We start from the raw sequence: 57,671 nt of genomic DNA, 5'->3' as shown, positions 1-57,671 counted from the left end.
ATCATCAGGGCATTTAAAATAAGCTCAAGCAATTGATCCTGAACATTTTCTTCTCCGTGACAAAGAGATATAACAGTATGGTTCAATTTACGCAGCGCAGATAATTCAACAGTCCGTATCTCTCCGCTAAATCCGGCCAGCGCATTCTGGAAGCTGCTGAGCATATCCGCAGCTAAACGGGCCCGGTCAGCCACGGAAAAATTTGATTTTCCCTGCCGGCAGGAAGAGCACTCCACTGCATCCAGAAAGAAACCATCATTCAATGGCCAGCGAACAGGTTGCCGGCTGAAAGGTTCATACGTCTGATGACAAATGGGGCAGGACTCAGGCCTTTTCGTTAATAACGTGCCATCTTCAGATACAATCATCAATTTCAAATGTAAGCCTGTTCCGATACATTCCAAAAAAATGTTCCAGCGTTCCGACTTGATCATTTCGGCTGCCTCAATCCACTCGGACACGGTCATGGTCCTCCTTTGCCTCTCCTATCTGTACATAAGCAAATTCGACCAGAATTGATGATTTCCTTCCAGATATTACACTATTTTTTCCATGTTAGTCTGATTAAGGAAACACGACTCGACACTATTCGCTCAATCCCGGTGTTATACTGAAATTAGTCCTAATCCATATTAATTTGGAGGATTGACACATGAATAAAATATTGGTCGTTGAAGATAACCCCGTTATTGGAATGGTTATTCAAACCGTGTTAACCGATGAAGGACATCAGGTTGAAGTGCGGAAAAGCGCCATGGAAGGTCTGTACCTGATGTACACCGGTTTTATTCCTGATTTAGTCCTTACTGATTTGATCATGAGAGAAATGGATGGCAGAGATCTTATCCAAAAAATGCGTAATGACAAAAAGCTTTGTAGTATTCCTGCAGTCATTATTACGGCTTCAATCCCTAATGCAGAAAATTTGCCTGATAAAGATCAATTCCAGGGTTTGCTAAGTAAGCCCTTTGACCTGGAAGATTTAGTCGAAACCGTTGACAAACTGGTCAATCATCAAACACTTGCAGCCAATAACACTGCACTTCAGGCTTCGACACCGGTCGCAGTATAAAGACTGATAAATCTCTCAATTGAATTGAACTGATGAATAAAGACCACCCCCTTATTGAAAGTAACCTGTTATACAATAAGGGGGCAGCTTTATTTGGTATCATGATTTGCACAAAAAATTACAATATAAAGGAGTGTGCTAACTATGATCGGAGGTGTATTTCGGTTTACGGTCAATGTTGTGCTCACTGCTGGTCTGCTTTCTGTTTCCGACTTCCTATCCGTTGCTTCTTAGGAAGCAGCAGAATCGCTTCTCTTTTTGGTTTGTTTTGCTTTATTTCTTTCAAGATACAGTTCATCCAGATATTTTTCAAACTTGTCCCCAAGATTCGGGGATTCCAGTGCAAATTCAACCGTCGCCTTTAAGTAGCCAAGCTTATCGCCTGCATCGTACCGTTTTCCTTCTAAGAGGCAAGCGTATACTTGTTCATGTTTACTTTGCGCCCGCAGCGCATCTGTAAGCTGGATTTCCCCTCCTGCTCCAGCCGGGATTTTTTCAAGATATTCAAATATTGAAGCGTTGATCAAATACCTGCCCATAATAGCGAGCCTGGAAGGGGCTATCAACGCAGATGGCTTTTCAACCAAGTCTTTAACTTCCCAGACATTTCCCCAGTTATCCTGCGGATCAACAATCCCATATTTATGTACCTCACTATGTGGTACTTCCTGAATACCGATCACGGTCGACGATGTCTCTGATGCAACATCGATCAGCTGTTTGATTGCCGGCACCTTGGACTTGATAATATCGTCTCCGAGCAGGACAGCAAACGGCTCTTTGCCCACAAAAGACTTGGCGCAAGAAATGGCATGTCCCAGCCCCAATGCTTCATTCTGCCTGATATAGTGAATGTTGGCTAAAGAGGAGAGATTCTTTATTTTTTCCAGGATTTCCAATTGGCCATTCTTCTCCAGATGAGCTTCCAATTCAGGTGAGCGGTCATAGTAATCGACAATGGACCCTTTTCCTCTGCCGATAATAATCAAGATATCTTCGATTCCGGAAGCAATCGCCTCATCTACAATATATTGAATGGTCGGCTTATCAACAATCGGCAGCATCTCTTTCGGCAAAGATTTCGTCGCTGGCAGAAATCTTGTCCCCAGTCCTGCTGCAGGGATTACGGCTTTAGTAACTTTCATGGATGAACCTCCAAATATAAAAATAAATATCATTTTTTATATTAAGTAATTCTATAGTAAAAAAAATAAAATTTTTATGCGATTAGCTGGAGATTTTAAATATTTAAGACGGTAAACTAATCATGCCATAAAATTATATATTTTTCCAGATATTTTTATTTTTAAAACAATAGCTTGTTAAGCAGCATAACATCCGTATCTTTCACTTGATTTCATTTAATTGCAGCAATCCTTCTTCATAAAGTCTGTTCATGAACTCAAGCACATGTTCCTGACAAGTTTGCTCTTCTACCTCATACTCATCGATTAAGCGCTTGATAATATCCTTTACAGCCTGTTCTTCCTCCAAGAGCTCCCATATTCGGCTACCTACAGAGTCCAGTGCTAAGTACTGTCCCTTTTCCAGGTTCATCATGACAATCTCCCCGCTTACCTCTGTTGTAGGGAGATCATTTGGCCTTACGACATATGATTCCAGGTTAATCTTTTTACGATTCGCTGCCATGATATCAATGCTTCCTTTCAACTTATTTGAGATGATGATACTTTAGCAAATTGTGCCACTACCTTAAAACGGTCCTTTTCATCGTTGCCGGTAATGATAAGTTCACCACACCTCAGCCAGGCATGCGCCAGCAATTGATTTGTTTCACCTTTGTCCAAACCTAAATACAAGGTATATGGGATCCCAAATATTCTTAAATAGAAGAGTGCTGTAACCGCTTGAACCAAACACTTACTTTCCCAAGGCGTATAACGGCTCACCAAGCTGACTGCTCTTCCAATTTTCAGTGCTTTTCTATATTTTTTTTGATCCATTGTGCTCGGTGAATCCGCCATCTTCTCCCCAATAAGCAGCGTTATATATTTAAATGGAATGATGAGAATCAAAAAACGTACAATTCCCAGAAGCAGGAACGAAGAAATCAGCAGTAACTTTTCTTTCAGTGAGCACTTGATAAATCTTATATTGCTAAATCTTTTATAAGAGGTCAAATGCATCAAATCCTTTGTTTATAAAATCTAAATATTAAAATTGTATTAATTATTCACGATATCATGACTGATTCTTATCAGTTCTGCTTTAATTAATGAAATCTGCTGCTCCGTCGTAAATAGTTTATTCGGCCTAATCAACTGATAAACCGGGGTTCTATTGGCAGCATCCGCACACTGAATAAAATGGGCCATTTCCAAACCAAAATAAGGCAGCAGTTCTGCGCGATAGGTATGCTGCAGCAAGGCAGACATTTTTCTGCTTCCTTGCAGTTGACGAATACAAACCTCATGACACTCTTCAGCCTTCAGCTCATAAATCGCGGTTAGTTTTGCGGATTCCCGATAAAAACTCTCCCTGGAAGGCAAAAAATACTTATCGCCCCTGGTTAAACTTACTTGGACCAGAGAATCAACACTGACTCCAATGGAATCGGCGCTATCGCGCCATATTTTTTGCTGCGGATAGCTGGGTTGTACCCAGACCGAATCCTCTTTGATACACAGCACAGCAATATCATCTGTTAATAGACAGTGGCCTTTTTCTCTGAAGGCCAACGAAAGCGTTGATTTCCCGGCACCGGAGATTCCGGTCACCAGAACGCAATTCCCATCTATCATGACAGCTGTACCGTGAATTGGAAGCAAACCTCTGAGCAGTAGCAATGAACCAAACGCCGTACCGAGTAAATACAGCTTTATGGCAGAATAGCTCGCACCAGCGTAGGGTTCGACGACAATTGTTTTCCCATCCGTTATTAAATATTTCGCAACTCCCCGGATATTTAAGAGTAATTCCCGGCGAGATGCTTGAAATAATTCATTTTTTTCTAGCACATCATCTATTTCTCTAGGTACTGTACCATGAATAATCTCTATCTCACCTGTTTCATCGCTAGGAAAGAGTTCATCCAAAGTAAAATCAGAGACCACATTTAAGCCAAAGATTGTATATTTTTTTCTTGTGCTGCTCAATTGCTTCATCAATGAACTCTACCTTTCAACGATTTCAACAATGAAATACAAAAGAGAGAGTGCAGCGAAACTGCAGTTTCGCTGCTTCCTCTCTGAAATAACTTACTTAAAAGTTTATTTTAATGTGTTCTGGATTTCATTGACCTGGGAAGTACTAACAGCTCCCTGACCGCCGACAATTGATATATCCTTGATACTTGCTTTATTCGTTGTCAAAAATGTTTTTGTTGCATCAGGCAATCCTTTATCTACCATTAACAGCGGGGATTGGGTATACGCAGCGAGGTTTCCTGCTACCAAAGCATCCGGGAAATTCAAACCTGTTACAATAAAGACCTTGTCATATTTAAAATTCAAACCATTGATAATCATCGTTGAGGTAGCATAACGATTTTCACCGCCATAACGTACGGCGCTCGGCAGCTGAGAAAGCACGCCTGCTGAAACCGCACCTTCACCGCCGATAACAATGGTTGATGTAACTTTTTGGTCAGTGATTACTTCGGATGTTTCTGCCGGAAGTGCTGAAGCTCGGGTGAAGAGAATCGGTATCCCGTTGGCAGCCGCGTACGGAGATACTGCCAGGGCATCCGAATAGTGTCCGTTTTCCCCATTGACGATAATAGCTTTGCCGGTCGAATTGCCAAGAGCTCCGGCGATTGCTGCAGCCGTAGCATAGCGGCTCTCTCCGCCATAACGTGTGACATTCGCCTGACCATAGGCCGCAACGAGGGAATCTTGAATATTTTGAGAAATAACACCTGTTCCGCCAGCAAGTACGATCTTTTTGGCTTTGAGTTTCTGTATCTCAGCAAGTGTAGAAGACGTGAGCGTTATCTTATCGGTAAGCAAGATCGGTGCATTCAGTTTCTTGGCTAAAGGAGTAACAGCCAAAGCATCCGGGAAGTCGTATCCATAAGCTAAGACGACAGTATCCGCTCCGTTAGGCCAACCCTGCTCAGCAATTGCAATAGCTGTTTCAAAGCGGTCTGCTCCAGCAATACGGGGAGCTGAAGCCGGAGTCGTATTTTGAACTACGCCGCCACCGCCACCACCGCCGCCGCCAGTGTAAGTGTAGGTCGCAAATAACGTAAAGTGCTTCGTCCAAATAACCAAATCAGCACCCACATCGATTTTGCCTTCGCCGCCAGCCGGAATCTCAGCATTCGCTATTGCTTGTGTATTTCCGGTAAGCACTCGGGTAATAGGCGTTAAAGCCCCGCCACCGTGGGAATATCCAACCTGTTGTCCAGCCTTTCCAGGGATCACAATCTTAACAGCCTGATCAAATGTTAAAAGTGTACTCCCAAAACCGATTTCAATAACACTGCTTACGGTATTGCCGGTTCCCGGATCTACCGTATTGTTTGCTTTCACCGTAGGGACATTAATCTCTTCAGTCCAACCCGCTGGGCCGGTTACCGTAGTCCCAGCCGGTATTTCTACTTCAACAGGCAACGTACTGATACTGGTATGTGCATTGATCGTGATTGCCGGCAAGATACCGCTTCTTACACCACCGGCCAAATTAACGGAACTACTAACGTCCAGTTTGTCATTGGTGTTCGACGCAGGAATATCCAGCGTTATTGCAGAAGTAACCGGCACAATATTTGGATTCTGTATCTGAGCATAATGAACCTTACCGGAGTTAACGTCAACCACCCAAAGCTTATCGTTAGAATCGACATCCGTTCCAATCGGTCTGACAAACCCGCTAGAGGTACTGATAAAAGCAATCGGCGTTGCATAGGCCTTAATGCACTTAATTACACTATTTTGTCTTTCGGCTACATAGATGTTATCGTACTTGTCAACTGATATCCCATAACACATATCCGATGTAACTTTTCCAATGTAAACTCCGTTTTTATCTAATTTCTGAACGCGGTTATTAAAAGTATCGCATACCCATATATTTTCAAATGAATCAACAGCAATATCATACGGTCTCATAAATTTACCATTGGCATCCCCTGCACTTCCGATTTCCACGAAAGAACTGCCACTCAAATCCGAAAACTTTAGGATGCGGTTATTGTAGGTATCGGCAACATAGACATTCGTCCCTTTTACAGTGACTCCCTGTGGCATATTATAGCCGCTGCCAAAAGTAGTCCACCCAGTGATCGCTCCATTATTGGGTTTAAACTTGATAATCCGGTTATTATACGTGTCTGCAACATAGAGGAAGCCTGAACCGTCAACGGCAATTCCACTGGGACAATTAAATTGATTATTGCCGCTCCCTGTCTGACCATATTCAAACAAGAAATTACCGGTATCGGCATCAAACTCAACGACACGGCCGTTGTAGAAATCTGTTACATACAGCTTTCCATTATAAACTACAGAAGCTGTAGGACCATTAAATGTTCCATAAGCACCGGTAAATGTTTTGTCATTAAAACTCAGCGCCGCAAATGCTGCCGGACCAGCTACAAGTGTAAATAGCATAGCAAAAACCAAACAAACCGGGATAAACGCTTTTCTTTTCTTCATTCTTTCACCATCTTCCAATCTTTTATTGACTCCCCTGTAAGCATACTGAGATATGCGTACTCCCAAGCCAAGAGAAAGTAATTTTCTATCTTTTAAGTATTTATGTAAGTCCAGAAAATAAAAAAACCGCCAACATTTTGGCAGCCGAACGGTCATTGTACAAATATTGCACTTTAGACTTCTGACTTTGCGTCCCAGCTTTTCAACTGGTTTGCCCTTTTCCGGTATTATTTCATAGTTTTATCAACTTAGCTGCCAAAAATTTCAGGATCATCTGGAGCTACTGAATAAGAGACAACGATATCTAAACCTGTCCACGTCCCTTTGGAACCTTTCGTTAACTCAGCCACATTACCTAGTACAATAAGCTTTGGAGCCGTATATGCTTTTTTATTCAATTTCCTTCCCCTCCCACAATAAACAAATTCACAATATTTGAATTTATGATTGCTTCGAAACATATATGCCCATTATATGCTTACAATATTTTCCTGTCAATCCATTTTCTTGTGTCACAAAGTATTAAATTTATAATATAAATCCCTAAAATTCTCTAATTCTATTACTACTTTTCGCTTCCTTCGACATCTCGAAATAAAAAATACGGACAACCTATTTACATTTCTTATTATCTATAATAAAATACAATTAATACCAATATTTTTACTGCTGCATGTAAAAAGCAAACTTGTCGAAAGGCAAGGACGCAAAGCCACGAGTCTAAGGCATATGTTCTATTTATGCTATGAAAGTCGGGTTGCCGGTAGTTCAGTATATGTGTAACATTACCTGACTATGCGTAATGTTTTTCTTTACTCCGGTTCATGTTTGTTGACAACTAAATAATGATCAGCGATAAAGGCAAACTTAGCGAAAGCTAAGGACGCAAAGCTATGGGTCTTCCAGTATGGATACTGATGACTGCCAAGCCACCGAACGGTTATTCAAAGCTTTTGTCGCTTTGCCTGAAAAAGGTTAAGCGGCATTTTTGTTTTCAACAAATGAATGAAATGGAGATGTTTTCGATGTCCAAAAAAATTGTTTCCCTGGTTGCCACCACTGCCCTCACATTATCCCTGCTGCTTTTGAACAGCCCGGCACCTGCCCTGGCGGATGGTGAAACAGTGACATGCATTGCGGACCTCCAGAAATATATCGCCGCAGATATGACCGACCGGGATGATTCTTTTTCCCTTCACTATACCGGTGACACAACCCCAGTCCTCGCAGACCTCAAAAACATCTTTTTGCAATCTGCCGGCAGTGATGATTACCTCAGCCTGTCGTGGAAAGAAATGGGTTATACATATTCCTATCATTCTGGCCAATTGGATATTAATTTCACCCTCAACTATCATACGACCAAAGAAGAAGAAAAATATGTAGACAGCACAGTGAAAAAGCTTGTTGCCAAGCTGATCACACCCAAGATGAACGACTTAAGCAAAGAAACTGCCATCCATCAATGGATCGTGCAAAACGTGAAATATGATTACAGCCTGAAACAAATAACCACCTATACTGCTTTGACGGATCACAGAACAACCTGCATGGGATATGCCATGCTGATGAAGAAAATGCTGCAGCAGGCAGGCCTGGAGTCGAAGATCATTACCGGTTATTATCCTGAAGGCTACCACGCCTGGAATATGATCAAAATCGATGCAAAATGGTACTATCTCGATGTAACTTCGGACTGGGCCATGGGGGAAACATCCCCGCAGAATAGGACTGAAGCCCAAATGACCGCGGCTAACTACACCTGGGACAGAGCTCAGTCAGCAAAATGAATCCTCTTAAAATAATATTAAGGATGTAACGATAGTAAAAATTTCGTTACGTCCTATTTTTGTTAGAAAAAGATTAAAGCTTAGACTAACCCCAGATCCGTCTTCGTAATGAGTAGCCAGTGTCAAGCGGAGCACGGATTGCGCAGCGCGGCTGTTTGCGCCATGGAGGGCGCAATCTGCCGAAAGCGGTTATCATTACGAAGACCAACCCGGGCAAAGCTAGTAACTTCAATGTTATTGATAATTATGAATCGTTCTACTAGGTTCAACGGATAATTTTCCGTTATCAATCTTCAAAATCCTGGAACACATCTTTAAAGCAGTCTGCCGGTGGGTAATAAGCAGACAGGTACACCTACTGCTAAAATCTTTGATGGCCTTTAGGACTTCTAACTCTGTCTCCATATCCAGCGCGGAGGTTGCCTCGTCCAGAATCATAACAGGCGCCTTTTTTAAGAAAGCACGTGCAATGGCAATACGTTGGGCTTGTCCTTCCGAAAGCCCATGGCCATCCTCCCCGATAACAGTATTCATTCCATTCGGCAGCTCCTGAATAAAGTCCCAGGCACAGGCAGCCAGGAGGGCTTTTTCCATCTCATCAGGAGTCGCACCCAGCTTCCCGCTGCGCAAATTCGCGGCGATTGTCCCGCTGAATAACGTATTCCCCTGCGGTACATAGGTGATCCATTCCCTCGTCGCAGCCGTAACCTCGTACCGTTTTCCTGTATTATCTGTAAAGTATACTTCCCCTTCGGAGGGTCTCAACAACGCCAGCACAAGCCTGATCAGCGTCGTCTTGCCAACACCGGAAGGGCCAACCAAAGCGACGAGCTCTCCCGGGGCAATTTCCAGCGTAATCTTATCCAAGACAGGTGTTTCCTTTTCTTCCGTGTAAAAAAAGCTCATTTGTTGGAAGCTTATTCCCACATCCTTCAATTTTGGAACCTGTCCTTCTCTCTTCTCCAAGGCCATTTTTTCCAGTTCCCTTAACCTTTCAGTGGAAGCCAACATCGCAATAATCTGCGGGAATGTCCTCGCCAAACCGACAAAAGGTGTCTGGACCTGCTGCACTAATGTTAGAAATGCCGTTAAGGTCCCGAAAGAAATGGCTTTCTGAGAAAGCCGAAAAATCCCCCAGCCAAACGCAACCAAGTATCCTGTCCAAAAACCGGCAGAGATGATCATATTCGCGGATAAAGTCACCCTGTTCTTCTTCAGAATCCATTCCATCCGGTTCTGATGCAACCCTTGCAGAACATCGCTGTGATGCTTCTCCAAACGGAACGCCTTGATAATAATAAAATTTTGGATTGCTTCCTGAATATTGGAACGGTACAGGCTCTCCGACTCCTGTACTTTGATATTTAGTGTTTTAAGCTTGCGGCCAAAGACACGGCTCAAGAGCACGGTGGAAGGACCCAGAATAAAGGCAATGACGGCGAGCCTCGGGTCATAATATAACAGGGTCATTAAGGAAGCGACCATCTGCACGCCCAAAGCAAATATACCCGGGATAACACCCACAATAGAATTGGTGATATTCCCCACGTCACTGGTCAAACGTGTGATAAGGTCACCGCTGTGATAGCTGGAAAGCGGCAGCCATTCCGTTTCTAACAGCCTCTTGAAAAAACGCTGCCTCATCGCATTGGAAAATGCTTCGCTGACGCGGATTGAAAGAAGAGAATTCCCGATCGATAACAAAAGATTAAGAATGATAGCTCCTGCAAAGGCAATACCAACGAATCCAGCCCGAGCGAGTTCTCCGGCCACCGCATAATCAATCATATGCTTGGATAAAATAGCGATCGCTACCCCGAAAAGCCCTCCGGTGCAACTGATGAGTAAAATACAAATAAGCATCGGTATAAAGGGCATGATATCCGGTTTTATCCAACGAATAAAGTGAATGCCTTTAATGAATTCATCTTTGATGATCATCTGGTCTAGCTCCCGATTCTGTACTGTCTGTTACCATTGTGCCGTAGATCTCCGTAATTTTGTCTAAAATATTTTTCTCAGTTTTCTGTAAACCCGCAGAATGAAATACCTGCAAGGCCGCAGCGTTAACCAAATGTTTACCAATAGCTTTAGCCACCATTTTGAACACGGAATATGGTGATCTTTACGCCAAATCGCGCTGACTACAGCAATCAGCTGCTCGGGATAGAGCGGCCCTTCAATCCATTGCTGGGCATCACCGACCATATAAAAACAGTCCGCTTTTTTTCGACAGACCCGGTGCATTACGTAGTAGCCATTCGTCCTTCGGATCAGAACAGTATCCCCTCTTTTGAGATTTTCAAAAGTCCCGACGGAAAATTCCACGCTGTCAATGCCATCCCGCAAAAAAGGATACATGCTGTCACCTGAAACAGAAAGCCTGACACTCTGACCTTTTTCGAGAAGATCTGAAACCAAAGGGAACAGATTTGCAGCTTTAACTCTTTTTACTCCAGACATCGGTAAACCAACTCCACAGCTTCCCGATCAGGACGACATTGCAGCAGATACACCGGGACACTACGAATGATTTTTTCATAAATACTGAGTGCCTTATTCATCATGTTTTGGTCAAAATAAGGAAGAAAAACTCTGGGCATTAAACGGTTAATTGCTTGCTGATTATTTAATCTGAATATCTGATTTTCCTTGGCCTGTTCCAACATGACGATTGCAGATAAAGGAGCGGAGTCATTACTATGAAGAAATTCAGAACCGCTCCAAGGCGTACCAAAAACATATGGCCGATCCTCAATGATTCTGACAGCCGGTGTATCATCATTCAGGATTTTGACATCATGAATATAATCTTGCCAAAGCTTCACATGCGTAGACTTCCCGGTTCCCGAAGGTGCCGAAAACATAATACCTTTGCCATTCCATTTCAAAGTTGAGGCATGAATCACTAAACCGTCATACTCCAATAGACAATACCTGAAAACCATCCCCAGCATATTATGAACGGATGGCCATATTTGAGCGTGACTGTTTTTCCTGAAGTTTTCCTCATCGCCGCTGTAATCATACCAGGTAACAATAGCATTACGCCAATCCTCCGAGATATCCATCAGCGTCATTATCTTACCGATGCCATACTCCTGTAGGTAAACATAATGCCCTCCCTGGCCGGAAGTTTTCTTCATCCACTTAAAACAGGTCGAACTATCAGAGATCAGCTCTCCTTGAGGAAATTCAATCTGTTTCATCGTCTGGAGAAGATAGTTGATATCAGCTTCCACTTGATTGGTTATTATAAAATCCCGCATGTAATGATACGGCTCGTAACCATTATTCGTTAGTTTTATGTCCATACCGGCAACCTGGAAGAAAGATAAAGACAAAAAAAACACTCCTTGAAAACCAATTCAATATTCATCTGCTGTAGATAAAGCAATAAATAATGAGAAAGCATATCCTGAAACAGATATGCCATCGTCCTGAAATAATATGTTAATTACATTATAATTTTATTTGTCAAAAATAAAAGATATCACATTATGACACGTTTAATGTATCCCAATAAGCGGGACATTCTCCTGGCTCCAAATAAACCCTTACACAAGAACCGCTTGCATACTTCTCTTGTGCAGTCAGCTTAACATAGTCTATTTTAGGTTTTATATACACTTTCATTGCTTCGCCTTCCTTTCAAATGTTAGTAAGGATCATTATAGTTTATTGGAAATACATAAGAATGACCTGCAGCATCTGTACCAGTAACCGTTGTACAATCTACCGGACAAGTTCCAAAAAGCGTACAGCCGGAACTAGCAACTGCAAATCTTTCTTCAGATAATAATGCAACGTACTCAAACTGTGGTTTAATGTACTTTTTCATCTTTCCACCTCCTGGAAAAAATCTATTTATTCTTTAAGATCGTATTTTTCAAAATAAATATAACCCACCAGATATATCTTAGCTGATATTTCCAACATTTGCAATATATCTCTACAAATTATTCAGCTATATTTTGCTTACTTTATATTTCATTTGTATTTCAATTAACATCCTTTTCTATCACATTTGTCAATGTCTGTCTTTTTTATGCGTACAAGCTTTTTTATATTCCATGCGGCTTCGAGCTAATGCACAAAGATAAGGCGCAGGCTTATCATAACGACCAGTTTCCTGGTATAATCTTGCTGGGCAATGTTCACATAAGGCTTGATATTGACATTGCCGGCATTCCTTGCAAGCAGGAATGATATTGCATTTTTGCTTTAATTCTTCCCAAGCCGCCGAAAAACCGATCTTCAAGGGATAGGATTCCGGATTATCCAGGAGTCCGCACGGAAGCAGTCTTCCGTCCCAGGTTACCCAGCCTGCACATGAGCCAGCCGTGCAAGGAAAAGCTGATCCGGGCTCCTCTTTATGTTGATCAGCAATTTGGCTGAAAAAGGCATCTTCGTCCATCGTGTCGATCGTTCTCGTCTTACTGGCATCGTTATCCGGACGAACTTGGCGCTGACGCTGTGCGATATGCATTTCGTAACGGAACAGTTCGGCCGGTGAAAGACGGTTTCCTAAAGGATCACTATTGTCTGCTTCCCTGCTCGGTGAAATGTAGTTCACAATTCCCAGAGGCAATTCTCTTCGCAGTGCAAGATCAAATATACCGTCAAATTCGTCCTCGTTCTCCTTGATAACGGTTGTTCTAATACTCGTATTGATGCCTCTGGTAAGCAAGCTGTCAACTGCCCGTATTGTTTTGTCAAATCCTTCTGCAAAGCCCGTTACCCTTTGATAAGCTTCCGGTGAAGCACCATAAATTGTAATGCTTACTTTGGACGGCGGCATCCCGGCAAGCCAGTCGGCAATCTGAGGCGTAATCAACGTACCATTGGTGAGAATCTGGAGAATAAAACCTAATTTCATAAACTTTTCATAAAGGATCTTAAAATCCTCACGCAGGAAGACTTCTCCGCCAGTTAAAGCCAGTAACAAAAGCCCCGCATCCCTGGCTTCCTCGGCCAGACGAATCCACTCGGCGGTACTCAGTTCTTTACTTCTAGCTATCTTATCATTGGCAGAACGACGGACATAACACATTTTACACTGAAGATTACACCTGGCTGTCAGTTCAAAAGAAGCAGAAAAAAACTCTTTTTTCTCCATCGCGCCAGCAATCAATTGCGAATGCAATTCACTCCACCCTAGCGTCATATCTGTTTCTCCTCATCACGATTGTCATCTTAATATTCCAGAAAACGCTAAGCCTTATTGAATTAAGGATTTTTCTTTTAATACATTGACGAACTCACGAACATCCGCCTCAGCTGTCTCACGATCAATATCATATTCTTTGATAATGGCCTCAGTCAATTCTTCTTCAGCGACTTCATTCTCTAATACTTTCCACAGCAAGGCTCCGCTCTCACTCAGCGTCATGATACCGTTAAATTCTACGACCCTTTCACCTAAAGGAACGACTACCCATTGCCCTGCAACTTCACGCAGCATGAAGCCATCTTTAATTTTCAAGCTTATTCACTCCTCTATGCTATGATTATAAATTCTACCATAAAAAAGCAAGGAAAAACATTAGTTTTAATATAAATTTAAAAAGATTCTTGTTTTTATATTATTATTGGTAATAATCATTTTATTTCTTCCAATTCCTTGATTCTTCCTTTCAGCTTTCTAATATAATTAAGCACCAGAAAAAACACCGTAATAAGAATAACACCTGTTAATACCCCGGCTGTGTCAATATAAATGTCCAATAGCCTGGGCGTCCGCTCGGGTGCAAATCTTTGATGATATTCATCGATAAAACCAAACAGAGGGGAAATAATCACTGAGACTGCCGCTGCAGGTAAAGCCCTTTTGAAAGCTACATTCAGCATGATGCACATCACAGAGCCGATGACTGTATATTCCATAAAATGAGCGGCCTTCCGCAGCAGCTGATTAAAGGTGACTTTCCAGAAAGTATCTAACCGGTTCAGATCAAAGTATTTATCCAGCCGGTCAATCATCTGGTCTGCGATTCTCATACTCAGCTGATTGGACTGTGTTCCAGTTTGACTGCTTAGTTTCCACGAGACGACGACAAGAAGTACAAGTAAAATAAATAAACCAATGGTCCATATTACTCGTTTCCAGATACTGCTTTTCATTTGTTACCTCAATCATTTTTTCAAATCTATATGAAATATTGATTCGCCAGACATTGGTGCAGCAGCTTTACTGCCCCCATGTCCGGACGGCATTTAAGATGGTATACAGAAATACCGGAGAGCATCTCTCCCAGGGTGTTTAAACACATGCCCATGATCTCCTGATCATAGTACGGTAAAAAACATCTGGGCATGATCTTGGATACCGCTTGCGCTGCAGATAAATTGATAATCTCATTTTTCGAAGCCTGCTCCAATAAAACAATTGCTTTCAGAGGAGCCGACGCATTATAATATAGCGTTTTTGATCCGCTCCATGGGGTACCGTAAATAGTGGGATTTTGATCTATTAGTCTTATTGCAGGTCTGTCATCATTTAAGACCCGGGCCTGCATATGCTCTGCCCAAAGCTTCGCCTGGGTAGACTTTCCAGTCCCTGAAGGGGCTGTAAACACAATTCCCTGCCCTTCCCAGGATATCGCCGAGGCGTGAATGACGATTCCTTGTTTGAAAAGCAAACGGTTTCGGAATATGATCTCCAATAAGAAACCGGCTACAATCGCTTCAACGATCTCTTCATTTTCTACATAGGTAATCTCTGCGCTGCTCCAGTCTTCATTGGCATCTGCCCTGCAAATCACTTCGCCAGTGGTTTCATTAGGCAGATAAACCGATGTATTATAATATGCTCCGGGAATACACACCCATTTGGCCTGATCATCAATAAGCAGCTTCCCTTCAGGAATAGAAACGTGAACGCTTGGTGTCGTCATGATTTCCAGATCAATTATCTCAGAAGGATGATCCATCGCAAAAGCATCAAGTGTACGGAAACCATCTAAGCGGCTTGAAATAACCTTTATCGTCAACCCGGCAATCTGATAGTATAAACAATTCATAAATGATCATCTCTTTCACTGAAAAATGAACCTGCCTTATATTGACAGGTTCAAGTAAATTATACCATATTTGTGGGCGATCTTCTAATGCATTTTTGAAGAATTACTTAATGTTTGCCATTGCCATTGCCATTACCATTACCATTACCGTTACCGTTGCCCCAACCATTGTGATTGCCATTGTTTCCCGGATTAGATCCTGGTATCGACACTGGCGTAGACGCAATGCAGGCCAAGCTTTCCTCTGTTCTTAATTCAATACATTCAAGACTAGGTTTAACGTATGTTTTCATTTTTCTTCTCCACCTTTCGAAAATAAATATTGCTGATTTCACACTTATTTAGTCAAGCTATATATTTGTATATATTTTTATTTTATCATTATTTTAAATAAGTAACAATTATCATTCTATTATAATTTTATATTGGTCCTTTCTAAGAAATGATATCCCTTGTAAAAAATAAAAAAACTTAATTTTGGTAGCTGGCTGCCATTTTACAGGCCCTTTAGCTTTGCGTCCTTGCTTTTCAACAAGTTTGCCATTATCAGTAATAAGTTTTAGAAAACAAAAAAACCTAGTTTTGGTAGCTGGCTGCCATCTTACAGGCCCTATAGCTTTGCGTCCCTGCTTTTCAGCAGGTTTGCTATTGTCAGTTATAAGTTTTATAAGGGTTCTTTATTTATTGTAGTTAAATATTAGCATTTATTTAGAAGAGAGTCAAGAAAAATATTTCCATATTCCAACATATTTCCCCGATTTCCCTTTTCATCGTATTGAAAATAATATTGCGTAAAGAAATACTAAAAATTTTTAGGAATTCCCTGATCAGATGGCGGTAATAAAAAGTTTTTCAAATACCCTAAAAGAGACCTTTTCGTCTTTCTTGCCTTCGTGAAATAATCATAGGATCCATAGTATTTCTTATAATCGCGTCTCTTCATTTTGTTCAACACGACACCCGTTAGGTTAGCGCCGAGACTCGCCAACTGTTCCTTCGCACGCTTTAAACTCTTCATTGAGGTGGTTCCAGCCTCCACTACCAATAATGCGGCATCAACATGTGATGCTATGATCGAACCATCAGCAACGCTTTCCAAAGCAGGCGTGTCGAAAAGCACATAATCATAATTGCTTTGTACCTTTTCCAATAACTGCTTAAAGCGTACTGAACACAATAGCTCGACCGGGTTGTTGGGATTCATCCCACAAGAAAGATATGTCAGATTGGTGATATTCGTTTCACATATTCCTTCATTGAGTTCTATTTTTCCGGACAGGTACTCCGATAAACCCAATTGGGATTCCTGATTGAGCCTCTTCTCGTTGGTTGGTTTTCTCATATCGGCATCAACAAGAAGCACTTTCCAACCGGAGTGAGCGATAGATATTGCCAGACTGATTGCCAGCGATGTTTTTCCTTCCTTCGGATTACAGCTCGCCAGCGCAAAAGTCTTTAACTTTTTCTCATTGTTGTTAATATGGATTTTTGCTGTCAGCATATCATAAGCATCGTGGACAGCTTTATTGCTATTATTATATACATTGAAGGTTTTTAGTTGCATTCTCATTCCCCCTAGCTAATATCGTGTTCAGGAATAATACCAATGACACGTAATTTTAAATTCTCTTCTATTATTTCCGATGAACGGATCGTTGTATCAAAATATTCAAGCAAATAAATGATTCCTAAAGCAATGACTATTCCTCCAAAAACAAAAAGCAGAGTCTTCAAAAGTCCATTATTATTATCCGGAATCGCGGGAACCTGTGCTTCATCAATAATTCCGATAAAATCACTCTTCGTAATATCCTTTATCAGCAATATAAATTCATTTGACATTGCATTTGCTGCCGCGGCTGCAAGATTAGGGTCAGGAGATACTGCCGTGACCACCAGGATGTTCGAATTCTTCTCACTGGAAATACTCACCATAGAAGCCAGCATTTTATCAGAAATATGATACATATTAAGTTCCTCTGCTGCTGCAGTTGAAACAGCTCTGCTGTAGAAAATTCCAGAATACTGTGTTATTAGCGATTGGCTTACATATAAGTCTGATGAGCTTAACGTCTGTCCCTCAACGCGATCTTTATTTAAAACGTACATCGTCGTATTAGCGCTGTATATAGTTTGTGCCGAATATATATTAATAAAATAACCAATAATACCGAGAAATACTGTCAGTATAACAATAAGCCACCATCTGCGCAGAACTGAATTGATAATTCGCCAAATATCCACTGTATCCATCCTTTCAAATAGAGCTTTTTTTTCCTACGCCATCATAAACAAAACCAAGTGTTTCCAGCGATTCTTTATCATAAATATTCCTGAAATCGAAGAAATAGTGACTCTTCATCCGATTCTTTATCGAATTTAAATCAAGGCTCCTAAACTGGTTCCATTCTGTTAGGATAACAACAGCGTCAGTATCATTCGTCGCCTCGTATTCATTCTCAGCATAATTGATATCCACATCAGAAAAAACATATTTTTTTGCATTATCCATAGCAACCGGGTCATAGGCTGTGATATTAGCACCCCGTTTGAGTAACTCATGAATAATCGTAATCGAAGGCGCTTCACGTATATCATCGGTTCCGGGCTTAAACGCCAGTCCTAATACTGTAATTTTTTTGCCTTCGACTGAATTCATTACTGCAATAATTTTATCCACCATTCTTAATTTTTGAGCATGATTGGAGTGGATCACCGAATCGACTATGGACATGTCGACCCCAAACTGTTTTCCGATATGGACCAGCGCTTTTGTATCCTTTGGAAAGCAGCTTCCCCCGTAACCCGGCCCGGCATGTAAGAAAAATTTCCCGATACGTTTATCCAGCCCCATCGCTTTTGATACCTGCTGTACGTCTCCCCCTGCCACTTCGCACAAACGTGAAATTTCATTAATAAATGTGATTTTTGTGGCAAGGAAAGCATTGGCAGCATATTTAATAATTTCAGCCGTTTCAAGGTTTGTAAAGACAAACGGATGGTTGTTAAGATAAAGCACTTTGTAAACATCACGCATTGCCTCTTCAGCCTTGGAGCTATCTGAACCGATGACTATTCTTTCCGGATGCATAAAATCGTTTACCGCAGCACCCTCTCTTAAAAATTCCGGATTCGATACAACATCAAAGTTAATATGGGCATTACGTTTCTTTAATACTTTTTCTACAGCATTTTTCACAAGTCGGCCAGTACCTACCGGCACCGTGGACTTGTCCACAATGACCTTATAGTCATTCATATTTTCCGCAATGGATTCGGCCGCTGAAAGAACATATTCCAAGTCAGCTGACCCATCATCCTGAGGCGGTGTACCAACAGCAATAAAAATGACTTCTGCATTATCTACTGCTAACTTGTAATCTGTCGTAAAATTCAATCTGCCTGCCTTGTAATTATTTGAAACAATATCCTCAAGCCCCGGTTCATAGATAGGGATAATACCTTTTTTTAGGTCACTTATCTTCTTATCATCAATATCCAAGCAGGTTACCCGATGTCCGAATTCGGATAAGCATGCGCCTGTAACCAGTCCTACGTACCCAGTTCCAATTATTGAAATTTTGCTCATATACCAAGGCTCTCCTTACTTCTCCAACATCTTGATACAACTCTAGTATATCTTAAATATTCGCTATTATCTATAGTTTCTTCGTCTGTACCATTTAATAAACTTGGCAATGCCTTCAGTAAATTCCGTCGTCGGATTGTAATCAAGCATTATTTTTGATTTTGAAATATCTGCATAGGTCCTCTCAACATCTCCCGGCTGAGACGGCAGCATTTCCAGCTCAGCTTTCCTGTTTAATGCAGTTTCAAGTGTATTAACCATTTCTGATAAAGAGATGGTTTTTGATTCGCCAAGGTTAAAGATTTCATATCTTTTTTCACCATTCCTTACCCAATCCAATGCCCTGACAATGCCATCAATAATATCATCAATATAGGTATAATCTCTTTGGGTAGTACCATTTCCATAAAAAGGAATTGGTTTGCCCTCCATTATCAATTGAGTAAATTTATGAATTGCTAAATCCGGCCTCTGGCGCGGGCCATATACAGTAAAAAATCGCAAACACGCTGTATTAATATCATAGAGATGATGATATGTATGGCATAGTAATTCTCCGGCTTTTTTTGTGGCGGCATAGGGAGAAATCGGTTTGTCAACAAAATCATCTTCAGCAAAAGGCACTTTTAAATTGTTACCATATACAGAAGAAGATGATGCAAAAACATGATACTTGACACCAAATTCCTTCATACACTCGAGTACATTCGTTGTGCCATTTATATTCACCTGAACATAGAGTTCAGGTCTTTGTATTGACGGACGAACACCGGCATAGGCTGCTAAGTGAATGACTGCCAGAGGAAGAAATTTTTTAAAAATATCTCTTAGGAAAATCATATCACAGATGTCGCCATCTGCAACAATGTATTTATCACCAGATAAACCATTGCGAACCAAAAATTCTTTACAATCTGCAGCATTTCTGCGTTTAATTAACGGATCATAAAAATCATTAAAATTATCTACATTAATTACCCGCCAGCCATCATAAAACAATCTCTCGCAAAGGTGAGAACCAATAAATCCAGCACCACCAGTAACTATTATTGTGTCCATTTTAAACTCTCCAATTAGTAATAATTTTAAAATAAGTTGGTTGAAAAATATGCTTATTCATGTAATAATCAATTATATTTTCTAAATTATACCATGTCGCACTCATCAAGTACACCTATATACAATTTTATGGAAAGAAATGATCATTAATTTATGACTTTTAATTCTAGCACGATTCCTCAAATACCATATGAACTAAGGTTTATTCTCGAATGCTCACAAAGAATAAGTCCTAATCAAGAAGAATCAAATTCGTTAGATTGGGATAAAGTATTGCGTTTATCTCTAGTTCATCGTCTTTTCCCTCTTTTATATAAAGCGTTATCTCAGCATAATCTGACAATCCCTTTATATATTATGGATACTCTAAAAACACATAGTCTAAAAAATGGCCTACATACAATCAGCATAGCCGAAGAAATGGTTCGGATTACCAAATACATGATATCCTTTGGAGTAAAACCTATTTTTTTAAAGGGGCCACCGCTGTCTACTAGAATTGGTGAAGATATTACATTAAGACCTTCTGGCGATATTGATATTCTAGTCGACCCCGAAGAATTGATTAAAACAGAAACGTTGTTAAAAGAACTAGATTATAGAAGAACCTCACCAGATTTCGAATTAACACCCAAACAAAGAAAATTTTATTTTAAAAAAGAACATCATTTCCAATATTATAACGAAAAACATGCGATTGTGGTTGAGCTTCATTGGAGAATCCGTTCTTATCATATCAAAGGTTTCCCGTCTGCATCTGAACTTAATGTCCAAACAAATGTACTGCACGGATCTCACGTTTTTGTAATGGATGACACGCACTGGTTCATTTTTTTGATGGTACATGGGTACAAACATAAATGGGACCGATTACGTTGGCTTTACGATATTAAAGAATTTATAATGCAAGGTGTTGATTGGAAAAGAATAATCGATGCTGCTGAAAATTTAGAATTGCTGCCAATATTGCATCAGACTATTATATTGCTTGATCTGCTGTATGGTATCGAATTTCCCGATGATTTATTAAACGCCGCGATAAATGATACCAAAGCCTGGCAGTTAGCTTGGATTGTCATGGAACAGTTTTCAGGCATAAAAAACGACGCAAATCTTTCTTCACCTCCAAAACCAACTCATGAATATTCTCTGAGAAATGCAAAATACTATAATTACAATTCCAAATTTAATTATTTCTTTTCTAAAATGCTGTCAACTCTATATCCATCTGAAATAGAGTTCAAACACATTCGCCTGCCTGATTCTCTATTTCTGCTCTATTTCGTAATAAAACCAACATACTGGTTATTCCGTCGTATCAAGGCTGCATTCACCCCTGTAAAATAACTTATTTATAGATTCTGTACCCCAATTTTAGATGCATTGACAAAATTTGATTAATACTTGAATTATTTGACATAGTATGGTAGCATAAGATTAGTTGAATATTTGGTAGCGATAAAGGCAAACTTTGCGAAAGCAAAGGACGCAAAGCTATGGGTCTTCCGGGTAATGCCGATGATCGCCAGGCCGCCGAACTATTAGACTATTAGTCGCTATCTTACGATGGATTTGCGGCTATATTTTTTTAGCAGTACAATACGCAATTATGCCGCTGTCCATCAAAGGATCAGCGGCTTTTATTCTAAGCTCGCTATCTTCGAGAGGAGAGGAGCCTTATGAATAAATGTAAACATCTTACAGTGATTATTTCATTAACAGTACTAATTAGTCTTTTGTTACCTCAAAATATTTTCGCCGCAAAAACCGTTTCATCCTCTACACTAAACGGAAAAACATGCAGTCAAATTGGCATGATTCCGGATGATGCCTCTAAAGGTAGTTTAAATTATTCTCTTCTGTGCAAAGAGCTAAACTCAGGTACAAATATATTAGTAGACAGTAAGTATTTTATCTCCGGCTCGGTTAACGCCAAATTAATTAACAGCAATATTAATATGAATGGGACATCGAATAAAGCCGAACTGGCTTTTACTAATACGACTGGTGAAGAATTTTTATTCAACATTCAAGCAAAGCAAGTCACTATAGAAAACATCCGGTTCACTCAAAAAAATAACGGATATGTTTTTATATTTAATATCCAAGGCAGTAAAAAACTAGACAATTTCAAAATAGAGCATTGCTATTTTGAAGGGAATATTAGATTGTTAACCTGGAAACAAACTACTGATTCTAAGGTACAATTTATTGATCCAACAGTCTCTGACTTCGGCATCACTCATTTTGTATTTAATAACAATACCTGCAGAAATCTGAAAGAGCGTTATAAAGGATTCATTTATCTTGACGATGTTCCGATAGCTCACGCCGAACTTATAGGCAATGATATCAAGAATTTCGTATATGCTTTTTATACTCAGGGAATTACCAATGAGAATCCATACGGTTCTCAAGTCGCTGAAAAGATGGCCTACTTGGAAGTTAGAGATAATACCGTAACCAGTGACAACGATTGGGACGGTGCGCCGCCGTCACCGGAGCTATACCATTGCTTTATATTTTTCGAAGGAAACAAATGCGACTATTTCAATAACCATGTCGAGGGATTGCATGTAATCAATCGAGCTACAGTAGTATATGACGCTTACCTCAGTTGTTGGGATCTGGATTATGAAGATAATTATTGGAAAAATAACATTTCATTCTCAGCTACGAAATCCAATGCCGAACTTATGAAATCCAAATCAGCCACAAAGAGAGACTATCACGGAATTAACCGACTTTATAAGAATAACACCTATATCGTAGAGAAATCTTATGCCGATATCTTTAACAGACCCTACGACGAGCTTTGGGTAAGCCTAAGCTACTACCAACATGAAATGGATACCGTCGTTGTGGAGAATAATACGTTTGATGTCTATAAATTAGCGATGCCTTACGGACAACCCATCCATAATTACACGTTTTCTAACAATACAATTCATGCCTATATGGTTAATGAGAGCTTTAATAATTGTATCCTTCCCGCTTACAGATTAGATAACCCGTCTCCTACCGACACCTATATTGCACGAGATAATCATATCGTCATTAAAACTCCTGCCCCGTATTCTGAAAAGCAAAACTCACTTATTATGACTGTCGGTAATAAAAATGAAGTTAAAACTGCTAAAATCATATTCGAGAATAACTATATTGAATGGCCTGATCTTAAGGCGGTAATAAGCTCCCCCCTGGGTATCAATCTAAATATTACCTGTGCAACTATAACAAATAATTCGGTTGTCGCCACCAGACCGGGATCTAAAGCCGGGAAGACCTTGTACACCGGATTATATGTACTCTGTGATAATTTATCATTAAAAGACACTTCCATTCAAATTCCAACAACGGAGGGTTATTCAATCCAGACAACACCCTACATTCGTAAATCATGAATATGCATCGTTTATTAGCTTAACAATAATAGCCTTTGAATGGCTTATCCCAAATACGAAAACGTTTTGTATTTTGAACGTAAGCGTCAAACAGATTCAGACGTGAGCTACATTAAATCAGGCTCATCCACTCCAAGAAGATCGCAAAGAGCATTGTTAACCATTATCCTAAAATCATCATCAGATATGTTGTTAGCTTGAGCATATTCGAAGACATCATCGACAGTGCTGACGAATTTTTGTGCTAAACGAGCATTCTCCCTTTTCATCTGTAAGCGTCAAACAGATTCAGACGTGAGCTACATTAAATCAGGCTCATCCACTCCAAGAAGATCGCAAAGAGCATTGTTAACCATTATCCTAAAATCATCATCAGATATGTTGTTAGCTTGAGCATATTCGAAGACATCATCGACAGTGCTGACGAATTTTTGCGCTAAACGAGCATTCTCCCTTTTCATCTTCGGAAAATGCTCAATAACATAGCCTGAATAATCCATTTCGAAGAGATATCTTGATATCTTTCCGTCAGCAAAATCAGAGATAAAATCTATCATAAACGCCGTATGTTTTCCAACCTTCATCAGTCTTCCTCCCACGCATATTTTTCCGGACTTCCGTTACCGGGCTGCGGGGTGAATACTTTCTCCGGCAAGGCTGCACTACCAGGTAAAAAGTCTTTAATTTCAGATATGTAACCCGCTCTTCCTAAGTTAGGGGCATTTGTAAAAATCCATGTTAAATATTCAAATGGATTCAAGCCATTTTCTCTCGCACTCACAATTAGGCTGTAATAAATCGCACTGGCCCTGGCGCCGTTTGGTGTGTTAGTAAAGATCCAGTTCTTTCGACCGATTACAAAAGGTTTAATACTACGTTCCGCACGGTTGTTTGAAATTTCAAGACGTCCGTTCAGCAGGTATCTCTTAAGATATTTTTGTTGGGACTTGGCATAATGTACCGCCTTACCAAGAAGTGTGTTAGGCAAAGCAGCAAGCCCATTGATCCAATTGTAAAAGTCATCAAATACAGGCTTTGACAAGCGTTTGCGCTCTTGAAGGCGTTTATACGGGGTAAGGGAAGCAAACTGTTTTTCAAGGTGGAACAGCTTGTCACAATAGGTAACCCCTTTTGCCGCACTGGATTCCGGTTGTTTCTCCTTGGGCAGGGTTTTAAAGGCATCGAAAAACTTCCGCCTAAGATGTGCCAGGCAGCCCACAACGATTATGTTTTCAGGAAGCTTATGATAACCTTCGTATCCATCTGTATGAAGGTAACCTGTAAAATCTTTTAAGAATTTTCCAGGATGGGTATGTTTTCTGTCAACTTGATAGTCATAAATTACAATCTGGTGTTTTGTATCTCCGCTGGTGCGGTACAGCCACATGTAACTCTTTGACTGCGCCGTCTTTCCCGGTTCTTTCAACACCTGCAGCGTGGTTTCATCTGCGTGGAGCACTTCATGCTCACATAATCTAAGCTTCATCTCTTCATATATCGGTTCCAGCCAGTCCTCACTGGCTTTGATCATCCAGTTTGACATCGTCTGCCGGGAAAGCAGGATGCCGTTTTGTTTCCACTCCTGCTCCTGTCGGTATAGTGGGGATGCCATCATGAATTTCTGTACCGCTATATGGGCAATTGTCTCGGGGGAAGCAAATCCGCCTTTGATGACAGGTTCCGGCATATCTGCTTTTATGATAGGAACATGCTCGGCAGTTCCTTCACAATTACGGCAGGCGTAAATATGCCGTACGTGCCGTACAATGATTGCTTTGGCAGGAATGACTTTGAGTTCTTCGCGAGTTTCCCTGCCCATTGTATGTAACTGACTGCTGCAATTCGGACAAATACACTCTTCTGCCGGAAGCTCGTGTTCAATTACCTCAACAGGTAAATCCTTCGGCAATTTGTCAGTTGTAAGGCGTGTCCGTTTACGATAATGCGCTTTTACCTCGGCAAGCTTCGGTTCCGGCTTGCTTATATCGGCGCTTGATTCGGCCTCGTTGAATATGAGCATCTGAATACCGTCTGTCTTTTCACTTGATGCGCCAAATTGTTTATGCTTAGCAAGGCGGATCTGTGACATAAACCACTGTACTTGTTGCTCTAATTCAGCAATTTTGCGGTCCTTTTCTTCAATTATTCCAAGCAGTTGTTCTGCTGAAGTTTCTTGCGTTTTCATAAGAAAATTATACCATAAAAACCGCAAAAAAGCTAGATTTCATGCGGTTCTAAACGCTGTTTCGAGATAAATATTTCAAGAGATTTGCCGCTCGAAAACTTCTTCTCGTTTCAGCTTTTTCTCCAGTTTCGCACCTTCAATAAGATAAGATAATTCTTTGGTTTCAAGAACCATGGTGGCAGTGTCTCCCTTTGCCGGCCAGCGAAAATGTCCGCGCTCCAGACGTTTGAAATACAACCAGAATCCGTCGCCGTCCCATTCCAGGATTTTTATTCTGTTCCGATGCCGGTTGCAGAATACAAACAATGCTTCTGAAAACGGATCGATGGAAAAGTTGTCTTTAACCAGCCCCATGAGTCCGTTGATTGATTTCCTCATATCGGTATGCCCGCAGCATAGGTACACGGGTTTGTCACTCCATCTCATTACAGCACCCTCAATATGCGGCAGACTTTTTTCAGAAGTTCAGGATCCGTCTCCGCATCCACGGTGACGTGACAGCCACCGACTTCAATATCCAGCGTTGATTTTATTTCTTGACCTTGGGAAAGTTGCATCCACCCTTCCGGGACACAGCTTACGATGGTTTCTTCTTTCCGTTTTGAAAGTTCCATACATGCAACCTTTCGTAACTGTCGCTGCCAATAAAAGTATGCATGCTTACTTATTCCTTTCTCCTGGCAGAAATCCTTAATGCTCTGTCCGCTGGATTGCCGTTCCTGTATCACCTGCATCCACTGTGATAGTCGGTACTCTGTTGTGACTTTTTGTATATTCATACAACCACTCCGCTTTGGTTGAAAAAGTGTGCAAACTTTTTCAACTTTTTCAACCATATTTATTGTGATTGTACTATCTTCAAGGCTACAATTCTATGTGATGGTGTCTTTGACGCTTACTTTTGAACGTATAAGACAGTTTCTTTATATGCGCCAACTAACCCCACTTCGAATTATTCTAGCCGGAATTCCACCTATTAATACATTATTTCCATCATAACACTTATTTAAAAGACTACTAGATGCGATAATAACATCACTCTTTAAACTAGTGCCTTTTAATACTAATACTCTACAACCAAACCAAACCCTATCTCCTATTAATATTTCTTTATCAAAATTAATTTTCTCTTTAGTGTCATTGTCAATTATATCGTGAGAATCTGTATCCATAAAAAGACAGTCCCATGATACTAAACAATCATTACCAAATACAATTTCATTTGTACAATATATATTACTGTTTGCAGAAATCTTAAAGTTATTACCCAGCGATAATTTACCAGAGACACTTATATTAGAACCAGTTCCAATTATTGCACTACCTTTAAAAATTAGTTCACCTATAATCTCTAACATTGTGTGTTTACTTTTTAAATCAATAATCCCAACGGTGCTAAACCCTATTTTTATCATCCCAAAGGATAAATCACCCTCAATTTTGATTTTTCCTTTTGCCCTTAAAAATACTACATTGCGAGATACTATAATCGGAAACTTGATTGCTTGTCGGAAATTCAAATATTTGAAGTTAATATATATTGTTTTTAGAATTGAAGGAATATTATATCTGATTATTCCATTGATTATCAATTATTTTCCACTCCAATAAATAACCTAATTAAATGTACATTCAATTGTACATTTAATTGTATACTTAATATATTGATTAATAAAATATACATTTAATATCTTCTTTGGGCTCAACAAACTTTAAATAAGCATCTCGTGCAAGTATACTTTGATTTACCCTTCGATTCTCATCTTTTAGTAAATCTACAACAATACTTGCGCATTCTCGAGCATCAGTGAATACACTAACAAATTCTTTTTTTGTATCATTAAATCCTCTTAATCCAAATTTTGATGAAACAATCGGTATTCCTTTTCCCATAGCCTCAAGCATTTTAATATTAACACCACTTCCATCATTAATTGGATTTATGAAGAGATCGCACATTTGATAGTATTCATCTGTTGATTCCACACGGCCAGTAATAATAATGTCATTATATTCCTTGATTTGATTATACATTTCTTGCGTAGGACCTTGACCGACTAAATACAAATCTACGTCCTCAATCAAATCCCTTATTATTGGCATTACTTCACAAATCAAAAACAATGCAGCATTTTCATTTGGATACCATCCATAAGTACCAATAAATAAGATTTTTTTATTTACTTTTTTAATAGAGTACTCATCTTTAATGATATCAAAACAACTGTAAGGATGCATTACCTTTATATTAGCCTCAGGATTAAAAGCTGATAATTTATCTTTATCCCTATCCGTTGTCGCCAAAACATAATCAAAACGCGTTAATGCTTCGATTTCATATTTTCGTGTCCTTCGGGCATTGAGTTTCACTATCGGTTTTATTAACCTGTTGCAAATCGTTGAATAGTTTTCCCATATTTCAGATTCGACGTTATGCTCACTCAATACCGTAAGCGGGGCTTTGACGTCTTTTATGTATTCAGCCATTTGCAGATGATCAATGATAACGATATCATACGATTTTTGCGCAGCCATTCTTTGTATTAATTTTCGCATGGAATTTCGTGTATATTTTCTTATACTATTCGGGTATTTCATCGAAAGATTTAAAGCAGTGCTTTTCCAGACGAGTTTGCTTGAGTGCAACGAATTGCATAATGTGGAGAGATAGCTTCTTTCTTCTTCCGAATAATCTTCCGTGTCATAGAACGAAACACAGTCGACCTCCGTATCCAATAATCTTAAGAATTTTAAAAATCCCATTGATCCCAGTAAAGCGCCATCATGCATGGGCAGCAATTTCCGCTGGGTTATAAACAGTATTTTCTTACTCATTTCCCTTCTCCTGACCGTCGTATTGTATCCTGAAAACCCACTCGAGCAAAGCTCAATAAATCATCGTATACCGCATCGGCTTCCGTGCCGGCTTCATTAATCAAGTGCCCAGAACGTACCAGAATGGTATACTTAACCCCGGCATTCTTCCCCGTCAGAATATCGGTCTCTTTATCCCCGATAAGGATGCTTTCCTTAAGGTCGATCTCAAAGTCCGCGACAGCCTGATCAATCATCCCGGTGTTTGGTTTCCTGCAGTGACAGGTTCGAGAGTATTTCGGTATCACCCCTTCCGGATGATGAGGACAGTAATAGTATGCGTCGATATGGGTATGATGTTTTCTCAACTCAGCATCCAGGTAATGATGAAGTTTTATTACATCGTCTTCAGTATAATATCCTCTCGCTACACCGGCTTGATTGGTTATCACTATGACTTTGTAACCCATTTCATGTAATATCTTGATCGCCTGGGCCGCCCCTTCAATAAATACAAACTCATCTTCTTTATAGAGATAATTCTTTTCAATATTTATCGTACCATCACGATCTAAGAAAACAGCCTTATTCATCCACCTTACCTGCTTCTGACTCATATAGCCCCAGATCAATTTGCGCTTGACGGTAATCCTCCGGAACCCCAATGTCGATAAAATATCCTGTACTCTCAAAGGCATATATTTTATTATCGCTTTGCAATATTTTTTCTTCAAAGGAGAATGATTCTTCTTCGATTGAATCTAAGAGTGTTCTCTTTAAAAGATAAATTCCGGCATTAATCTTCCCGTAAACCGTAGGCTTTTTCTCCGTGAATTCTTTTATCACATTATTCTCGATAATGACCGACCCATATCTGTCAAAGTGGCTTAATGCTTTTACAGCAATGGTAAGCTGGCTTTCACGCTTATGATGATAATCTTTCATCGCCATTAAATCTACTTCAAAGAAGGTATCCCCGTTTAGCACGAAAATCTCCTCTTCCTGGCAGCAGTCAATAGCTTTTTTGATTGCCCCGCCTGTTCCGAGAGGCGTATCTTCAATGGAATAGGTTATTTTAATCCCCTGATAGTAATCTCCGAAAAAATCTACAATAGCACCATGCTTATACCCTACGGCAAGCACGACATGACTTACTCCGGCTTTCCTAAGATAATCCAATAAATAGCTTAAAAAAGGTTCTCCGTTTATCGGAGCCATCGGTTTGGGAACATCAGATATGATATGCTTTAATCGCGTACCGAATCCGCCTGCCAAGATAATTGCTTCCATATTACGCTACACCACCGAACAATTCGTTTTCAACTGCCAAACAAATCGTGTGATATATCGGCAGATGATACTCCTGAATTATATAGGTCTCATCAGCAGGAACACTAAGCAAAACATCGGCTAAGGCTTTCAGAAGACCTCCGCTCCTGCCGGTAAGGGCGATTACTTTCATTTCCTGCACCTTTGCCATTTGAGCCGCATAAACGACATTTCGGGAATTGCCAGAGGTGCTGACTGCAATCAGAATATCTCCCGGCATTCCTAGCCCGATCACCTGTTGAGCGAAGTTAAGATCAGCAGCCTGATCATTGGCATAAGCCGTTAAGAGAGCCGTCTCATTAACCAGAGAAATCACCGGGATCGCTTCTTGCAAATGATCTATAAAATATCCGGCTTGCTCAGGAAATAATGCCTTGATCTTCATCTGTTTGTCCTCATGAAGATTACGGGGGAGAAGAAAGCCTTTCATCAGCTCCCCGACAATATGCAGCGAATCAGCTGCACTCCCGCCGTTCCCGCAAATCAGCAGTTTATTCTTACGGTCATAGCAAGCCAGTATTTCTTCAACCGCTGCAGCCACCGGACAGATCTTAAGCAGCGGATAGCGGTGATACAGATCGGCAATTATTTCACCCGTAGAATTTTTCATTTTTACCCTCCCGTTCCTTTACTCTTAACGTAAAGTCCACGCCTGCGCTCCTCTTTCTGTGAACTGTGGAAGTACAACTTTACCCATCCGTTGATTCAGTTTCTCGACTAAGCTGTATCTCTCCTTCGGATCGCAGATAATCATCATAAAACCACCGCCCCCGGCGCCGGAGATTTTCGCTGCCTTTCCTCCGTTGGCCATGATAAATTCATAGATGTCATTGATCATTGGATTTGAAATCGACGAAGCCATTTTCTTTTTGGATTCCCAGCTTTTATTCAAGCATCCTGCTAACGCGTCAAAATCCCCCTTCAGAAATGCATTCTTCATCTCTACGGTCAAATATTTTAGTTCATGCATTCCTTCCAAACTTTTCTCTGCCTTGGCTTGCGTATTCTTAATTTGATCATTAATGATCGCCGCTGACTCTCTGGAGACACCAGTATAGTATAGAATCAAAGAATTCTCGACCTCATTTTTTATCCAGTTTTTGATGCGAAGCGGATTGACGATTACTCTGTTTTCGTTAAAAAACTCGATAAAGTTAAAGCCGCCAAAGGTTGCCGCATATTGGTCCTGCTTTCCTCCGGATAGCTTTAAGTCATTACGCTCTATCTCATAAGCTAGGGATGCCAGATCATAATCGCCAAGGGGCAGGTTCAGCCATTCCATATAGGCTTTGAGCATCGCGACAACCATTGTTGAAGAAGAGCCTAGACCGGACCCGGCTGGGGCATCCGCATATGTCGTCATCCGGAAAGACAAAGGCTTTCCATTATTAAAGTCCTTAACAATCCGGTTATAAATACCCTTATGCAAAAGAAGCGAATCATCGATCTCAATACAGGCACTACTTTTATCTGAAAATAATTCATTCCTGTCAGGGGCAATAAATTCGATCTTATTATCCGTAGTCGGTTCTATTGTACAATGAGCATACATGTCTATTGTTGCATTTAATACCGCCCCGCCGTATTCATCGCAATAAGGGGATACATCTGTTCCGCCTCCGGCCAGACCAAGACGGAGAGGGGCTTTTGAGCGTATGATCACTTTGTTTCACCTCTTAAACTCTAATACCTTAATATGAATGATAAAATCTACTTTAGTACTTTGATTATATCTTCAACGTCATACCTGATGGATATAGGAACGTTAAAAGTCTCCGGATACTTTCCAATACATATAACACATATTATTTGTTCTTCTTCTGGAATATTAAATTCTTTGGCAATAGATTGATTCACTTTCGTTGCATACAATTCACGTTGTATAATACAAGCACCTAAACCGCATGAGTGAAGCGCTAAAGATAGATATCCTATAAAAATACCTGTGCTAACGATCCATTGATTCTTTTCAGATAACGGATAAGCAGACATATCGGAAGTAATAATCAAATAATTTTGTGCTGAAGCCTCAAATCCTCCTACTCCATCTAAATATTGACTCATTATTTCTCTTTGAGTTTTGTCAGTGATATATACCCTCGAGGGCTGTCTATTGCATGCTGATGGCGCCCTTAGGGCAAATTTTACAGCTTCCTTTATATCCTCTAAGCTTATTTCTTCATCTAAAAAGTCCCTTATGCTATGCCTTGTTGTTATCAAATGTTCGAACTCTTTCTTGTCATTTTGCATGATATCCTTTTTTATTATTCTCTGTGTACCACCGGTTTTTACATTGTTGCTTAAATAAGCTTTTGGAATAATTTTTTCTATTTCTGATTTTTGTAGTGGATCTATTTCTCCTTCTCCTTGTTGGTATATCATATACTCCTTCAATACACCAAACGCCATTTTAATTGATATATGGTTCATATCATATCCGCACCGTTGATATTCCTCTATCAAAGACAATATATTATCGACTTTTTGTTTTCCAAACCCAGGGCGGGGTTTTTTTAAAGACAATCCCTTCTCAATAGAGTGACAATTTAAAATTATTCGAGAAGTCATACGTCGCTCTTTATAAGCGTCATTAATCCATATTTTTCTTATTAATCGAACTTGTCTGTATTCTTGTCTAAATATTAACAAAAAATCTTTTAGATACATTTAACCCTCCAATAGTAAGAATTTTTAATTATATACAGAGCCAATACAATTATATATTTCTTCGAACTGTAATTCACATGCTTCCTTTATTTGCTGCCGTGCATTTGAATAACTTACAGAGTTTAAGCATAACATTTCTTGTACTTTATCGTGTAGCTTAAAAATTTCCTCTCCATTATTATCCCACATCGTTAAATATTGATCTTTAAGGTTTAACCTCCGTAATAAATCAGCTATTTTACTTTCGTATGTCTTATATATTTCTTCTTTATCAATAGAAATAAATGGAGTATCATTTTTTATACTGAATACTGTACCATGAAAAAAATTAGTTATCACCAAATCAAAATTCCTAAATATTGCTGCAAATTCTAAAGGTGACGGTACCAGTAAGCATGTTTTTGTATGAAAAACATAAATAGAAACAATTAGGTACTCTTTAGCATATTTTTCAATAATCTCATTCGCAATTTTTTTATCTGAAATCATTAAACATATTATTTTCTTTTGATTCTTTTTTGCATTAATAATTTTTTTATTACTAAAATCTCTAAATGGAAAGTCATACAATAAAGTTGGATCAAATAATAAATTTACTTTTTTATTTGTGAAATTAGAAACAAAGCATCTAGTATTTTCATCCCTTACAGATATAAAGTCATAATTCATTAATGATGCAGTTAATTCTTGCCTTTGAAACTCTGTTAACTTACTAATATCACCACGATTTGCAGAAGAAGAAACACTGATTTTTAGTCCCTTAAGCTGGGGTGGTATAAAATAAATGTTAGGATAAGGCTTTCCTGGTTTATTTGCCCATATTTCATCACTGCCAGACACATAAACATCATAATTCCTGCTAATTAAAAAGTCTAAGCTTTCTTTGTATGAAGGGCAATAACTATAAGGTGAAGTATTAATGTTATTTTTTACAAATTCCTTCATTAGTCGTTTCATTTTATTGTAAGAATATATTTTATTTAATCTTACTCTTAATAATTTATGTAATGTATTTATCAATTTATTTCTAAATGAATTATTCCTATCAGTCTCAGTAGTCGATTTTCCATCCCAAATCTCAAAATTCAACACTTCAACAACATACTTTTTACCAAGCATTTTTTCAAATACCTTTTGTGTCGCAAATGCTTGTAATGCAGTCCCATAATTAATAGTTGAAACTAATGTTATTATTCCAACCTTGATTTTCTTTTCCATTTTTTGTATCCCCTTAATTAACTGTGTTTTATCTTAAATAATTGTAAAATTTTTCTATTCCGAAACTGTTCATTAATTTGTTTTCTAAACGTAAATAAAATAAGAACTGTGTAAAGAACAAAAACTAAAATCTTATATAAAAAATTAGAAAGATTAAACACTGTTATGTACTTTGTATAGCTAAAATATAATCCAACCGCACAAAAAACTGCATTGATCATTACAAGCATAATCATTTTGCTTAATTTATAACCTATTTTATCAAAACGCAAGCTCAATACAACTACAATAATCACCACAATAATCTTTGCAACCACGAATGCCAGAGCTGCTCCATACATATCAAGGTTTGGAATTAACAGAAAGCTAATTAGTACGTTAATAAGGCTGCCGGTAAGGGTTGCTAGAAAAATATATTTTGAAGCTTGTTTATAATAAAATAAAACATTAACATAGAAAAAATATATTGATTTAACAGAAAATGCAAATACTAGAATAGGGATTACCGTCCAGGTCAATACGTATTTGCTATTTGTCATCAGCATTACAGCTTCTTGACAAAAAAGTGCTATACCTAAAAAAATAATTCCATATAAACGTATCAATAAATCACTAATTCTGATTATTTCCTCCTTGCTCTCTGGATTATTTTTATTCATTGTTTCATAAAACCAAGGAGCAAATGCCATATTTACAGAGCCTTGGATCATATCAGCAATTGAACCAAATTGTGTAGCAATACTAAACAATCCAACAGAACTAAGGGATTTATAACTATTAAGCAGAATACGCGAGAAAAAATCCGCGATTGAAGTTGACAGATTATGCGGTAATATCGGAAGGGAGTATTTCAATGCCTCATGAAGAAGATGCTTATCTATCCCAAAAATTACTAAAGCACTTTTTCGAAGATCGAATACTACATAAACTGAAAACGTAATATTGGCAATTAAACCTGCCAATAGAACCCCTGTTGCTCCCAATCTATAAATACCTATAAAAATTAGATTTAAAGCTACATTAAAAAGAAAATAAATGACGCTTGTGATTGTGAACTTTTTACTATCCTGCATACCCTGTAAAATATTCTGATAGACAGTATATATGCAGCCAAATAAAACCCCAACGATACCAATTAGAACAACTGGATAAAAATCCAATCCCTTAAAAAATAAGCTCAATAATATGCGTTGAAAAACAATTGAAAGAACTACGAAGACAATGCCAGAGAGTGAAACAAAAGTCAAAACTGTGCCGTAAAAACGTTTTAATTTGTCTCTATCACTTTTATAATCAGCATAAAACCTGGTCACTGCAGAATATAACGAGAAAGCCACAACAAAAGAAGCTACAGAAGTAAAACCAGCAATAAGATTTGTAATACCATAATCCTTAGGCGTTAGGAAATATGTATATACTGGTAAAAGTAAAAAACCTAACGCTTTGATTAGGATAGAGTTAAATGTATATAAAAAAGAATTTTTGAGTACTTTATTCTTCATATTTTACATATACCTTTTTTAATTTTAAATAAATGCTCTATGTTTTTTATGTTTATTCCCTTATATTCGAGACCTGTTATAATAAATCTCAATATACTCTCCTCCAATCAAGATTCTTATGGATCACCTACTCCTCAATAAATATTCAATAAAACAAGCTTCCTTTAAATGTATCTTATGATTTGTAAGTTATATGGTCTGTTAATATTTTTTTAATATTATTTTCACCCAGTCGTTCAATAGTCCTTCCACACATCCGGAAATCTTTCCTTAGAGATTTAGACGCAATCTCGATTAATGCAGTCGTTACAGGTGTCGATATTGAAAAAACTTTTCCCAAGGATTCTAACAAACAAAGACCTTGCGAAACATCTTCTGTTATGTATCGAGAATCAGGCACATCGGGCCCTTTGGGCGAATAATTATTAGCATAGTCATAGAAAGCTTCAAGTGAATCAATAGTAAGGTTCTCAAAATTTCTAAATTTACATGCATCTACGTATTTTTGTTGTTGAAGGCCCATATATTTCAAGATTTCTATCTTCTCAAAATCTAGTGTCTCAACTAAATTCCATACAGACGGTGTAAATACCTCTTTATACATCCAATATTCGCCCTTCGAGTATTCAATACGAGGTATACTCATAATTGCCCCAACAGTATGAACGATTAAATTGGGGTTATGTAACGCTGCTTCCACTACGCTATCCAACAGATAGAAGTGATAATCAAGTTCAGCAAGCTTTTTCATAGTATTCTCCGCACTTGAATACGGAAAAACTCCAACAGGGTTTCGTACATTTTTAAACAAAACAGAACAAATCCCGGGAGATACGATACGACAATCAATCGGTGAACTTTCAGCTTCAACCGAAATTATATTTTTGGAAGTATACTTTAGCAAATAAGCTGTACTCAAATACCCAGGTTCAAAAAGTATTATCTGTCCATCATGCAAATATGGGACAATTTGCTTAATAATTGACTCATGATAGTTTGTCTGAATATAAAGAATAATCAAATCTGTATCTAAGGTGAGCGCTTCTGTAAAATTTGTTGTAACGCAGTGTATATTTGCTGTACGTATTTCCCCACATTCTTCGATTGATAATGTTCTTTTTTCTCTAAGATATTTAAAATGTTCCATATGAAGACTGTTTGATGTCTTCAATAACGTAACCCTATGTCCTTTCAATGTTAAATCAACTGCAACTGTTGATCCAGCATTCCCAACACCGATAATCGTTATATTCATATTTTTCTTTCTCCTATATCAATTAGTTTTCCCCATCGCTCATTAGCCTGATCAGTAATATTTATATCAAACCCGCTGTCCGGATAAAAAGTCAATTCACCAAAATAGATTTTTTCATCGCACTCGTAGAAATCTACACGAAGATATGGAATCCCTTTCGACAGCTTTCTTGCCAAATTAAACATCATATCTATGCATTGGGGTTTGGGTAGCGTAAAATCTTGAGGTACAGCCATCCCTCGCTTATTCAGACGGAGTAACTCCCATTCTTCATTAAAAAAATAGAATTGGGGATTATTCAAATGTCTTTCTATACAAATCATCACACAGTCTACAAAACCATTAAAGCAAAAGAATTTATAATCAATCAATCCATTGCTGCTATCAGTCATAAACTTCTCTGCAATTACCTTATGAGGAACATTCTTGTATGGCCATTCACGTCCATAATAATAATAATTACGTTTTAGGCACTTATTAATTATTTTTCTGGCCTCATCTATATTCCATGCAGATTTATCCCGACAGATGAGAACCCCCCCTGAATCATGCGTACTTTTAAGGACAAATTGCTCTGGCAACTGATTAAAATCTACATCTTCAAATCTATCCCAAACCCCCAATAATGGTATCAAATAATCCTCTCCAATTGTCTCTGCAATATACCGCCTTACGGCATACTTATCAACCAATTGCGTATATTCTGGCCTTCGATCATAAAGTTTCAACCATTGGAGCTTCTCATTAAAGGTAGTTGGATTCTTTAGATCAAGTTTTTTATTAAAACATGCGCGATATTTTAGTTCTAAAAATAATTCGTCTGAAAGAAAGTTTAATTTTCCTCTATTTCCGAGATAGTTGACAATTTTATAGGGATTATAAATATATTCACCGACTTTACTCCACTGCACAAAACAGTCTCCCTTCTAACCACACTCTTGTTAACTCAAAAAGTGAATAAACTAAGTGTGTAAAAAATGCTTATCCTTTCCTAAATCATTTATCTCGTTAATTTTACAGTAACTAGCCATACACCCAAATAACACAAATATTATTGGGTCATATAAATCTATTCTTACGGTACAAAAAATAATGTCAACTAACATGTAGCTTAAAAATATTCCTTCAGTATAAATAGGTAGCTTCTGTTTAAACTTTGCAATATACAGTTTTATAAGTTTAAATGTCAGAGAGATATATATTGAAAAGTATGTAACAGCTCCAATAATACCAGTACAAGACAAAACTTCTGCATATGTTGAATGTGAATACTTCCCAATTCCACTATGATATTGAAAGTTGTCATATCCAACACCAAAAAACGGATATTGCTTAAATAGATCTAGCGCTACGCGATACATTTCCACACGTAAAGTAACTGATTCATCTCCAAGATTCCAACCAAACCTTTCGAATAGGATAGAATTTGAAAATATAGGCAGATACCAATCATACAAAATCACGGCAAGAGCAATTAAAACTGTAAAGCTTACTAGGAAAACTACTATATTCTTTTTGTTTATAGAAGGTAAAACTGCACAAATAAAAAATATGAAAAGGAAAACTGCCATACCAATAAAACCTTTTCTTGAGCCTGATAATGCCACATTGGATAAAGCGATTGGTATGTATCCTATAATTAATACTTTATATATAAGTCCTTTATTCCACAAATAAGTGGCAATTACAATTCCTAAAAACATCATTAATGCTAATCCGTTTGGTTCCCCTCTTTCTGATACAATAAGCCTTCCTGTACCAGGTTCGATAGCTCCATGAAAGTATGCAGTTAAAGCATAGGCTAATATTGAAAATCCTAGTATCTTAAAGATTAAATCCATATTTTTATTGTTCTTAACCAAAAAAAATACAGAAACAAAGAGAATGGCAAATTGAATACCCTTAAGATAACTATGCAAATAAGAACTGATATAAGGTGAAGTAATTAACCCCGGGATAAAAATTAAAACAAAAAAAATAATATAGGCTTTACCCTCATATGACAATTCTTTTATAAGACCACCCTGTAACCGCTGTTTAAAATTATAAAAAAGCAAACAAGCTATCATGACAATACTTAAAAGAATTGTCAAACCAGGTATGTTTGAAATAGCTTGGTCAAAATAAACATAATAAATTATCATTATAATTACAGATAATTGAAGGATGTTCAAGTTTTCACCTCATCTTATGACAGGTTATTTATTTTGCATAATATAATCAAATATCTTTCTTGCCCTTTTATCGATAGTCAGTTGGGAAGCTAACTGTAAGGAGGCTTCGGCCATCTTATGACATTTATCGGGGCTATCCTTGAGAAACCGAATAGCATCAGCAATCTCATCAACACTCTGAGGATCAATTCTAATTGAGTTGTTTTCATCCAAAATATCATCGTTGCAAGGTAAGTCGGAAGAAATAATCGGCAGCCCGCAAGCCATTGCCTCGACAATCGAATTGCAGCAGCCCTCAGCAAGCGTCGGCAAAACAAACACATCGGCACAGTTTAAGTATTTCACAATATCTTGATGAGGAAGCCTCCCGCAAAACAAGATTCCTTCACAATCAGGCGTATATTTTGGAGTGGGTGAATCCTCTTCGCTCCCGATGAAAACGGACTTTACGTTATCCAACTTCTTTATTGCCTCAGAAACTCTTCTTGATCCTTTTCTTTGCGAAAACCACCCCGTATAAGCGATAATAAAATCATCCTCAGAGAAACCCAAAGATACTCTGGCTTCATTCTTATCCATTTTATAAAACTTGCTTTGATCCACAGCATTGGGGATAACGATGATTTTTTCTTCATCGGCAAGCTCTAACTTAATGCTTTCTGCTTTATTCTCTGTTGATACGCTGATCACGCCATTGATGCATTCTAATAGTCTTCTTTTCCTCCGCAGAAAGCTCTCACGAATAATGAGTTCACCTTCACCACAAGCAACATAAACCGGTAATTTTTCCTGGCAGCCAATGGCAGCCGCTACGAATCCACAGTTCCAGAAATGCCCATACAGTAATTTAGGCTTTTCCTTCATTGTTTTGTATGCTTTTTTTACTGCCCGCTCAAAAAAGAAATCATATAAAACCTGTCCTAATTCAAAACCAAACACTTTTATTTCGGAAAATGAGATGAATTTGGGCTGATAGATATCAATAATATGGTTGTTTTTGGTTTTCTTCGACCATACAGTGGGGTTCAGCTTTACACCCCTTGTTATGCTTTTGGTGATGCTTTGAGGAGAGATTACTGAACATTTTACTCCTAAATCGGCTAACGCACAAACGAGTTGATCAACAAAAGTAAACACCGGGTTATCGTCAGTCGGATAACCCATGGATATAACACATATATGTTCATTTATTTCAGTCATGTTTACTCCCTCATGTTGCATTTTCTTTCCAAGTTTATATTTAATAAATGCTAGTCTTCCAATTGACATAAGCAGGATTTCCCGTCATACCCTTTAACCGCTTCAAAAAAAAGATAGAAGTTATCCCTGTTTTGTTTGCCGTCGGCAAATCCGATCACGCCAAACTTAAACAGTCCCTTGGGCATATGATCGCTCTTAAACTGAGCGATATCTTCCCATTGTTCCAAATCCTTACTGACCATAAAATGCAGACATTCATCTTGATGCGAAGGGCCGACTTCTTGAGCTGTGGCTGCCAGATAATAGCCATCATTTAACTTTTTGGAATACCATACCGGTCCGGGAAAGGTCTGTTTAATTTCTATCTGCCTCGTTTGCCGATCAAGCCTAACATGGTGTACTTCTTTCAAGGGGGAATCCATGATCCAATGGATGGAATCGTTTTCAAAGAGGGGATTTATTGCCCGATAATGCTGTGAACCGTTGCCAATCCATTCGACTTCTCGAAAATCTCTGTCTGCACAGATCACATGGGACTGACCCTCAAAGTCCCCGGTAAAAACCCAGATCTTTCTCTCATATGGATCCCAATTACAGGAATGAATATGTCTGATTTTATCGCAAGAAATTTGATAAACCTTTTCCCAACTAATGCCGCCGTCAAGACTGCGGTAGATCGATTTTCCTTCAGGATGCGGTCTGCCATATTCACCAAAAAACAACTCGCTGCCATCAACATTAGCGACAGCATTATGTAATGGATTACGGCATCCCGTCATCGTCATTATGTGACGCAATGTGAAGAAATCAAAGTTTAGATGATAAACCCCGCCTTGCCAAAAAACAACATAACCAGTCGTTGTAGGGATTACGCACATTTTGTCCAGTCGGAGAAACCTTCGAGTAAGACGAAATTTGCCCAATAACTGTTTGACGAATGAAAGCGAAAGCTTGATGCTTTTTTCACCGGATTGATTCTTCATATTTATCCGATTAAACTTACTGCTGATTACTTGAACGTCATCAGCATAGTGGATGATTTCTTGATCAATTTTTTTGATAAAAGATAATTTCATCCTTACCTCTTCTTGAACTACCTTATTTCCCCCACACAACCCGGTTAACAATCTTAGTGTAGCTCTGAATTAGTTTAACAACTTTTACTGATACATTAGAATCTACATAGTCCAACGCCAAAACCGTCGGCTCATTGTTATCCTGCATTTCTTTAGCCAATTCGATTGCCTGCTCAATATCATCGCCGGTTATGCCGCCAATAATCACCGTCCCTTTATCCAAAACTTCAGGCCTTTCGGTAGAGGTTCTTAGCAAAATACCTGCAAACCCAAGCATGGCGCTTTCTTCAGAAAGAGTCCCGCTGTCGGAGAGTACACAAAAAGCGTTCTTTTGAAGTTTATTATAGGCCAGGAATCCAAAAGGCTTCAAACTTCGAACCAGCGGATGAAATACAAAGTCCCTTTGCTCAATAAACTTCTTACTGCGGGGATGCATCGAGTAAATGACCGGCATACCGTAGCGCTCAGCAGTATTGTTAATCGCTGTCATTAAAGACAAGAAATTGGCTTCCTGATCGATATTTTCTTCTCGATGCGCTGAGACAAGGATATACTTGCCGGCTTCTAATCCCAACTCTTCCAGGACAGTGCTGGCATCGATCTTATCCATATGTTTCTGCAAAACTTCCTGCATCGGAGAACCAGTTACAAAGATATGGTCCTTGCGGAAACCTTCAGATAACAAATAACGCCTGGAATGCTCTGTATACGTTAAATTAATGTCCGAAATATGGTCGACAATTTTCCGGTTAATTTCTTCCGGTACATTCTGATCAAAACAACGGTTGCCTGCTTCCATATGAAAAATTGGCACTTTGAGACGTTTCGCAGAAATGGCTGAAAGCGCTGAGTTCGTATCCCCTAAGATCAACAAAACATCGGGTTTTTCCTTTTGCAATGCTTCATAAGATTTGGCGATTATGTTGCCCATTGTCTCACCCAGGTCTTTCCCTACACTATCCAAATAATAGTCCGGCTCGCGCAAACCTAGGTCTTCAAAAAATACTTGGTTCAATGTATAGTCCCAATTTTGTCCGGTATGAATCAAAATATGGTCAAAGTAACGGTCACAAGCCTTTATCACTGCTGACAAACGGATAATCTCTGGCCTGGTACCAAGAATAGTCATTACTTTAAGCTTCGCCATGCAGGTTAAACCTCCAAATAATACGTATCCGGCTTGTCCGGGTTAAAAATCTCATCCGCCCAAAACAGGGTTATTACATCTGTATTACCCACATTTTCAATGGAGTGGGTATAGCCAGTCGGTATATCCAATACCTCCAACTTGTCACCTGAAACCCGATATTCAATAATTTCTTTAGCGTCGATCTTCCTAAATCTGATAACAGCTTCGCCCTCAATGACTAAGAATTTTTCGACTTTGGTATGATGCCAGTGATTACCCCGGGTAATACCAGGTTTTGTCCGGGAAATAAAGAGCTGCCCAATACTTGGCGACTTTATAAACTCAGCAAGCCACCCACGCTGGTCATGTTTCATTTCCAGTTCATACCCAAATTTATTTTCTGGAAGATACGAGAGATATGTTGCATATAAAAATCGTTCAAACTCTCCCTTGAAACTTGGTATGATAAGTGTATTCCGACTTTCTCTAAAGGCATTTAGCGTATCAGCAACCTGTTTTAGTGTTGCCGAAAATGTCCTGGGAACAAAGCAGTAGTCATCTTCCGACCTGGATTCACTGCCGTTAAAAGCGTTAATAAACTCTTGTATAACATCATCAACATACACAAGATTCAACTCTGTGTCGGGATTATTGATCTGAATAGGCAGTCCATGAGAGACATTATAACACCATGTTGCGACTACGGAGTTATAATTTGGGCGACACCATTTGCCAAACACATTTGGCAAGCGATAAATATAGACAGATGCACCAGTTTCTTTACTGTATTCTTGAACCGATAGCTCCGCGCTTTTTTTGCTTTGCCCGTAGGGGTTATCTAATTCCGCTTGGATTGAAGATGTCATCAGAACTGGGACTTTCTTTGGGTTATATTTTAAAAATTGCAGGAGAAGTTCTGTAAAGCCCTTATTCCCTTTTTCGAATTCGCTGGTATCAAGCGGTCTATTAACACCGGCAAGATGAAATACGAAGTCAGCTCTGCGTGTAAATTCTTTCAATTCTTCAAGGGAATTATCAATATCATATTTTAATATTTGAATATCATTGTTAAGGGTTGCAATTAGATTCTTCCCGATAAAACCGTTAGCCCCGGTAATCAGAACTGTTGTCATAGTCTTACCACTCCTTTAATTCCCCTTGGATATAATTCAGACTTAAGAGCAGTTCTTTTACCTGAGGAATATTTAACCGATGAGTATTATGGGAATTATATTCCTCAACAGTGCTAAGGGTTTCATCACCTGACTCAAAATACTGATCGTAGTTTAAACTCCGGGTATCCGCAGGAACTCGATAGTAACCTCCAAGATCTTCTGCCTTTACCATTTCTTCTCGGGAAAGAAGCGTTTCATAGACTTTTTCACCGTGTCGGGTCCCGATAATCTTTACTTCATTATCAGCCTGAAAGATTTCTTTAACTGCCTGAACCAAATCGGCTATTGTTGACGCAGGTGCCTTCTGAATAAATAAATCCCCCTGTCTCGCATTTTGAAAAGCAAACAAAACAAGTTCAACGGCATCTTCGATTGACATGAGATACCGGGTCATATTAGGATCTGTTACGGTCAACGGCATGCCGGTTTTAATCTGTTGAATAAAAAGTGGAATTACTGAGCCACGAGAGGCCATTACATTCCCGTAACGGGTCCCACAAATAATGGTGTTTTCTGAATTAACGGTTCGGGATTTCGCAATCATCACTTTTTCCATCATCGCTTTGGAGATCCCCATGGCGTTGATTGGATAAACTGCCTTGTCGGTAGACAAACAAATTACTTTCTTAACTCCATAAGCAATGGCAGCATTTAAAACATTCTCTGTGCCAAACACGTTGGTTCTAACAGCTTCGATCGGAAAGAACTCACAGGAAGGTACCTGTTTTAATGCTGCGGCGTGAAAGATATAGTCGACCGCAGGCATGGCCGTGGCAACACTCTGATAATCCCGTACATCTCCAATAAAGAATTTCACTTTCTCATTTTTAAGTTCTTTCCGCATATCATCTTGTTTTTTTTCATCACGGGAAAAAATACGGATTTCCTCGATTTCCGTGTGAAGAAACCTTCTTAAGACAGCGTTACCGAATGTCCCGGTTCCACCGGTTATCAACAATCTTTTTCCTTTAAACATTACCTTCTTCTCCAAAATGTCTTAGAATATTATCTCTGGCTTTATCTGCTGAAAAATGTTCCAGTGCGAACTGATGCCCTGATATTCCCATTTCTTTTCTTAACTCCTTATCACTGCAAAGTCGATTAAAGTTTTGGTTGTAAGATTCTAAGTCTCCTGTGACTGAGCAAAATCCTCCATTAGCCACTTTCATCATCATTAGCAAATCATTTCCGGAATTTACTGATGCCAAAACTGGCAATTTAGAACACCAATATCCCATAAGTTTACCGGGTATATTCTGAACTGTAAGATTTCTGTTCAAATTAATCAGCCCGATATCACATTGCCTTACAAGATCCGGATAGTATTTTGGGTCAATAAACTCTTTAAACATTACGTTTTTAAAATTTTTATATGTTTCTCTCAATTCCCGGCTTTCACTGCCCGAACCAACAATTAAAAAAATAACATCTTCTCTATCTCGGTTTAATTTTGTCAACTCAAAAAGGAAACTCAGTTCCTGGTATTTTCCAATATTTCCAGCATAAATACATACAATTTTATCTCCTACCCCAAATTCACTGCGAAAATCTCTATTAATCTCTTTTCCATAAGGAGAAATGTCTATCCAATTATATAGAAGTTCAACTTTTTCTTTATCAATCCATTGATGGTTACGGATAGACATTAAATCGCTTTGGGACTGAACTCCTATGAAATTTGATACCCTATACAGCTGTTTCTCTATTTTTTTGAAGTAATCAAAAATAAACTCTTGTTTTAAAACACCAACATCCATTGCACATTGTGGAAATACATCCCTAAGGACCAAATAAACTCGAGACCCGTATTTCTTTCTTAGTCTTCTTATTGTCCTCTCAAGTGTTATTGGCGGAGAATAACAAATAATAACGTCCGGTTTTATGTTCCTTAAATATTTACGATAACTACGATATAAGAGATAAGGTAACATTACCTCACTTAATCCCCGGCGAATCATGCCTACGTTTTTTTTCTTCAGATTATTGACTCTCAAGACTTTGACTCCATTCTCTTCTGTCACAGGAGTATCTTTCTCTACGTTTGTATTGTTCTCTCTTAATGTTAAAACATAAACATTGATCTCTTTTTTTTTCAAACTTAAAGCCAAATCTCTTAGTAAAACCGCAGATGAATTGGCATTTGGGATATATACATCAGAAACAATTAAAATGTTCATTATTTACTCCTTAAATAGAACGTCTCTTGGCAAATGGCGCATGAAAAGGGTCATATAATAATTTAAAAAGCCGACTCTCTCTTAACAACAAGCAAAACAGTCTTAAATAAAATCATAATATCCAACCAAATCGACCACTTGTCAATATACTGAGTATCCAATGCTACGACCTCTTCAAAATCTTTAATGCTACTTCTTCCGTTTATCTGCCAATTTCCTGTAATACCGGGTTTAATACTAATACGGCGCCAGTGCTCAATATCATATTGAGCGACTTCGTCAAGCAAAGGCGGACGTGTCCCAACCAGACTCATATCTCCCTTTAGGACGTTAAAAAATTGAGGGAATTCGTCAAGGCTCGTCTTGCGCAAAAAAGCACCAACCCGGGTAATTCTTGGATCGTCTTCAATCTTAAAGAATAAACCGTTTTTATATTCATTCATCTGCTCTAATTCTTTTTTCTTTACTTCGGCATCAATGCACATTGTCCTGAATTTATAACAATCAAACAATTCACCATATCGACCGACCCGCTTTTGCTTGAAGAAAATCGGGCCAGGCGAATCGAGTTTTATTGCCGGCACAATAATAACTGATGCAATTAGGGTAATCATAATTCCCACAACTGCCCCGAGAATATCCATTGCCCGTTTCATCATTTTAGGAACAGGATTTAGGCCTACGTTATAAAAAGTTAACACCGGCATTGGCCCCAGCATAGAACTATGGACGCGCGCCAGATCGAGATTGTAATTCAGTACATTTTGTACGGTTATTCCCATTTGCATACAGGTATTCATATAGGGTTCAATTTCCAGAATATAGTCCCTTGGCAAAGCAAATACAACTTGATCCACGACTTGTTTTTTGAGAATGCTTTCAAAGGAGCCCATATCCAGCTGCCCCAATAAAGGCTCGTTTGCATCAATGTCTTGGTCATCAACTTTGATAACCCCATTAATAGTGTAGCGAAGAGTAGTTTTTCTTACATATTTTTTAAACAATAAATATGTCTCAGGCGAGCATACAAGAATGATTCTCATCCGATGATTAATATTGGCCATACGGAAAATATACCTTAGAGCTAATCTTTCTAAAAACATGATGATCAAACACAGAATGAAAAATACCCCTATAAATATTCGGCTGGTATTGATCTCTTTGATAAAGAAAAACATCGATCCAATGATTAAACCTGAGAAAATAGTAGCAAACAAAACATTACGGAATACACGGTCTAAATAGTAGAAAGTCGTATTATCATACATACGATAAATATTCATGATCAAGATCCAGATCGGGGCAAAAATAATGAGTATCCAGAGGTAATCTTTCATCGCATATAAGTTGGTTATATTCCCAGCAATAAAATAGGAGGTGGCATAAGTTCCAAATAGAAAAATTATATCAGTAATTACTTGTATGATATTTGCATAGGCAAATCTGCTTCTTTTATCCACTGTTTCTCCCCCCCATTTACTCTTAATAATCAATGCTAATCCCCTATAGAATTAGCTTAGATCCCTATGTATTTGAATGAAGGATTTAACTCATCAAACTCAATTTTAGCAATTTCTTCCTGAGACCTTAACTATTCGACGATCTCATCATTTTTCCTTCAAAGTGATTGTTTATTTGCATTAGTTTTACTTTTCTTTAAGAAAAATTGATTAATTCGTTTTTTCTTCTCTCACTCTTCCTTCGCAATTCTATTTTACAATAGATTTTTGCTTTTTCCTCATATTTTTTAAATTTTTATTGATGACATTATTTCTGAATAACCACAACATCGTATTGTACAACGGCTAATCCCAAATTTCTATCACCCCACGGGTGATTTTGGGCTTTGGCAACAAAAAAACTGCCACTTTCGTAGCGGTCGAACAATCATAGTACCTTTCACCTTCTGGGAATCATACGGTAGGATACCTTAGACTTCTAACTTTGCGTGCCGGCCTTTCAACCGGTTTGCCCTTTTTGAACTTACAGTATAAATATTATGTATATACATTGTAATATATTACCGAATTAATTCCTACCATTTTTTCACATATTGGGAAATTTAACATCAAAGTAACATAAATAAATCATTTGCTTTGCATAAACTCTTTTGGTTTTGATTAGAAAACTTCTAGCCAATAGCCATTAATCCTTGCCAAAATAAATTCTATGTATTATCCTTATTATATGGAATTGTCTATTTTTTTTAATCACATAGTAGATTAGATTATTTTAATGTTTTGTTATTAACAATATATTGATTCTCGTTAAAGATGTTTGTTTACACATAGAAAGGGGTTTCGCATGAAAAAGAACTATGTCAAACCGCAAGGTACCATAACCTCACTAAGACCGGAAGAAAGATTTGCGGGAGGTTCTTTTGAAATTTTAGCGGGTAGTTTTGTTGATAAGCTTTTATCCTGGTTTGGTGATAGTGAACCTACAATCAAAGGTTTTTAAATTCTGTTAAATTATACAATATTATCTAAAGAGCCTGACATAATGCCAGGCTCTCGTATTATTTATATAGATAAATGGATCGGAGAATGTGATTTATGCGCTATGATATCGCAGGGATAACTATAGATTTTCATGCAGATGAAAATAGTATACCCGAAGAATTTGGGCCTTACGTCTCCGAATCTAACGAAATTGCCGACTGCAAAGTGAATTTTCTGCAATTTTCGGAATTATCCTCTCCTCAGGAAAAATTTCTCTACGAAGACGGTTTAATCTGGTATTCCCACGGTGACAGCGGAGATCGGTATTCGGTTTGTCTTTCCAGTCCGCTTTATCCGTCTGGACCTGTATGCAAATTAACGGCTGATAAGGACTGGCGGCAGATATCCGTCCAATATATCAAAGATCTCTCCGACCAGCAACTTACGCTTACAATCTTTAAGTTTTTCAGCAATCTGGTGTTCCGCAACCTGGTCCTGCTTCATCAAGGGATCATTCTCCATGCTTCCGCGATCAAGTGGCAGGATAAAGGAATCATTTTTACCGCACCTGCCGGTACAGGGAAATCCACCCAAGCTCAATTGTGGGAAACCTATAAGGGTGCAGCTGTCATTAATGACGACACTCCTCTCTTAAGGCTTTCTGCGGATAAAATTACAATCCATGGCACTCCCTGGTGTGGTTCGAGTCATAAACACCGAAATACCAGCGCCCGGCTGAAGGCGATATTCGTCCTGGAGCAAAGTAAGGAAAACAGCCTGCACAGGCTCCAGGAGTCGGAACTATCATCCTGCCTGCTCCCCCGCTTTCTTCTGCCTTATCACGACCAGCGTTTGATGGACCTGGCACTTGATCATATTGCCCAAGTCATTGCTTCTACCCCTGTCTACCTAATGCAATGCCGGCCAGATCAAAAAGCCGTCAAACTTGTTCATGAAGTTATTTCTGAATTGGACGCAGGATAATTTGCAGTATTTTCACCAGCAGCGGCAGACGGTTAATCATTTTCAGGATCGGCGGTCTTACCGGACGCATCACGAGCCAAAGGCCGGAAATAAATCGATAGCCTCTTGAACTGCATGTGATCGTCTCTCCTTTTCTGATCACAGCAACAGCGGCTGCCAGAATATCTTCCTTATAAACGGGTCCTTCAATCCAGGTCTGGGCATCCCCCAGCATAAAGTACTTATTGTTATAGATATGATGAATCCGGTGCAGGACATGCGTTCCGTCCTGCCGGATATAAAGGACGATATCCCCTCTTCGAAGTATCTTCCCTGAGACTTCCTCAAGAAGCACCTCGTCCCTTCCTCCCACGAGCAGGGGAACCATGCTTGAGCCTTCCAACGGTAATTTTAAGCTATGCCCTTCAGCGAGAAAAGGCAGTAAGGCATTGGACCATTGTACAGCCGGAATCAAATTCCGGTTTCTTTCATTTCCAGGCAATTTTTCACCAACTCCACTGCTTCTGCATCAGGCAGGCAATTTAAAAGATAGCAATCCACGCTTTCAGCAATTTCCTGGACCGTATCGAAGTATTGATTCATGAGTTTTTCGTTCCAAGGCAGAAGAAAGCATCTGGCAGCAAGCCGCAGAATGGCTTCCTGCAAATCTAGCTTTGTAAGGCTGTTATTCTGACTCTGCTGAAGAAATACAACCGCCTCCAGAGGAACACTCGTATTGATAAATTCACCGGAAGTCCCGCACCAGGGAAGGCCATAGACGACAGGGACTCCGTCAACGATCCTGCAGGCAGCGGTATCCCCGTCCAAGACCGGCGTTTGATACAACTGCTGCCAAAGATGGGTATGGGTGGACTTTCCGATACCCGATGGCGCCGAGAACATCACTCCCTTACCCTGCCGAATGATGGTGCTGGAATGGATGATGAGCCCGCTTCTTTGCACCAAGGCACCAATCACAACGTCCCGCAGAGAAGCAAATAGGCCGTTTCTCACGATTTGGATGATATCACTGTCCTTGGCATCCATGTATTCCGGATCAACGAACATCGTACACAAAAGAAAATCTTTGGCCGTGATAACAAAGGAAGGAATATCCTTTTCATCGCCGCTTACATTGTATATTTGGTTTTGGTATTCATATATTGATGTCCCCGGCGTTTTAGCAATGATAATGGCTCCTTCGTCAGGTTCATCAGGACGTTTTTCAAATACAACCTGGCAAAACACATCCGTTTGACCATTTTCAATCGCAAAGAAACAGAGGTTTTCATGCAATGCCCATTCCGGAGCGGTGATTTCGAGCACTAAATTTGCAATGTGATATTGCGGCAAAAGATCCCCTCCCAAAGTGCAAAAAAGGCACATTCGATGTGCCTTTCAAAAACTGATTTGATTATCCGCTGATCTGAGTTTTATAAGCTGCAGAATATTCGTGGCCGGAACTTGGAGTTGCATATGCGCTGGGAAAACAACCGGCTTTTTTTTCATTGCCCTTGCTACAAGCCGTAAATACATTCTCAAACTGAGCATAGGCTTTTGTATCAAGTGCTGGTTTTGTATATTTTTTCTTCATTAATAAATACCTCACAAAAACATTAGACCTTATGTTCAGCATAGCATTATTGTCGAATTTCGTCTATTTGATAATGTTTCCATTTTTGTATTGATTTCATAAAAACACCAATTATAATTAAATTATTCTTTATAGCGTTTCGCTCTCTCTTTCGAGACTTCACAAATATATTCAGAAATCTGATCAAAGGATCCTGTCTCGGTCTGAAGTATCGCCGGGCAGTTAGCACATCTTCCGTCGGCCAGTTCACATTTCAGACATTCCTGCGGCAGCGAGATATCTTCAAACAAACCAGGAAGACGGTCCCAGGCGGGCTGAAATCCTTCTTCAAAAGGCATCGTGTAGGGGCAGACGAATGAACCGCAGGGCAGCATCTTGCCGTCCCAGGTGATCCAATACATGGATTTGGCTGCAAGACAAGTGATGATTTTAGGAGGCAGATCAAAGCCATATTCTCTGGCTTTGACATGGTTGTCGGTATCCATATTCTTCTCCAGGGCAGATTCCGCTTCACTGTTTAAGGCCCGATAATATGCTGCGTTTGCTTCGGAAAGATCGAATATTTGGGCAGGAGTTAACCGGCAGCTTTCCACATCCTTTGATACTCCGCGTATGGCTTTATTGACCGTCGTATTAATCGCAAAGCGTTTCGTATACCGGTTGGCGATTGCGCGGATTTCATTGAGTTCATGGCGGTTATCCTGTACAAATGTGGTCCGGACTTCCAGGACGGTCGGAACCTCTGCCAGCATTTCCAGACCTCTGATTGTGTTCTGGAATGCATCGGGGCTGCCGCAAATAGACTGATAGGTCTCGGGTGAAGCACCATATAAGGTTACGTTGGTCGCCGTTGGCGGATATTTTTTAAACAGCTTGATGAGTTTAGAATTAATCAGCGTGGCATTGGTGTTCAATGTAATGATAAATCCCATCATCGTCAGCGCGGAATAGATCTCGCCAAAGTCTTCCCGCAAAAGCGGTTCCCCGCCGGTAAGCAGTAAGTTTAAGGTACCTGCTTGGGCTGCTTCTTTAGCAAGGGCAATCCATTCCGCTGCGGTCTTTTCCCTGCCAATCAACTCCATTTGAACTTTATTCAAACGTATATAACACATTTTGCACTTCAGATTGCATCTGGCGGTTAATTCGAAAGTGCCACCCAAAGGCACGTGTCTTTGGGCAGCATATCCTGCAAGGGTAATTTCCGAGCTTTCCCACTTGCGGGAAAGCTCGTTATTTTTGTTTTCCATATTCATTCCTCCAGCACTGCGCTATCTCGGGCGCGTTGAAGAAAAACATCCAGGTCAGTTTTGGCTGTAGCCTCATCTACTTCGTACTCCTCCAAAATGCAAGCCAACAATTGATTGTAAGAGATATTTTCAGCCAGACACCGCCAAATAAAATGCCCTGTATCATTGAGCGTCATAATTCCCTTGAATTCGATGACACGTTCCCCTATTGGAACAACAATATAACAGTCGGCAATTTCTCTCACCAAATATCCTTTTTTGATTTTCATGCATTCCTATCCTCTTCTATTTAAACAAGAATTTCCTATATTTATATTTCCGAAAATTTAGTGTATTATTACATAAGATTAAGATTGTTCATACAGTTTCTTATATCATAATAGGTTTAAGAGAACTTTGGAAAACGTAATGTTTTCCAAAGCAAATCAAAGAGGTGAGAAAATTGCGAAAGCTAACAGGATTCTTATTTATCCTCGGGATGTTTCTTGGGATGTTTTTTCTGGCCGGTTGTGCCAATACTCCCAGCCCGGAAGCAACGGTAGCGACCTTTTTAGAGGCTGGAAAGAAGTTTGATTTAACCCAAATGGCTGAAATGGTAGATCCATCGAACTTAAGCGGCAAAGAAAAAATTTTGAAGATAATGAGAGATGGAGAAGACAGTAAAAGCCAGTCTCAAAAATATTTTTTGGACTATTTCCAAGAAAACGCGGCCAAAATAACATACACTGTAAAGGAGCCGAAAATAGAAAATGATAAGGCTACCCTCACTGTTGATATAAAGTATATGAACGGCGAACCCCTTCTTAAAGCAGTGCTTCAGGATGTATTTACTGAAGCTTTTACTTCAGCCACCACAGGTGCTGAGATAAAGGACGAAGAAATAGAACAAATGCTGATGTCTGCCATGCAAAAACACAAGGCGACTATTCAAGAATCTTATGTAGAAAAATCTATCAATGTTCAATTAATCAAAGTTAATCGCCACTGGTATATCTCCCAACCGAATGATGAACTCTTAGATGTTTTTCTGTCTAATTTCATTTCGGTTACCAAGGAATTAAACAAAAATATCAATTCATCTTCCGATGGTGCCGGTCAGGGAACAAACAGCTTCATGGAACAGGCTAAAAAAGAGAACTTAACTATTATCCCCAAAGCTGTCGGCGATGAAATCATCCTTACCTCGATTAAACTCAGAGTGAATCATGTGGAAGAGAAACAAACGATCTCCTCGAAATATAGTTATGACAAAACCGCTAAAGAAGGCGCGAAGTTCGTGATCATTAATGCTGACGTCACCAACTTGACCAACAAAGCATTCACCTTTCCGCCTGATTTAACTGTTATTGATCATAAAAAACGCGAGTTTAAGACCTATGCCGACAGCACGAATACCATTGACAATTATCTGGATTACCGGGAACTTTCTCCGGGTATCACAGAAAATGGGAATTGGGTATACGAATTACCAAAAGACGCTGAAAGCTATAAGCTTTACGTTCGAAAGTCAGGAACCAAGGAGCTTTATGAGATTTTATTGAAATAAGGTTGAGCAAGCCAAATTCTGACTTTAGCAAAATGTGATTACTTTTCTCTGGTATATACGATTTCTTAAGTTTTTTAGAGGCCCTCAGAAGGGCCTCCATTTTTCTTTTTGGCTATACTGCGTTTGCGCCATACATACAGATTGCTGAACGAGTCAGTTATCTGTCAGCCCATTAAGCTTGGTTCGTAAACTGAGTCTTTTCTGAACATTTTTGATACATTCATTAAAAAGACAAATTATTTGGGGATTTTATGTTATACTAATTTTGGTATTGTCTTTTTGTAACTAAAATATTAAGTTGAATTAGGAGGAGTGAAATAAATGGAAATTTTTGTTGTAGTTTCAATAATTATTCTGCTTATTATATACTATAAGGTATTTAGAATTTTTGACGAGGTTAAGAAGATTAAACAGCTTCTAGAAGAAAATAAATTAAATTAACAAGTGTTTATAAATAGAAAAGGCGGTGTTGCAAAACTACAAAGTTTGGCGGCACCGCCTTCTTCATTTTTAGGATGTTCTAATAGCTGGTGTTCCTGCGTTATTATGCTAATACACCCGCCACAACTCTGAAATAAGCAACCGGAAATCTCGATACCAGAGCCTTTACGAAGCATAATGGCCCTACCTGCTGTATTTGCAAAATTGATACCGTTAATATTTATCATTGATTGGGTAACACCCGTTGAATAATTACTGTAAGTAGATATGACTATGCCATTATCTGTAACGGCATCAATTTTCCCACCTCGAATAGTAACATTCGTTGTGTAATTTTGAATATAATAGCCATTATTACGGACTGTTGTCATACTTATGTCAGTAAAACGAATGTTTGTAGATGGGTTGCTTTCGTCATATCCAAATATAGATACGCCTATACCAACATTCGTCATTTTTACTTTATCAATAAATAGGTCATTTACCGATATCGCACGAATAGCCGCTAAAGCCGCCGTACTATCAGAAGCGTTCGTTGTGCTGTTATTCATGTCTATAAAATTATAACGTGAAATATAAACGCCATTACAGTAGGTAACGTATATTCCGCCGGTGCTATCTGCTGCGGCACTCAGTTTCACGTTTTTGATGGTTAAATTATCCACAATCAATTTACTGCGATATGCGCTTGATGTGGAAGTGCACTTGATACCATTTGACGCTATTAAATTAAGATCAAGCATCCCATTTTGAATTATTACGTTATTCGCCTGGACATCAATTAACGTGGTGATACTGCTTGTACCTTTAATTGTAGCGTTATTAAAATCGATTATTATTGGCTTTGTGATTGTAATACTTGATGATATTGTGTATGTTCCACCGCCAGGAAAGATAACCCTAGCGTAATCAGGAAGATTAGATATCATTTGAGTAAATAATGCTGCATTATCAGTTGTTCCATCGCCTTTTAACCAAATTCTTGCATCATACTCAGTAGGGTAAATTTGGACATTTGAACCTGGTATACTTCCTCCGTAACCCATTACCTAACCCCCTTACATATATCTATTTAAGATATAAGTCGTAGCACCTGTTACCGTAACGGTTGCCCCTGCTGTTCCGCCTATAGCCGCTTTAAAGACTGACCCTGGTGTATTTGCCGCTTTAGCAGGGACGGTTATTGCCAAGCCGTTGACAGTAAATACGCCAGCATTTGATGCTGTCAGAAGATAACCCTAGAAATTCCCTGGTAATCTGTGTGATTGACATTTGAATTTACGCCTCTCTTTCTTTTTTTAGAAAATAGTACTTTTTCTAATGTTCGAACTTCCAATAAGATAATCCCCCCTTGTTGGTGACGACTATAGGTTAAGTATAATTTCTTCAGCCTTAAATAATCGGCAAAAACTCGGCAAAAATTCGGAAATATTTAAGCCCCCTAATAATAGAGGGCATTCACCTTTCCGCCTAAGTCAGGAACCAAGGAGCTTTATGAGATACGATTAAAATAATCCTCATAAGGACAAGCTGAACCGGGTGACGTTACTTCAAAAAAATTAAAACGCAGCTGTGTGTATTTCAGGCTGCGTCCCTACTTGTTGTTATTCAAATCTATTCAGCAGATCTTCAAGCTGTCTCATTAAATCCGGAATTTCTTTTTGCGATAAATTCCAAATAAGCTCCATTCTTAATTCACCATATCCATGTGCTACGATGTTTCTAAGATCAATAATCTTTCTCCACTGAATATCCTTGTACTCCGTCCACAACTCTCTTGTCAGGGCATTAGCATGCTCACCTATATTAAGAAGCGACATTGCCGTTGCTTTCTGGAAAATATCGCTTTCAAGAAACCCTTTTTCACCGATTTCATTTGTATACCGTATAACATCTTTGCATTCGGATATGATTTTTTTCAGTAGTTGAATATCCCTATGCTTCATAGATTCTTACCTTTTTGTCAATAGTGATGTAGCTATTCTCTTTAAGAGGTCCGGCAACTACATCCACTTTGGTGTTCAATATATCCTGAATATCGAGCTTAAGTCCTGACACATCAAATAAACTTGCAACTTTTTCATCAAAGTATACAAGCAGGTCTACGTCCGAATCGTCTGTAGCCTCATCATTTGCATATGAGCCAAATAAATCAATATAAAGTACCGGATATGCAGATGCAACCTGACTAACTACCTCTTTTATATCTGTAATAGTCACGCTCATCACCTCTGTATTTTATTGTAATGCTTTCTTTGATTCAATTATATCCTAATAATTGCCAACAGTCAAAAAGTCCATAATTAAGGCGATAAACCAGTTAAATAATTTACTCACTTTCCCACCTAAAAAATTAATAATTTTTATTCCACAACGTATCTCTCGTCCACTGGATCAGAGACTCATAGACATTGTTCTTATAAGCAACAAAGGTATCCGGATCGTCCGCACCGATCTGCTCCAGCTCCCACTTCAGTTCCTTGATGGTTCTGTCCAGGTTTTCGTAAAGAAAAGCGATTTTATTGGACTTCACCTTGACAGAAGCGCTGTCGAGGTCCTTTCTCAGCCGGTCGACGAAGTCGTAAGATGTGCTTTTTTTGAGCGAATCCAACTCATTCTGTTGCTTACCACTCTTCTTCTCGAGCTCGATATTGGCATTATATAACTCTTGCGCGTTCTTGCTCAGATTGGTGTTCGCCTCGGTCAGCCGTTCGTTCTTCTCCTTTTCGTCATCTAGGACTTGCCGGAGTTCCGCTTTCTGCTCCAGGGCCTTATTTTTTTCCTGCTCTGCCTGGGTCCGTTCATCAACCGCCTTTTGCAATTCACGGGTAGACATGCCTACAATATCAATTTCCGCGATGAACGCTTTCCGTTCCTCCTCCGGGACGCCTAAGAGGATGTATGCCTGCGTATAGCTCAGATTCGGAATTTCCTGCGGTTGTTCGCCGGCGCGCTGGGCAAGGGGCTGCTTGTCGCCGTAAGCTTGGTAGAGGCGCATCATTTTTTCGGCCGTGCTCTGGGAGTAGTTGACCGACTCCTTCAGCCATTTGCCCCATCCCCCATAGGGAATCCGCTTCTTGGCCTCCGTCAGCCGCCGCCCGATCTCGATGGCGTTGGTAAGCACGATATGATTGGTCTGGTATTTAATCAGGTTAATCTCAGCCGCGATTAAATGCGGCGTACGTTCTATCATCACATCGTTCATGTCTATCACATCGCTCATGACAGCTTCAGATCCTCGCTTTCAGTTTTTCCTTACTTACAGAATATGAGGACAGGCTTACAAATGTGAAAAACCTCCTATAATGGGGTTGCCCCAGAATCTGAGGCGCCTCAGATTCTGGAACAATCCCGGCCGATCGGCTGATATAGAAGTGTTACCTTTATGATATATGCCCCGGATGAGTAACCGCCGGATAAACTTCACCATACACTATATATCAGACAAGCCGTACAAGCCCGGCCTGTCAATCCTGAGGAAAGGAGTTGAGGACGATGGCAGCGATAGCGGTTTCTCTAAATTCGATACTTGCTGCGCGCTACCAGACCGGGGGGACTACACCCGCCGGCGACCCGGAGATCAAGAAGAAAAGCATCAATTATGTGAAGCCTGATGCCGCGGTGCAGGACCTCTTCGATGTGATAACAGCCTTATACGGTCTGAGCCAGAATCCGGTAGCGAATGTGCTGCTGCAGAAGAATTACGAATTGATTGACGAAGAATAAACACGCGCAAAATCTGCGGGAAAGGAGGTGAAAGCATGGCTATTGTAAACAATAAATTCGTCAGATTAACCTTCCTGACCGCCGGCGGTAAAACGTTTGCCATCACGGTGCCCAATCCAAGGGCAGATATGACCAAGGCTGAGGCTGAGGCCGTGATGGATTTGATCATTGCCCGCAATATTTTTAATACGCCCAGCGGTGAGCTTAGCTTAAAGCGAGATATCAGGGTGTTTGATAACACCACCAACGATCTTTTCG

61 protein-coding genes and 7 riboswitches (2 of these 68 cut by a window edge) are annotated in these 57,671 nt (G+C 39.3%); of the genes, 9 read left to right on the top strand and 52 right to left on the bottom strand.

Going from position 1 to position 57,671, the window contains the following annotated elements:
* Positions 1-467: the 5' portion of an ATP-binding protein gene (locus A7D23_RS14960; RefSeq protein ID WP_242871546.1), read on the bottom strand. The gene continues 1,705 nt to the left of window position 1, outside the view; the window shows 467 of its 2,172 coding nt (coding positions 1-467); it begins with the start codon at positions 465-467; its stop codon lies off the left edge, out of view.
* A gap of 185 nt (positions 468-652) precedes the next feature.
* Here A7D23_RS14960 and A7D23_RS14955 point away from each other — a divergent pair, with 185 nt between their 5' ends.
* Positions 653-1,072: a response regulator gene (locus tag A7D23_RS14955; RefSeq protein ID WP_068884392.1), complete on the top strand. Its 420-nt coding sequence runs from the start codon at positions 653-655 to the stop codon at positions 1,070-1,072.
* Between the two features lie 230 nt (positions 1,073-1,302).
* Here A7D23_RS14955 and galU read toward each other — a convergent pair whose 3' ends face one another.
* The 6 genes from galU to A7D23_RS15915 all read right to left on the bottom strand — a co-directional run bounded on the left by galU (position 1,303) and on the right by A7D23_RS15915 (position 7,088).
* On the bottom strand, positions 1,303-2,217 hold the full coding sequence (galU, locus tag A7D23_RS14950; RefSeq protein WP_068884389.1) for a UTP--glucose-1-phosphate uridylyltransferase GalU: 915 nt from the start codon (positions 2,215-2,217) through the stop codon (positions 1,303-1,305).
* A gap of 202 nt (positions 2,218-2,419) precedes the next feature.
* Positions 2,420-2,722 carry a lasso peptide biosynthesis PqqD family chaperone gene (locus tag A7D23_RS14945; RefSeq protein ID WP_068884387.1) on the bottom strand — a complete coding sequence of 101 codons (303 nt, stop codon included), beginning with the start codon at positions 2,720-2,722 and terminating at the stop codon, positions 2,420-2,422.
* Positions 2,723-2,739: 17 nt separating this feature from the next.
* Positions 2,740-3,219: a lasso peptide biosynthesis B2 protein gene (locus A7D23_RS14940; protein WP_068884384.1), complete on the bottom strand. Its 480-nt coding sequence runs from the start codon at positions 3,217-3,219 to the stop codon at positions 2,740-2,742.
* A 39-nt stretch (positions 3,220-3,258) separates the two neighbouring features.
* Positions 3,259-4,197: a hypothetical protein gene (locus A7D23_RS14935; RefSeq protein ID WP_068884380.1), complete on the bottom strand. Its 939-nt coding sequence runs from the start codon at positions 4,195-4,197 to the stop codon at positions 3,259-3,261.
* A 105-nt stretch (positions 4,198-4,302) separates the two neighbouring features.
* Complete coding sequence (locus A7D23_RS14930) at positions 4,303-6,690, bottom strand: cell wall-binding repeat-containing protein (RefSeq protein ID WP_141690691.1); 2,388 nt, start codon at positions 6,688-6,690, stop codon at positions 4,303-4,305.
* 136 nt (positions 6,691-6,826) lie between these two features.
* Positions 6,827-6,916, bottom strand: a riboswitch (cyclic di-GMP riboswitch).
* A 22-nt stretch (positions 6,917-6,938) separates the two neighbouring features.
* A complete protein-coding gene (locus tag A7D23_RS15915; RefSeq protein WP_176714441.1) occupies positions 6,939-7,088 on the bottom strand; it encodes a lasso RiPP family leader peptide-containing protein in 150 nt (49 codons plus the stop codon).
* A 273-nt stretch (positions 7,089-7,361) separates the two neighbouring features.
* Positions 7,362-7,455: riboswitch (cyclic di-GMP riboswitch) on the top strand.
* A gap of 85 nt (positions 7,456-7,540) precedes the next feature.
* Positions 7,541-7,627, top strand: a riboswitch (cyclic di-GMP riboswitch).
* 88 nt (positions 7,628-7,715) lie between these two features.
* Between A7D23_RS15915 and A7D23_RS15755 the strand changes: the two genes are divergently transcribed.
* Positions 7,716-8,480 (top strand): transglutaminase domain-containing protein, encoded by a 765-nt coding sequence (locus A7D23_RS15755; RefSeq protein WP_176714440.1) that lies wholly within the window; start codon positions 7,716-7,718, stop codon positions 8,478-8,480.
* Positions 8,481-8,714: 234 nt separating this feature from the next.
* Here the strand turns inward: A7D23_RS15755 and A7D23_RS14925 are convergent, their stop codons facing one another.
* From A7D23_RS14925 to A7D23_RS14865, 13 genes are all read right to left on the bottom strand, one after another.
* A complete protein-coding gene (locus tag A7D23_RS14925; RefSeq protein ID WP_068884375.1) occupies positions 8,715-10,421 on the bottom strand; it encodes an ABC transporter ATP-binding protein in 1,707 nt (568 codons plus the stop codon).
* 63 nt (positions 10,422-10,484) lie between these two features.
* A complete protein-coding gene (locus A7D23_RS14920; protein WP_068884369.1) occupies positions 10,485-10,943 on the bottom strand; it encodes a S24/S26 family peptidase in 459 nt (152 codons plus the stop codon).
* The gene (locus A7D23_RS14915; protein ID WP_242871544.1) at positions 10,931-11,833 is read right to left on the bottom strand and encodes a hypothetical protein; all 903 of its coding nucleotides are present in this window, start codon (positions 11,831-11,833) and stop codon (positions 10,931-10,933) included. Before A7D23_RS14915 ends, A7D23_RS14920 begins: the two co-directional genes overlap by 13 nt.
* A gap of 305 nt (positions 11,834-12,138) precedes the next feature.
* On the bottom strand, positions 12,139-12,321 hold the full coding sequence (locus A7D23_RS14910; RefSeq protein WP_068884362.1) for a hypothetical protein: 183 nt from the start codon (positions 12,319-12,321) through the stop codon (positions 12,139-12,141).
* Between the two features lie 189 nt (positions 12,322-12,510).
* The gene (locus tag A7D23_RS14905; protein ID WP_068884359.1) at positions 12,511-13,647 is read right to left on the bottom strand and encodes a radical SAM protein; all 1,137 of its coding nucleotides are present in this window, start codon (positions 13,645-13,647) and stop codon (positions 12,511-12,513) included.
* Between the two features lie 54 nt (positions 13,648-13,701).
* Positions 13,702-13,965, bottom strand: coding sequence for a PqqD family protein (locus A7D23_RS14900; protein WP_019226450.1), 264 nt, complete (start codon positions 13,963-13,965; stop codon positions 13,702-13,704).
* Between the two features lie 116 nt (positions 13,966-14,081).
* Positions 14,082-14,603: a VanZ family protein gene (locus tag A7D23_RS14895; protein WP_068884353.1), complete on the bottom strand. Its 522-nt coding sequence runs from the start codon at positions 14,601-14,603 to the stop codon at positions 14,082-14,084.
* Positions 14,604-14,629: 26 nt separating this feature from the next.
* Positions 14,630-15,502: a hypothetical protein gene (locus tag A7D23_RS14890; RefSeq protein ID WP_068884352.1), complete on the bottom strand. Its 873-nt coding sequence runs from the start codon at positions 15,500-15,502 to the stop codon at positions 14,630-14,632.
* A 107-nt stretch (positions 15,503-15,609) separates the two neighbouring features.
* Positions 15,610-15,795 carry a hypothetical protein gene (locus A7D23_RS14885; protein ID WP_068884349.1) on the bottom strand — a complete coding sequence of 62 codons (186 nt, stop codon included), beginning with the start codon at positions 15,793-15,795 and terminating at the stop codon, positions 15,610-15,612.
* Positions 15,796-15,978: 183 nt separating this feature from the next.
* Positions 15,979-16,054: riboswitch (cyclic di-GMP riboswitch) on the bottom strand.
* A 29-nt stretch (positions 16,055-16,083) separates the two neighbouring features.
* Positions 16,084-16,159, bottom strand: a riboswitch (cyclic di-GMP riboswitch).
* A 145-nt stretch (positions 16,160-16,304) separates the two neighbouring features.
* A complete protein-coding gene (locus A7D23_RS14880) occupies positions 16,305-17,066 on the bottom strand; it encodes a CpsD/CapB family tyrosine-protein kinase (RefSeq protein WP_068884347.1) in 762 nt (253 codons plus the stop codon).
* Between the two features lie 11 nt (positions 17,067-17,077).
* A complete protein-coding gene (locus A7D23_RS14875) occupies positions 17,078-17,746 on the bottom strand; it encodes a Wzz/FepE/Etk N-terminal domain-containing protein (RefSeq protein ID WP_068884342.1) in 669 nt (222 codons plus the stop codon).
* A 13-nt stretch (positions 17,747-17,759) separates the two neighbouring features.
* Positions 17,760-19,091, bottom strand: coding sequence for a UDP-glucose/GDP-mannose dehydrogenase family protein (locus A7D23_RS14870; RefSeq protein WP_068884337.1), 1,332 nt, complete (start codon positions 19,089-19,091; stop codon positions 17,760-17,762).
* A 66-nt stretch (positions 19,092-19,157) separates the two neighbouring features.
* Positions 19,158-20,150, bottom strand: a complete 993-nt coding sequence (locus A7D23_RS14865) for an NAD-dependent epimerase/dehydratase family protein (protein ID WP_068884330.1) — start codon at positions 20,148-20,150, stop codon at positions 19,158-19,160.
* A 153-nt stretch (positions 20,151-20,303) separates the two neighbouring features.
* On the opposite strand from A7D23_RS14865, the gene A7D23_RS14860 reads away from it, so the two are divergent.
* Together A7D23_RS14860 and A7D23_RS14855 are read left to right on the top strand one after the other, a co-directional pair.
* Positions 20,304-21,497 carry a nucleotidyltransferase family protein gene (locus A7D23_RS14860; RefSeq protein WP_068884328.1) on the top strand — a complete coding sequence of 398 codons (1,194 nt, stop codon included), beginning with the start codon at positions 20,304-20,306 and terminating at the stop codon, positions 21,495-21,497.
* 106 nt (positions 21,498-21,603) lie between these two features.
* A riboswitch (cyclic di-GMP riboswitch) is annotated at positions 21,604-21,688 on the top strand.
* Positions 21,689-21,829: 141 nt separating this feature from the next.
* The gene (locus A7D23_RS14855; protein WP_068884326.1) at positions 21,830-23,554 is read left to right on the top strand and encodes a hypothetical protein; all 1,725 of its coding nucleotides are present in this window, start codon (positions 21,830-21,832) and stop codon (positions 23,552-23,554) included.
* A 299-nt stretch (positions 23,555-23,853) separates the two neighbouring features.
* Here the strand turns inward: A7D23_RS14855 and A7D23_RS14850 are convergent, their stop codons facing one another.
* The 23 genes from A7D23_RS14850 to A7D23_RS14740 form a co-directional block, all read right to left on the bottom strand.
* Entirely contained in the window at positions 23,854-24,138 is a 285-nt protein-coding gene (locus A7D23_RS14850) for a hypothetical protein (RefSeq protein ID WP_068884324.1), read from the bottom strand.
* A complete protein-coding gene (locus A7D23_RS14845; RefSeq protein ID WP_068884322.1) occupies positions 24,138-25,739 on the bottom strand; it encodes an IS66 family transposase in 1,602 nt (533 codons plus the stop codon). The genes A7D23_RS14850 and A7D23_RS14845 overlap by 1 nt, the downstream gene beginning before the upstream one ends.
* A gap of 75 nt (positions 25,740-25,814) precedes the next feature.
* Positions 25,815-26,165: an IS66 family insertion sequence element accessory protein TnpB gene (gene tnpB, locus A7D23_RS14840; protein WP_068884320.1), complete on the bottom strand. Its 351-nt coding sequence runs from the start codon at positions 26,163-26,165 to the stop codon at positions 25,815-25,817.
* Positions 26,165-26,518: a transposase gene (locus A7D23_RS14835; protein WP_068884318.1), complete on the bottom strand. Its 354-nt coding sequence runs from the start codon at positions 26,516-26,518 to the stop codon at positions 26,165-26,167. The genes tnpB and A7D23_RS14835 overlap by 1 nt, the downstream gene beginning before the upstream one ends.
* A 144-nt stretch (positions 26,519-26,662) precedes the next feature.
* Positions 26,663-27,331 (bottom strand): hypothetical protein, encoded by a 669-nt coding sequence (locus tag A7D23_RS14830; protein WP_083221942.1) that lies wholly within the window; start codon positions 27,329-27,331, stop codon positions 26,663-26,665.
* A 76-nt stretch (positions 27,332-27,407) separates the two neighbouring features.
* Positions 27,408-28,574, bottom strand: coding sequence for a glycosyltransferase (locus A7D23_RS14825; RefSeq protein ID WP_068884316.1), 1,167 nt, complete (start codon positions 28,572-28,574; stop codon positions 27,408-27,410).
* Positions 28,571-29,146 (bottom strand): D-glycero-beta-D-manno-heptose 1,7-bisphosphate 7-phosphatase, encoded by a 576-nt coding sequence (gmhB, locus tag A7D23_RS14820; protein WP_068884314.1) that lies wholly within the window; start codon positions 29,144-29,146, stop codon positions 28,571-28,573. The genes A7D23_RS14825 and gmhB overlap by 4 nt, the downstream gene beginning before the upstream one ends.
* Positions 29,139-29,843, bottom strand: a complete 705-nt coding sequence (locus tag A7D23_RS14815) for a nucleotidyltransferase family protein (RefSeq protein WP_068884311.1) — start codon at positions 29,841-29,843, stop codon at positions 29,139-29,141. Before A7D23_RS14815 ends, gmhB begins: the two co-directional genes overlap by 8 nt.
* A 1-nt stretch (position 29,844) precedes the next feature.
* On the bottom strand, positions 29,845-30,492 hold the full coding sequence (locus A7D23_RS14810) for an SIS domain-containing protein (RefSeq protein ID WP_068884309.1): 648 nt from the start codon (positions 30,490-30,492) through the stop codon (positions 29,845-29,847).
* Between the two features lie 24 nt (positions 30,493-30,516).
* Entirely contained in the window at positions 30,517-31,545 is a 1,029-nt protein-coding gene (locus A7D23_RS14805) for a dehydrogenase (RefSeq protein WP_068884307.1), read from the bottom strand.
* Positions 31,546-31,592: 47 nt separating this feature from the next.
* Positions 31,593-32,549: a nitroreductase family protein gene (locus A7D23_RS14800; RefSeq protein WP_068884305.1), complete on the bottom strand. Its 957-nt coding sequence runs from the start codon at positions 32,547-32,549 to the stop codon at positions 31,593-31,595.
* Positions 32,550-32,573: 24 nt separating this feature from the next.
* Positions 32,574-33,767, bottom strand: coding sequence for a polysaccharide pyruvyl transferase family protein (locus tag A7D23_RS14795; RefSeq protein WP_068884304.1), 1,194 nt, complete (start codon positions 33,765-33,767; stop codon positions 32,574-32,576).
* Between the two features lie 17 nt (positions 33,768-33,784).
* Entirely contained in the window at positions 33,785-35,269 is a 1,485-nt protein-coding gene (locus A7D23_RS14790) for an oligosaccharide flippase family protein (protein WP_068884302.1), read from the bottom strand.
* A 175-nt stretch (positions 35,270-35,444) separates the two neighbouring features.
* Positions 35,445-36,524, bottom strand: coding sequence for an NAD/NADP octopine/nopaline dehydrogenase family protein (locus A7D23_RS14785; RefSeq protein WP_068884300.1), 1,080 nt, complete (start codon positions 36,522-36,524; stop codon positions 35,445-35,447).
* A complete protein-coding gene (locus A7D23_RS14780) occupies positions 36,521-37,435 on the bottom strand; it encodes an ATP-grasp fold amidoligase family protein (RefSeq protein WP_068884298.1) in 915 nt (304 codons plus the stop codon). Before A7D23_RS14780 ends, A7D23_RS14785 begins: the two co-directional genes overlap by 4 nt.
* Before the next feature lie 51 nt (positions 37,436-37,486).
* Positions 37,487-38,698 carry an O-antigen ligase family protein gene (locus tag A7D23_RS14775; protein ID WP_068884296.1) on the bottom strand — a complete coding sequence of 404 codons (1,212 nt, stop codon included), beginning with the start codon at positions 38,696-38,698 and terminating at the stop codon, positions 37,487-37,489.
* A 24-nt stretch (positions 38,699-38,722) separates the two neighbouring features.
* Positions 38,723-39,898 (bottom strand): glycosyltransferase family 4 protein, encoded by a 1,176-nt coding sequence (locus A7D23_RS14770; RefSeq protein WP_176714439.1) that lies wholly within the window; start codon positions 39,896-39,898, stop codon positions 38,723-38,725.
* 50 nt (positions 39,899-39,948) lie between these two features.
* Entirely contained in the window at positions 39,949-40,974 is a 1,026-nt protein-coding gene (locus tag A7D23_RS14765; RefSeq protein WP_068884294.1) for a hypothetical protein, read from the bottom strand.
* A 22-nt stretch (positions 40,975-40,996) separates the two neighbouring features.
* A complete protein-coding gene (gene wecB / locus A7D23_RS14760) occupies positions 40,997-42,121 on the bottom strand; it encodes a UDP-N-acetylglucosamine 2-epimerase (non-hydrolyzing) (protein ID WP_068884292.1) in 1,125 nt (374 codons plus the stop codon).
* A 5-nt stretch (positions 42,122-42,126) separates the two neighbouring features.
* Complete coding sequence (locus tag A7D23_RS14755; RefSeq protein WP_068884290.1) at positions 42,127-43,236, bottom strand: NAD-dependent epimerase/dehydratase family protein; 1,110 nt, start codon at positions 43,234-43,236, stop codon at positions 42,127-42,129.
* A 4-nt stretch (positions 43,237-43,240) separates the two neighbouring features.
* A complete protein-coding gene (locus A7D23_RS14750) occupies positions 43,241-44,254 on the bottom strand; it encodes a polysaccharide biosynthesis protein (protein ID WP_068884288.1) in 1,014 nt (337 codons plus the stop codon).
* Positions 44,247-45,455: a glycosyltransferase family 4 protein gene (locus tag A7D23_RS14745; protein WP_068884285.1), complete on the bottom strand. Its 1,209-nt coding sequence runs from the start codon at positions 45,453-45,455 to the stop codon at positions 44,247-44,249. The genes A7D23_RS14750 and A7D23_RS14745 overlap by 8 nt, the downstream gene beginning before the upstream one ends.
* A 62-nt stretch (positions 45,456-45,517) precedes the next feature.
* Entirely contained in the window at positions 45,518-46,915 is a 1,398-nt protein-coding gene (locus A7D23_RS14740; RefSeq protein ID WP_068884462.1) for a sugar transferase, read from the bottom strand.
* A gap of 411 nt (positions 46,916-47,326) precedes the next feature.
* Positions 47,327-47,438, bottom strand: a riboswitch (cyclic di-GMP riboswitch).
* Positions 47,439-47,759: 321 nt separating this feature from the next.
* Between A7D23_RS14740 and A7D23_RS16230 the strand changes: the two genes are divergently transcribed.
* A complete protein-coding gene (locus A7D23_RS16230; RefSeq protein ID WP_176714438.1) occupies positions 47,760-47,915 on the top strand; it encodes a hypothetical protein in 156 nt (51 codons plus the stop codon).
* Positions 47,916-48,010: 95 nt separating this feature from the next.
* On the top strand, positions 48,011-48,880 hold the full coding sequence (locus tag A7D23_RS14735; protein WP_068884283.1) for a hypothetical protein: 870 nt from the start codon (positions 48,011-48,013) through the stop codon (positions 48,878-48,880).
* Here the strand turns inward: A7D23_RS14735 and A7D23_RS14730 are convergent.
* The 5 genes from A7D23_RS14730 to A7D23_RS14710 form a co-directional block, all read right to left on the bottom strand.
* Complete coding sequence (locus tag A7D23_RS14730; RefSeq protein WP_068884282.1) at positions 48,855-49,361, bottom strand: S26 family signal peptidase; 507 nt, start codon at positions 49,359-49,361, stop codon at positions 48,855-48,857. The two genes, A7D23_RS14735 and A7D23_RS14730, sit on opposite strands and share 26 nt — an antisense overlap.
* Positions 49,331-50,212: a hypothetical protein gene (locus A7D23_RS14725; RefSeq protein WP_068884280.1), complete on the bottom strand. Its 882-nt coding sequence runs from the start codon at positions 50,210-50,212 to the stop codon at positions 49,331-49,333. The genes A7D23_RS14730 and A7D23_RS14725 overlap by 31 nt, the downstream gene beginning before the upstream one ends.
* Positions 50,213-50,273: 61 nt before the next feature.
* Entirely contained in the window at positions 50,274-50,453 is a 180-nt protein-coding gene (locus A7D23_RS14720; protein ID WP_068884278.1) for a hypothetical protein, read from the bottom strand.
* Between the two features lie 122 nt (positions 50,454-50,575).
* A complete protein-coding gene (locus tag A7D23_RS14715) occupies positions 50,576-51,700 on the bottom strand; it encodes a radical SAM protein (protein ID WP_242871543.1) in 1,125 nt (374 codons plus the stop codon).
* Between the two features lie 2 nt (positions 51,701-51,702).
* Positions 51,703-51,969, bottom strand: coding sequence for a PqqD family protein (locus A7D23_RS14710; RefSeq protein ID WP_068884274.1), 267 nt, complete (start codon positions 51,967-51,969; stop codon positions 51,703-51,705).
* A 173-nt stretch (positions 51,970-52,142) separates the two neighbouring features.
* Here A7D23_RS14710 and A7D23_RS14705 point away from each other — a divergent pair, with 173 nt between their 5' ends.
* Positions 52,143-53,246 carry a DUF4352 domain-containing protein gene (locus A7D23_RS14705; RefSeq protein WP_242871542.1) on the top strand — a complete coding sequence of 368 codons (1,104 nt, stop codon included), beginning with the start codon at positions 52,143-52,145 and terminating at the stop codon, positions 53,244-53,246.
* A gap of 437 nt (positions 53,247-53,683) precedes the next feature.
* Here A7D23_RS14705 and A7D23_RS14700 read toward each other — a convergent pair whose 3' ends face one another.
* The 4 genes from A7D23_RS14700 to A7D23_RS14685 form a co-directional block, all read right to left on the bottom strand.
* Positions 53,684-54,733 (bottom strand): hypothetical protein, encoded by a 1,050-nt coding sequence (locus A7D23_RS14700; RefSeq protein ID WP_019225888.1) that lies wholly within the window; start codon positions 54,731-54,733, stop codon positions 53,684-53,686.
* A 558-nt stretch (positions 54,734-55,291) separates the two neighbouring features.
* Positions 55,292-55,633 (bottom strand): HepT-like ribonuclease domain-containing protein, encoded by a 342-nt coding sequence (locus tag A7D23_RS14695; RefSeq protein WP_019225887.1) that lies wholly within the window; start codon positions 55,631-55,633, stop codon positions 55,292-55,294.
* Positions 55,623-55,913 (bottom strand): nucleotidyltransferase domain-containing protein, encoded by a 291-nt coding sequence (locus tag A7D23_RS14690; protein WP_242871541.1) that lies wholly within the window; start codon positions 55,911-55,913, stop codon positions 55,623-55,625. The genes A7D23_RS14695 and A7D23_RS14690 overlap by 11 nt, the downstream gene beginning before the upstream one ends.
* A 127-nt stretch (positions 55,914-56,040) precedes the next feature.
* Positions 56,041-56,910, bottom strand: a complete 870-nt coding sequence (locus tag A7D23_RS14685) for a DUF3102 domain-containing protein (RefSeq protein WP_019225886.1) — start codon at positions 56,908-56,910, stop codon at positions 56,041-56,043.
* Positions 56,911-57,182: 272 nt separating this feature from the next.
* Between A7D23_RS14685 and A7D23_RS14680 the strand changes: the two genes are divergently transcribed.
* The gene (locus tag A7D23_RS14680; protein ID WP_019225885.1) at positions 57,183-57,413 is read left to right on the top strand and encodes a DUF1659 domain-containing protein; all 231 of its coding nucleotides are present in this window, start codon (positions 57,183-57,185) and stop codon (positions 57,411-57,413) included.
* A gap of 35 nt (positions 57,414-57,448) precedes the next feature.
* Positions 57,449-57,671, top strand: partial view of a DUF2922 domain-containing protein gene (locus A7D23_RS14675; protein WP_019225884.1) — the 5' portion only. The gene runs 14 nt beyond the window's last position; 223 of the gene's 237 nt are visible here — the first part of the coding sequence; the start codon lies at positions 57,449-57,451; the stop codon falls past the right edge of the window.

It is taken from the genome of Dehalobacter sp. TeCB1 (genome assembly GCF_001707455.1).
GTDB lineage: Bacteria > Bacillota > Desulfitobacteriia > Desulfitobacteriales > Syntrophobotulaceae > Dehalobacter > Dehalobacter restrictus.
This window is presented reverse-complemented; position numbering and strand designations above follow the sequence as displayed.

Bases quoted from the DNA above. Each gene is read 5' to 3' on its own strand.
- A7D23_RS14815 (WP_068884311.1), bottom strand. From the start codon at position 29,843: ATGGAAGCAATTATCTTGGCAGGCGGATTCGGTACGCGATTAAAGCAT.
- A7D23_RS16230 (WP_176714438.1), top strand. From the start codon at position 47,760: ATGAAAAAGAACTATGTCAAACCGCAAGGTACCATAACCTCACTAAGA.
- A7D23_RS14890 (WP_068884352.1), bottom strand. From the start codon at position 15,502: ATGAATTGTTTATACTATCAGATTGCCGGGTTGACGATAAAGGTTATT.
- A7D23_RS14955 (WP_068884392.1), top strand. From the start codon at position 653: ATGAATAAAATATTGGTCGTTGAAGATAACCCCGTTATTGGAATGGTT.
- A7D23_RS14810 (WP_068884309.1), bottom strand. From the start codon at position 30,492: ATGAAAAATTCTACGGGTGAAATAATTGCCGATCTGTATCACCGCTAT.
- tnpB (WP_068884320.1), bottom strand. From the start codon at position 26,165: ATGAGATGGAGTGACAAACCCGTGTACCTATGCTGCGGGCATACCGAT.
- A7D23_RS14885 (WP_068884349.1), bottom strand. From the start codon at position 15,795: ATGAAAACATACGTTAAACCTAGTCTTGAATGTATTGAATTAAGAACA.
- galU (WP_068884389.1), bottom strand. From the start codon at position 2,217: ATGAAAGTTACTAAAGCCGTAATCCCTGCAGCAGGACTGGGGACAAGA.
- A7D23_RS14925 (WP_068884375.1), bottom strand. From the start codon at position 10,421: ATGATCATCAAAGATGAATTCATTAAAGGCATTCACTTTATTCGTTGG.
- A7D23_RS14800 (WP_068884305.1), bottom strand. From the start codon at position 32,549: ATGTATCTAAAAGATTTTTTGTTAATATTTAGACAAGAATACAGACAA.
- A7D23_RS14785 (WP_068884300.1), bottom strand. From the start codon at position 36,524: ATGAATATAACGATTATCGGTGTTGGGAATGCTGGATCAACAGTTGCA.
- A7D23_RS14845 (WP_068884322.1), bottom strand. From the start codon at position 25,739: ATGAAAACGCAAGAAACTTCAGCAGAACAACTGCTTGGAATAATTGAA.
- A7D23_RS14695 (WP_019225887.1), bottom strand. From the start codon at position 55,633: ATGAAGCATAGGGATATTCAACTACTGAAAAAAATCATATCCGAATGC.
- A7D23_RS14870 (WP_068884337.1), bottom strand. From the start codon at position 19,091: ATGAGCAAAATTTCAATAATTGGAACTGGGTACGTAGGACTGGTTACA.
- A7D23_RS14765 (WP_068884294.1), bottom strand. From the start codon at position 40,974: ATGAAATTATCTTTTATCAAAAAAATTGATCAAGAAATCATCCACTAT.
- A7D23_RS14940 (WP_068884384.1), bottom strand. From the start codon at position 3,219: ATGCATTTGACCTCTTATAAAAGATTTAGCAATATAAGATTTATCAAG.
- A7D23_RS14690 (WP_242871541.1), bottom strand. From the start codon at position 55,913: ATGAGCGTGACTATTACAGATATAAAAGAGGTAGTTAGTCAGGTTGCA.
- A7D23_RS14860 (WP_068884328.1), top strand. From the start codon at position 20,304: ATGACTTTTAATTCTAGCACGATTCCTCAAATACCATATGAACTAAGG.
- A7D23_RS14685 (WP_019225886.1), bottom strand. From the start codon at position 56,910: ATGAGCGATGTGATAGACATGAACGATGTGATGATAGAACGTACGCCG.
- A7D23_RS14790 (WP_068884302.1), bottom strand. From the start codon at position 35,269: ATGAAGAATAAAGTACTCAAAAATTCTTTTTTATATACATTTAACTCT.
- A7D23_RS14865 (WP_068884330.1), bottom strand. From the start codon at position 20,150: ATGGACACAATAATAGTTACTGGTGGTGCTGGATTTATTGGTTCTCAC.
- A7D23_RS14905 (WP_068884359.1), bottom strand. From the start codon at position 13,647: ATGACGCTAGGGTGGAGTGAATTGCATTCGCAATTGATTGCTGGCGCG.
- A7D23_RS14945 (WP_068884387.1), bottom strand. From the start codon at position 2,722: ATGGCAGCGAATCGTAAAAAGATTAACCTGGAATCATATGTCGTAAGG.
- A7D23_RS14715 (WP_242871543.1), bottom strand. From the start codon at position 51,700: ATGGAAAACAAAAATAACGAGCTTTCCCGCAAGTGGGAAAGCTCGGAA.
- gmhB (WP_068884314.1), bottom strand. From the start codon at position 29,146: ATGAATAAGGCTGTTTTCTTAGATCGTGATGGTACGATAAATATTGAA.
- A7D23_RS14680 (WP_019225885.1), top strand. From the start codon at position 57,183: ATGGCAGCGATAGCGGTTTCTCTAAATTCGATACTTGCTGCGCGCTAC.
- A7D23_RS14855 (WP_068884326.1), top strand. From the start codon at position 21,830: ATGAATAAATGTAAACATCTTACAGTGATTATTTCATTAACAGTACTA.
- A7D23_RS14700 (WP_019225888.1), bottom strand. From the start codon at position 54,733: ATGGGTTACGGAGGAAGTATACCAGGTTCAAATGTCCAAATTTACCCT.
- wecB (WP_068884292.1), bottom strand. From the start codon at position 42,121: ATGGCGAAGCTTAAAGTAATGACTATTCTTGGTACCAGGCCAGAGATT.
- A7D23_RS14770 (WP_176714439.1), bottom strand. From the start codon at position 39,898: ATGACTGAAATAAATGAACATATATGTGTTATATCCATGGGTTATCCG.
- A7D23_RS14795 (WP_068884304.1), bottom strand. From the start codon at position 33,767: ATGGAAAAGAAAATCAAGGTTGGAATAATAACATTAGTTTCAACTATT.
- A7D23_RS14710 (WP_068884274.1), bottom strand. From the start codon at position 51,969: ATGAAAATCAAAAAAGGATATTTGGTGAGAGAAATTGCCGACTGTTAT.
- A7D23_RS14895 (WP_068884353.1), bottom strand. From the start codon at position 14,603: ATGAAAAGCAGTATCTGGAAACGAGTAATATGGACCATTGGTTTATTT.
- A7D23_RS14930 (WP_141690691.1), bottom strand. From the start codon at position 6,690: ATGAAGAAAAGAAAAGCGTTTATCCCGGTTTGTTTGGTTTTTGCTATG.
- A7D23_RS14910 (WP_068884362.1), bottom strand. From the start codon at position 12,321: ATGAAAAAGTACATTAAACCACAGTTTGAGTACGTTGCATTATTATCT.
- A7D23_RS14720 (WP_068884278.1), bottom strand. From the start codon at position 50,453: ATGAAGAAAAAATATACAAAACCAGCACTTGATACAAAAGCCTATGCT.
- A7D23_RS14935 (WP_068884380.1), bottom strand. From the start codon at position 4,197: ATGAAGCAATTGAGCAGCACAAGAAAAAAATATACAATCTTTGGCTTA.
- A7D23_RS14835 (WP_068884318.1), bottom strand. From the start codon at position 26,518: ATGAATATACAAAAAGTCACAACAGAGTACCGACTATCACAGTGGATG.
- A7D23_RS14825 (WP_068884316.1), bottom strand. From the start codon at position 28,574: ATGAGTAAGAAAATACTGTTTATAACCCAGCGGAAATTGCTGCCCATG.
- A7D23_RS14750 (WP_068884288.1), bottom strand. From the start codon at position 44,254: ATGTTTAAAGGAAAAAGATTGTTGATAACCGGTGGAACCGGGACATTC.
- A7D23_RS14755 (WP_068884290.1), bottom strand. From the start codon at position 43,236: ATGACAACAGTTCTGATTACCGGGGCTAACGGTTTTATCGGGAAGAAT.
- A7D23_RS15755 (WP_176714440.1), top strand. From the start codon at position 7,716: ATGTCCAAAAAAATTGTTTCCCTGGTTGCCACCACTGCCCTCACATTA.
- A7D23_RS14735 (WP_068884283.1), top strand. From the start codon at position 48,011: ATGCGCTATGATATCGCAGGGATAACTATAGATTTTCATGCAGATGAA.
- A7D23_RS14850 (WP_068884324.1), bottom strand. From the start codon at position 24,138: ATGAAGGTTGGAAAACATACGGCGTTTATGATAGATTTTATCTCTGAT.
- A7D23_RS14920 (WP_068884369.1), bottom strand. From the start codon at position 10,943: ATGTCTGGAGTAAAAAGAGTTAAAGCTGCAAATCTGTTCCCTTTGGTT.
- A7D23_RS14745 (WP_068884285.1), bottom strand. From the start codon at position 45,455: ATGAACATTTTAATTGTTTCTGATGTATATATCCCAAATGCCAATTCA.
- A7D23_RS14880 (WP_068884347.1), bottom strand. From the start codon at position 17,066: ATGCAACTAAAAACCTTCAATGTATATAATAATAGCAATAAAGCTGTC.